We start from the raw sequence: 43,964 nt of genomic DNA, 5'->3' as shown, positions 1-43,964 counted from the left end.
CTTTTTGACAAAGTCCAATTTAACGGACAGGACTGCTTCATTTGGGGAAGAAGAACTACCGGAATCTTTACCATTAAAACGATAAACGGGAAAATGATAAAGGACGGTATCTCTTTCAAAAAATTAAAACTCGTAGAAAAATCCACGAGTTATTTAATTGCTTAATTTTAATACACGAAAGGAGGGAACGGCAATTCCTCACCGCCCAATGCTTCACATTGGACGGTGTACCCTTGCCGCAACAATGGAATTTTTATCGAACAAGCCCCTGCTCATTACGGATACCATCCTCCGGGACGCTCACCAGTCTCAGGCGGCCACCCGTATGACCACGGCGGATATGCTCCCCGCGCTGGAAATGCTGGACTCCATCGGCTACTACTCTCTGGAGTGCTGGGGCGGCGCCACCTTCGACGCCTGTATGCGTTTCCTGAACGAGGATCCGTGGGAGCGGCTGCGGACCATCCGCCAGCACGTGAAGCACACGAAGCTGCAAATGCTGTTCCGTGGCCAGAACATCTTAGGCTACAAGCACTATGCCGACGACGTGGTGGACGCCTTCTGCCGCAAGTCCATTGAAAACGGCATCGACATCATCCGCATTTTCGACGCGCTGAATGACGTGCGGAATCTGGAACAGGCCATCAAGTCCACCCGGAAGTATGGCGGCGAGGTGGAGGCCACCATGAGCTACACCGTCTCCCCCATCCACAACGAGGACTACTTCGTGGAGCTGGCCAAGACGCTGGAGGAAATGGGCGCCAGCGCCATCTGCGTCAAGGACATGGCCAACCTCCTGCTGCCCATGGACGCCTACTCCCTCATCAAGCGGCTGAAGGAGACGGTCTCCATCCCCATCCACCTCCACACCCACAACACCACCGGCACCGGCGACATGGTGAACCTCATGGCCGCCATGGCCGGCGTGGACATCGTGGACACCGCCCTCTCCCCCCTTGCCAACGGCACCTCCCAGCCCGCCACGGAGTCTCTGGTGGCCACGCTGCGGGGCACCGTCCGGGACACCGGGCTGGATCAGTCCAAGCTCAGCGACGCGGCTGCCCACTTCCGCAAGGTAGCGGCCCGTCTGCAAAACGAGGGGATCCTGGATCCCAAGGTGCTGCGGGTGGACACCAACACCCTACTCTATCAAGTCCCCGGCGGGATGCTGTCCAACCTGATCTCCCAGCTGAAGCAGGCCGGGAAGGAGGACAAGTACTACGACGTGCTGGCAGAGATCCCCCGCGTCCGCAAGGACTTCGGCTATCCCCCGCTGGTGACCCCCACCAGCCAGATCGTGGGCACGCAAGCGGTGATGAACGTCATCGTGGGCAAGTACAAGACCTTCCCCAAGGAGTCCAAGGGACTGCTGCGGGGCGAGTACGGCGCACTGCCCGGTCAGGTGAACCCGGAGGTCCGGGCGCTGGCTGGCATCGATCCGGAAGAGGTCATCACCTGCCGTCCGGCGGACAACATCGCCCCGGAGCTGGAAACCTATAAAGAGCAGTTCAAGGACATCGCCAAGTCTGAGGAGGACGTGCTGTCTCTGGCCCTGTTCCCCCAGGTGGCCCCCAAGTTCCTGGCCTGGCGGGACGGCCCTCACGAGGCCCCGGCCCAGCCTGCCGAAGCACCCAAGGCCCCTCCCGCCGACCCCAACGCCGTCCGGGAGCTGTTCGTGGAGTACAAATTTTAATCTTTCCCCGCCGCCCCGGACCTTTTAAAAAGGTCCGGGACGTTTTTCCGGCTCTCCGAGACGCGGAGGGCCGGTTTGTTTTTCACAGAAAAACGTCCTGCCCTGCAGCTGTTTTTTATCCGGGTGCATCAGCGCTTCTTATAGTAAATATTTGATTTTCATTCTTTTCTTGTAAAAAAAACCATTCTATAATAACCCGGTCAAAAAAAGCAATCGTATGCCGTGCGGAGCTTCCGCACGTAATTTGGGAGGCAATTCAAATGGCAAACTGCGCAATCGTAGGGATCAACTGGGGCGACGAAGGCAAGGGCCGCATGGTGGATTATCTCACCAACCACTTTGACGTGGTGGTGCGGTATCAAGGCGGCGGCAACGCCGGACATACCGTGGTGAATGACAGGGGCACCTTCGCCCTCCACCTGCTGCCCTCCGGCATTTTCCGGGAGGGTGTGGTGAACATTCTGGGCAACGGCGTGGCGCTGGACTGTGAAAACCTGCTGGCGGAGATGAACACCCTCCGGGCCGCCGGGGTGTCCATTACCCCGGAAAATCTGAAGATCAGCGACCGGGCCTCCCTCCTGCTGCCCTGGCACCGGGATCTGGACGGTCTGGAGGAAGCCCGGCTGGCTGACAAGAAGTACGGCTCCACCAAGCAGGGCATCGCCCCCTTCTATTCCGACAAGTACCAGAAAAAGACGGTGATGGCCGGAGAGCTGCTCCACCCCCAGCATTTGAAGGAGCATCTGGCGGATCTGCTGGAATGGAAGAATCTGACCCTCCAGAAGGTCTACGGCGCCAAGGGCTACACGCTGGACGAGCTGTTAGCTTGGGTAGACAAGTACTGTGAAGCAGTTAAGCCTTACATTACAAACACCACCGCGTTCCTGCGGGACGCCCAGAAAGCGGGCAAATCCATCCTCTTTGAGGCCCAGCTGGGCGCCCTCCGGGACCTGGACTACGGCATTTATCCCTATACCACCTCCTCCAACGCTGTGGCGGCCTATGCGCCGGTCGGCTCCGGTCTGCCCACCGCCAAGCTGGACGATGTGGTCGGCGTGGTAAAGGCCTATTCCTCCTGCGTGGGCGAAGGCCCCTTTGTGTGCGAATGGTTCGGGGAGGACGCCCAGAAGCTCCGGGATGCCGGCGCGGAATACGGCGCCAAGACCGGACGGCCCCGCCGGGTAGGCCCCATTGACCTGGTAGCCACCCGTTACGGCGTGGAGATTCAGGGGGCTACCACCATCGCCCTCACCAAGCTGGACATTCTCAGCTATATGGACAAGATTCCCGTCTGCGCCCATTATGAGCTGGACGGCCAGCAGACCGACGAATTCCCCTTCCCCGTCTGCCTTCAGGACGCAAAGCCCGTCATCGAGTACGTGGACGGCTGGAAGTGCGACATCTCCAAGGTCCGCAGCTGGGACGAGCTGCCGGAAAACGCCCGGAACTACGTGGAGTATGTGGAGCGGGCCATCGGCTGTCACATCGGCTATGTATCCGTGGGCGCGGAGCGGGACAGCCTCATCATCCGCTGACCCATCAAATCTGGACAGAACGTCCCGCTTCCTGTAAACTATTGGAAAAACGCTGGAAGGAGCCTTTATGAGCAAGGATATTTACGAATCCCCCCTGTCCTCCCGCTACGCCTCCCCTTATATGCTGCACCTGTTCTCTCCGGATATGCGGTTTCAGACCTGGCGGCGGCTATGGGTGGAGCTGGCCCGGGCGGAGCACGAGCTGGGCCTGCCCATCACCGCAGAGCAGGTGGCGGAACTGGAAGCCCACGTCACCGACATCGACTACGCTGCCGCAGAGCAGCGGGAAAAGGAAGTCCGCCATGACGTGATGGCCCATGTCTACGCCTACGGTCTGGCGGCCCCCTCCGCGGCGGGGATCATCCATTTGGGCGCTACCAGCTGCTATGTGACGGACAACGCCGACCTGATCCTCTACCGGGACGGTCTGCGGTATCTGCGTGGGCAGATCTTATCCGTTCTGGTGAATCTGGCGGCCTTTGCCCGGCAGTACGCTGCCACGCCCACTCTGGGCTACACCCACTATCAGCCCGCCCAGCCGGTGACGGTGGGCAAGCGGGCCGCATTGTGGATGCAGGACTTCCGCTCCGATCTGGAAGAACTGGATCACGTGCTGGCCACCCTGCGCTTCTTAGGCTGCCGGGGAACTACCGGCACCGAGGCCAGCTTCATGGATCTCTTTGAGGGCGACGGGGCGAAAATCGACGAGATGAACCGCCGGATCGCCGCCGCCTTCGGCTTTGAGCGCTGCTTCTCCGTCTGCGGCCAGACCTATCCCCGGAAAACCGACAGCCGGATTCTGAATGTGCTGTCCTCCATCGCCCAGAGCGCCTACCGCATGGCCAACGACCTCCGGCTCCTGCAGCATGACCGTCAGGTGGAAGAGCCTTTTGAGAAGAATCAGATCGGCTCCAGCGCCATGGCCTACAAACGGAACCCCATGCGTTCCGAGCGGATCTGCTCCCTCAGCCGCTATCTGATGGCCGACGCCGCCAACGCCCCCATGACCGCCTCCGTTCAGTGGCTGGAACGGACGCTGGACGACTCCGCCAACCGCCGCATTTCCCTGCCGGAGGGCTTCCTCTGCGCCGATGCGGTGCTGCGGCTGTGCCAGAACGTCACCAACGGGCTGCACGTCAACGAGAAGATCGTGGACCGGGCCATCCGGGAATATCTGCCCTTCCTGGCCACGGAAAACATCATGATGGAGGCGGTGAAGCGGGGCGGCGACCGACAGGAGCTGCATGAGAAGATCCGCCAGCACTCCATGGCCGCCACCGCACGGATGAAGGAGGGCGAACCCTGCGATCTGCTGGACCGTCTGGCCGCAGACCCGGCCTTCAGCATGACCCGTGCGGAGCTGGACGCCGTGATGGAGCCGTCCCTGTACATCGGCCGCTGCAAGGAGCAGGTGGAACGCCTGCTGGCGGAGTACGCCCCCCTGCTGACGGACGCTCAGACCGCCGACGGCGCCATCAGCCTGTAAATACTGAGGTATCAAGCTTCATGCATGAGTACCGCACCGCGAAAATGCGCAAATGTCAGTGCACGAAGTTGTTGTGCACCATTTCCGGTTGCCCCACAGGGGTGAGAAAATGGCACATTTCTGATTTTGCATAGCAAAAAACGGCGTTCCTATTCTTCCAGCTCGGAAGTTAGGAACGCCGCTTTTGGTTCGGTCTATATTTCGTTTTTCGCTGTGCCTGTCAAGGCCTCACGCTTTGATTCAGCTGATCGACAAACGGCTGCGGACCAACTGATAGAGATACTCCACGCCGTATTTCAGCGCATCCTCATCCATCAGGTAGCGGCAGTTGTGATGGGGGAAGGTAATACCCTTTTCCTCACTGCGGGCTCCCAGCTCCACAAAAAAGCCAGGGCAGTTTTCCTGCAGAGCGGAGAAATCCTCACCGGGCATCAGGGGATCGATCTCCAGCACAGCGCTTTCGCCGAAATGCTCCTCAATGACCTTGCGGCTGGAAGCCGTCAGGGCCTTGTCATTCATTACGGAGGCATAGCCCAAGGTGAACTTGAAATCGCAGTCCGCGCCGTGGGCCGCGCAGATGCCGCGGGCAAGCTCCTCCATCAGCTTGGGGAGCCGCTCCCGGGTCTCCTTGCTGAAGGTTCGGGTGGAACCGGTGATGGCCACCTCACCGGGGATGATATTATACGCCTCTCCGGCATGGATCATGCACACGGACACCACGGCAGGCTCCACCGCCTGGATACGCCGGGAAACCAGGGTCTGCAAGGCTCCCACGATCTCACCGGCGATGACGATGGGGTCCACGCAGGTCTCCGGGAACGCGGAGTGACCGCCCTTGCCGATGACCCGGATATCGAAACGGTCCGTGGCGCTGGTGAGGGCCCCGGGCCGGACACCGAAGGTGCCCGTAGGGAAGTTTGAGCTCAGGTGCATGCCGTACAGTTCGTCCACGCCCTCCATCACGCCGGCCTTCAGCATTTCCACCGCGCCGCCGGGAGGCAGCTCCTCCGCATGCTGGAACAGGAACCGCACCTCGCCCCTGAGGCTGGTCCGCTCCGCCGCAAGCAGCTTAGCTGCCGCAAGCTGCATGGCCGCATGGCCATCGTGGCCGCAGGCATGCATGACACCGGGCACTGTGGAGGCATAGGGCAGCCCAGTCTCCTCCTGAATGGGAAGCGCATCAATATCCGCTCGCAGGGCCAGTACCGGACCAGGCTGGACCCCTTTCAGCACCGCTACCACGCCTGTTTTGGTGGGAAATTCCAATGTCAGACCTGGGATCTTTTTCAGTTCCTCCGTCAGGTAAGCCGTTGTATGGACCTCCTGAAAGGAGAGCTCCGGATTCTGATGCATGTGGCGCCGCCAGGCGATTATATCAGGCTCAAGCGCCAGGACCTCTTCTGAAATCATATTCATAAAAAATACCTCCAACATAGTTTGGGCGGAAACCCAATGCCTTTAGGCGGTGGGAGGAGCCCTGTTCGTAAAGACGCATCATCCTTGGTTTTCGATATACTTTTGGATAATTGCCGAGGAGACTTCCCCGATACTACAGGCAAAGTATCCATCGGACCAGAATATCCTTTTCTTCCAATAGTGTTTGGCCAGGAAAGGCCCGAATCTTTGCCAAAGATGATGTGTCGTTTCTTGTTTTACTGTCTTGACAATGTTACAGACGGAATCTGTCGTGTCGTATCCGAGGAGAATATGCACATGGTCTTTGTCTGTTTCCATCGCCACGATTTCGTAGTGATGAGCATCAGCGATGCTTTGAATCTTTTGTTTTATGGCATCAATCCATAAGTCACCTCGATGCGCCTTGATGTCCACTATCTATAATTGTATAATAGTATTAGTGAAATAACAAAGGAAGGAGGATTGACTATGGCGCAAATGTCCATCACGGCAAAAATCCAAGTAGTGGCATCTGATGAAGATAAGGCGTTACTTGATGAAACGATGTCTATCTATCGTGAAGCGTGCAACTATGTCTCGGATTATGTGTTTCGCACACACGATTTAAAACAGTTTTCGCTCAACAAAGCTCTGTATCCTACGTTGCGCGCAGAATTCGGACTAAAATCTCAAATGACTCAGTCTGTATTCAAGACGGTCATTGCCAGATATAAGACCATCCTTGAGAATCAGAAAGAGTGGATCAAACCGTCGTTCAAGAAACCTCAGTATGACCTCGTCTGGAACAGAGATTACTCTCTGACGCAAGACCGCTTTTCCATAAACACGCTCGGCGGAAGAGTGAAACTGCCTTATTTCGCGGAAGGGATGTCGAAATACTTCGACCGCTCTATCTACCGGTTCGGCACCGCCAAGCTGGTGAACAAGCATGGCAAGTACTTCCTACATATCCCTGTGACCCATGATGTAGAAGAGAGTAATCTCTCCGATATCTGTAATGTTGTAGGCATCGACCGAGGCATCAACTTCGTCGTTGCAACTTACGATAGCAAGCACAAGTCCGGGTTTGTGAGAGGTCGGTCCATCAAGCAGAAAAGAGCCCACTATTCAGCACTTAGAAAAGAACTCCAGATGCGGCATACCCCGTCTTCAAGACGTAGACTCAAAAGCATCGGTCAACGAGAAAACCGTTGGATGCAGGATGTCAACCATTGTGTATCAAAGGCACTCGTTGTAAATAACCCCGCGCACACTCTCTTCGTTCTGGAAGATTTGTCCGGTATTCATCATGCCACGGAACGTGTCAAAACGAAGCACCGCTATGTTTCTGTATCGTGGGCTTTCTATGACCTCGAACAAAAGCTCATCTACAAGGCGAAACAGAACCAATCTTCCGTAATCAAGGTCGACCCTCGGTATACCAGCCAGTGCTGTCCCGTCTGTGGACACACAGAACAGGCAAATCGCAACAAGAAGATACATCTGTTTACCTGTAAGAACTGCGGCTACAAGTCGAACGATGACCGTATCGGCGCAATGAATCTGTATCGCATGGGAATCAACTATCTATATGATAGCCAAGTACCTGATACAGTTGCGGCAGAGTAAACTTTGCCGCAAAGGGTGCTGTCAACCACCCTACGATGTAACGCCACTTGAGACAGCAATGTCTCTTGGGGTTAAAGGTCGGAGGAGCTATCCGCTACTACGACTGGGCAGTTACAAGCCCATGGCCTTTTGGCCGTGGATTGTTGACTACTCCTATTCTCAAGGGGTGTTTCGATCGTTCAACTTGTATGAAACAACCGCAATTCCCGTTTAAAATTATGGTATGGTATGACCTTGACTTTTTTCCCTAGAAAGATATCATTAAAATGTCTTATTTTTGACATACGAAACGGAGGGGACACCGCTATGCTGAAAGATATCACCGAAGCTATGCTGGGCAGACGCCCCTTTGACCTGGTAATCCGCAATGTGCAGATCGTCAATGTGTTCAGCGCCTCTATTGTAAGCGGATCTATCGGCATTGTCAACGGTCATATCGCCGGGGTTTTTGGCCCGGAAGAAGCGCTGGACAGCCGCCGGAGCATTGATGGCGGCAACGCTTATGCCCTGCCTGGCTTCGTGGATTCTCACATGCATCTGGAGAGCAGCATGCTGACGCCGGAGCATTTTGCTCAGGTGGCCCTATCCTGCGGCACAACCACGGTATGCGCCGACCCCCATGAAATTGCCAATGTCCTTGGCATTGAGGGCGTCCGGGGTCTGGCAGATGCCTGCCGGTCCCTGCCCCTGCGGGTGCTGCTGACCGCCCCCTCCACCATTCCCTCCGCTCCCGGTCTGGAGGATTCCGGTTTTGATGTTGGCCCCGCTGAGATGGAGGCCCTGCTGGATATTCCCGGCGTGGCTGGATTGGGCGAGGTCATGGATTTCAACGCCGTCGCCGCCGGGGATGAGCGGATGCTCTCCGTCATTGAAGCTGCCGCCAACCACGGCGTTTTTCTGGATGGCCATGTCTCCGCCCTCACCGGCCGCCGCTTGCAGACTTTCCGGGCCATGGGCATCGACAGCGACCACACCGTTCCCTCTGCTGAAAAGCTCCGGGAGGAGCTGGCTCTGGGCTTCACGGTGCAGGTACAGGAATGCATGCTGAACCGGGAAATCGTCCAGGCCATGAATGATGCACCGGTGCAGGACCGCATCTGCCTGGTGACGGACGATGTTCCCCTGCCCCGGCTCATGCGGCAGGGCCATCTGAACTTCGTGGTGGAGCGGGCCATCGAGCTGGGGCTGGACCCCATCCGGGCCATCCGGTACGCCACCATCAACCCCGCCGTTCGCCTGCGGCTGTACCGCACTGGCGGCATCGCCCCTGGCATGGAGGCTGATATACAGCTGGTGCAGGATCTGCGTCATCCCAGACCGGAGCTGGTGCTCCGGGCCGGAGAGATCGTCTGGGACCATGGCAGCTATCTGCCCCATACCGCTCCTTACCAAATTCCAGACCACCTGCAGGGCTCCGTTCATCTCCGTCCCGTGACGGAAGAGGATTTTGCCGTCACGGTGCCGGTACGCCCCGGCTTCTCCGGCGGCACCGCCGTGGTGAATCTGATCGGCCAGGATGGCGTCTCCATCCGCACCCAGCGGGTCCGGAAGGCCCTGCCCCTGTCCGCTGAAAGAGACGGCTTTGCCTGTCTGAAAACAGCTCCTTACTTAAAAATGGCAGTATTCAACCGCTACGGCCGGGATCAGCACGGCATCGGCCTGCTGACCGGCATGGACGGTGTCACCGGTGCCGCCGCACTGACCTACGGCCACGACTGCCACAACCTGACGGTCTATGGCGGTAATGACGCTGATATGGCTCTGGCGGCCAACACCCTCCGGGAATCCCAGGGTGGGCTCTGCACCGTGGAAAACGGCAAGGTACTGACCCTCATCCCGCTGCCTCTGGCGGGGCTGATGTGTGATCTGCCTCCGGAGGTACTGCTGGAGCAGATGGAGCAGCTCCTGTCGGACTGCCGCCGCATGGGCTTCAACCATCAAAATTTGCTGACGTTCTTCACCCTTATGCCGCTGGCGGTTTCGCCGGAGCTGAAATGCACGGACCGGGGTCTGGTGGATGCGCTGCACAAGCGGCTTCTGCCTTTGATTGACGAGATAAAGGAGATAAGTTCGGATGGAACGTAAACACCGTGCACTGCTGCTGGCACTGCCCACCGTATTGACCCTGCTGTTTTTCTTCGTGGCACCGATGGTCTACATTCTGGTCCACACCCTGCATGAAAACGGCTTTTCCGATTTTGTGGATTTCTTCGGAGATCCCTTTTACCGCAACATCCTCTGGGTCACCCTCCGGGTGTCCCTGGTGTCCACCGCCATCTCTCTGGTGCTGGGCTATCCTACGGCCTTCTACATGGCCCGGACCAAGTCCCGTATGAAGCAGGTCATGATGATCGTGATCCTGTTTCCCTTTTTGGTCAGCGCCGTGGTCCGTTCCTACGGCTGGATGGTCATTCTGGGCACCAACGGCCTTTTGAACCAGCTGCTCCAGTCCTTGGGGCTCATCTCCACCCCTCTGAAAATCCTGAACACGGAGACGGCGGTCATCATCGGTATGATCCACCTGCTGGTGCCCTATATGGTCCTCTCTCTGGTGGGTGTGCTCCAGAGCATTGACCCTAACGTGGAGTACGCGGCCTACAGCTTGGGCGCCTCTCCTCTGCAGACCTTTTCCAAGGTGGTATTCCCCCTGAGCCTGCCGGGCATTATCTCCGGCTGCGTTCTGGTGTTCACTATGAGCATGACCTCTTACGTGACGCCCAAACTGCTGGGTGGCTCCAAGTTCCGGATGATGGCCACCATGGTGGTCCAGGAGATCAATGTGAATTTTGACTGGGGTGCGGCCTCCGCCATCAGCTATATTCTGCTGGCAGTGATCCTGCTGGTGCAGATCGCGGTGGTGCTGTGCACCTCCGGATATATGAAACGTATGGGAGGAGGAAAGTGATATGCGCGAAAAAGATGTGAATCTGCCCTGCCGGATCTTTGCCATTCTGGTGATGCTGTTCCTGCTGGCGCCTCTGGTGGTGATCGTCATCGCCTCCTTCACGCCCACAGCCCTCATCACCTTCCCGCCCCAGGGCTTCTCCCTGAAATGGTACGCCAATATTTTCGGTTCCTCCACCCACTTTATGGATGGTCTGGTGAACAGCCTGAAAATCGGTATTCTGGCCACAGCGGCGGATATTCTGCTGGGCGTCACGGCGGCCCTATCCGTCTGCCGGTACAGCTTTAAGGGCAAGGACGCTCTGCTGAACTACTACACCTCTCCCATGTATGTGCCCAGTGTGGCCTTCGCCTTTGTCCTGCTGCAGGTCTACAGCCAGATCGGCGGTGTCCCCGGTATGCTGCGCATTTTCATCGGCCATCTCATTATCATTCTGCCCTACATCGTGCGGAACACGGTGTCTGTACTCCATGTGTTCAACTGGACGCTGGAGGATGCGGCTACCTCCATGGGAGCCACCCCTATTCAGGTGTTCTTCAAGATCACCATTCCCTTGGCCCGGCCCGGCATCATGGCCGGTGCGCTGCTGGCTTTTTTGTATTCCTTTGACGAGGTGGCCCTGAGCAGCCTGCTCTCCACCCCGAGGTTCATCACCCTGCCCATCCGCATCATGAACTATATGGAGCTGACCTTCGACCCCACTCTGGCCGCCATCTCCACACTGCTGATCTTGGCATCTCTGGTTCTGATCGTACTGATGGAGAAGTTTGTAGGGTTGGACATGTTTGTTAAGTGAGAACGGAAAGGTGTAAACTATGGCTACTTTGGAATTACAGGGACTGACCAAGCGATTCGGCGAGTTCACTGCGGTGGATTCCATGAACCTGAAGGCTGCCGAAGGCGAGATGATCGCCCTGCTGGGCGGCAGCGGCTGCGGCAAGACCACCACACTGCGCATGATCGCCGGCTTTACTGAACCCACCGCCGGACAGATCCTGGTGGACGGCAAAAACGTTTCCACTATCCCCCCCTACCGCCGCAATATCGGCATTTTCTTCCAGAATTACGCGCTGTTCCCCCACATGACGGTTTTTGAAAACGTGGCCTTTGGTCTGAAGCTCCAGAAGCTGCCCAAAAACGAGATCCGTGAGCGGGTGGAGCACATGCTCGCTCTGGTAAAGCTTACCGGCATGGACAAGCGTTATCCCCGGCAGCTCTCCGGCGGTCAGCAGCAGCGGGTGGCCCTGGCCCGGGCTCTGGTGACCCGTCCCTCCATTCTGCTGCTGGATGAGCCCCTCTCCAACCTGGACGCCAAGCTCCGGGTAGAGATGCAGGTGGAGATCAAGCGCATCCAGAAGGAGCTGGGCATCACCACCATCATCGTGACCCACGATCATGAGGAGGCCGTCTCCTTGGCAGACCGGGTCATCGTCATGAATGCCGGCCACATTTTGCAGATCGGCAAGCCCCAGGAGGTCTTTGACAGGCCCGCCTCTCCCTTTATTGCAGACTTTATGGGCTTTTCCACCTTTCTTCACGGCATCGCCGCCGGAGCAGAGGGAGATATGCGCCTGATCCGCTGCGGTGCTCACACGCTCCAGGTCCCGGCAGAGGCCGCCCAGGAGCTGACTGAGGGGGATGCCTGCATTCTGGCCATCCGCTCCGAAAACATCCGGACTGCGGAGCAGGAAGGTGTCAATACTGTCCGGGGCACCGTCAAAAGTGCCACCTACAAGGGTCATACCACCCGGCTGGAGGTCTCCGGCTGTTTTGAGGAAATGGTATATCCCGCTATCCACGAATATGCGGACGTGCAGGAGGGCAGTGAAGTTCTGCTTCACTTCCCCGCCCAGCATTTCTGTGTATATAAAGACATCAAATAAAATCTGGAGGATGTAAACAAAATGAAAAGCAAGCGCATTTTTACACTGATGCTGGCTCTGGTCATGACCCTGAGCCTGGCCGCCTGCGGCGGCAGCAAGCAGGAGGAAGCTCCCGCCGATAACGCCGGAAACGGCGAAGCAGCTGGCGATACTCAGGATTTCGGCGGCGCCGAGCTGGTCGTTGCTACCTGGGGCTGGGCCGAGGCCGGTCTCAAGACCTTGGCCGCCGACTTTGAGTCCAAGTACAACTGCACCATCGTGGTGGACCCCACCAGCGGCAACGGCGACCGTCTCAACAAGCTGATGGCTGAGCAGAACGATCCCACCGCCGATGTGGCCCTGCTGACCAAGAGCTTTGCCCAGACCGGCAATGAGGCAGGCCTGTTTGAAAAGATCGACACCAACATCGTCACCAGCATCGGCGATCTGTATGACATCGCTGTCAACGCCGACGGCTACGGCCCCTGCTACTCCCTGTGCCGCTACGGCATCATGTACAATGCCGACGCTCTGGAGAAGGCCGGTCTGCCCGCCCCCACCTCCTACGAGGGTCTGTTTGATGACCAGTATGCGCACATGGTGGCTCTGCCCGACATGACCTCCACCGCCGGCCCCTACATGCTGGTGGCTATGGCCGAGGCCATGGGCGGCAGCCAGGAGGATGTGACCCCCGCCATGGAGCTGATGCAGGAGAAGAAGGACAACATCGATCTGTGGTATTCCACCTCTTCCGACGTTGTCAACGCCTTCACCACCGGTGAGGCCAACATCGCCGTGTTCATGGACATCAATATGCCCAGCCTGACCGACAGCGGCCTGAACATGGTCTGGGTGGACGCCGCCGAGGGTTCCTTCTCCGCTCCCGCTACCGCCAACGTGGTGAAGAACTGCAAGAACCCTGAGCTGGCCCAGCTGTTTGTGGAATACCTCATCAGCAAGGACACCCAGGACAAGATCGCTGAGGTCATGAACGAGGCCCCCGTGAACAAGAACGCCACCATGGACGATTCTCTGAAGACCTATCTGGCCTTCGGCGACGAATCCATGAACGCCCTGAAGGAATTTGACGAGGCCTACATCACCGCCAACAAGGAAGCCTGGATCGATACCTTCCAGCGCACTGTTGCCGTTCAGTAATCCCCACGCATCTGCAGAAACGGAGGAGACGCCCCGGCGTTTCCTCCGTTTTTTTAAACAACTGACAAGGAGAAAAGCCTGCCATGAAGCTGACTGTCTTATCAGAAAACGCCGTTCTGTACCCCGGCCTTGAGGGGGAATTCGGCCTGTCCGTCTACCTGGAGGAAGGAGATACCCGCCTGCTGTTCGACGCCGGGGAACGGGACGCCTGCCTGCGGAACGCGGAGAAGCTGGGTATCGACCTCCGGCGGGTCACTGCCGTGGCGTTCAGCCACAACCACCGTGATCACTGCGGTGGTTTTCTGCGCCTGGCGGAGCTCCTTCCGCCGGACGTACCCATTTATGCCCATAGCGGCTTTTTCATCCGGAAGTGGTGGGATCACCGGTGCGACCCGCCTCAGCAGGAAACCTATTCCCAGATGCTGGAGCTGGTAGGCCCGCCCATGGAGGCATCCTGGTTCTTCCAGCAGGGGCTGACCGGCTTCCGCTGTCTGGCAGATGACTGCATGCAGATCGCTCCGCATGTGTATCTCCTGGGGAATTTCCCCGTCCCCGGACCAGAGGAAGCGGTCCATCCCTCCTCCGTGATGGAGGGGCCGGACGGCCGCCTGGTGCTGGATACCTTCCCGGAGGAGCAGGTCTGTGTGGTGGATACCCCAGCAGGGCTGGTGGTGCTCACCGGATGCGCCCACAACGGCATCCGCAGCATTCTCTCCACGGTGGAACGGCGCTTCCCGGAGCGGCCCATCCAGGCCGTTTTCGGCGGTACCCACCTGGTACCCCCGGACCCGGAACGCATTGCCCGGACGGCAGACTATTTCCGGCACAGCTCCATCACCTGTGCCGGTGTCTGTCACTGCACCGGCCCCATGGGTCTGGAAGTCTTTGCCCAAACAGTGCCCGCCTATCTGCCTACCGGCGCAGGCTTGGTATGGCAGACGCCCTCTTTCGCAAGGACATCCGCAGGCAGAAAAGAGAGTTGACCGCCATGCAGAGCCCGCAAACCCAGGAATAAAAACCCCCGGATACCTTATCCTCCCTGTCAGGGGAGCAAGGTATCCGGGGGTTTTATCTATTACGGAATCGGACAGTTCTGCCCCGCTGTGCGGTTTCTCACCGGATCATTCCCGCAAGGTAGGTGCGCTGCCAGATAAGCGCACATCCCGGGCAGAAACTCGTGGTGCTTCGGCAGAGGCCGTGCACCGGAGCGCAGCCGTCCGATGCGGGAGGGATTCATGCTGATCTCCCGTCCCAGCTGGCTGTTGGAAAGTTCCGCAATATTCGTCAGTGCGTCAAATCGTTCGACAAACATGGTGATCTCTCTGCTTTTTTCTCCATTATATGACAGCTATCCGCACGAGCCAACAATTTTGGCACGGTTTGTGCCGAAAATCTGGCATGGTCATTCGAGCGCGTTCGCTTGTTTTTTTCCTCTTTCAGCCCGTATCCTATATAGGTAAGGAGGCACCCCCCCCCGGTTCCGCAGCGGATCATCAATTTCTTAACGCTCACTTAGCGCAAACTCTGTCTGTCAACTCTGCAAACGCCTTGTGTTTCATGTTCGCGCATGGTAAAATACACAGATAGCCAGTCCCCCCCTCGCATTTATTTTGCATTTTGACGGATTTTGGTCATCACTGCCAAACAATTCACTTCCGCTTCAAGGGCGGCAGCACCGCCGCGGTATAAATTCAGCCGGGACAAACCCATGGCTGAACTTCTTCTATATTCCTACATTTAAGGGAGGAAAAAAACCTATGAAACGAAGGATTTTGTCATCCCTGATGGCACTTGTGCTGTGTCTCACACTCCTTCCGGCAGCGGCCTATGCCGACGGGGGCACGGCGGTCTATGTCAGCAGCAGCGGCAATGATGGGACCGGTGACGGCTCGGCGGACAAGCCCTTCGCCACGCTGGCCAAGGCGGTCGACGCAGCGGATGACGGCGCGACGGTCTACGTCATGAGCGACCTGACCATGACGGCGCCGCCCGTTTTTACAGCAAGTCGCTGACGATCACCAGCGGCGAGGGCGGCCCTTACACTGTTACGCGCGACAATAGCTTTACCACGCAGAGCGACCACGCCCGAAGCTGGTACAACCCCGCCATGGTCGAGGTTCAGACCACCGGCGGCGTGGGCGCCGGTCTGACCCTGACGAACATCATTTTTGACGATGCCGGCAAGAAAGAGGGCACGGTGTTTGCTCAGGCCGTCAGTGATGGTTCTGTCGGCGCTGCCAGCAACGATAATCTCGTTTATGTGCAGGACGCCATCATCGCCTCCAACGCAACCGTCACCACCACGATCACGCTGGGTGATGGCGCGGTGCTGCGGAACTTCGGCGGCATGTCGGCGGTACGCGCCACTGGCGAAGCCAAGCTGGTGATGGAGCCCGGCAGCGTGATCGAGGATGCTTCGTCGATCACACGAAGCAAAGGCGATGCAGGCTCCGTCGGCCCCGCCGGTGCGGTCTGGCTGCAGGGTTCCGATTTCGAGATGGAAAATGGTGCGGAAATTAAAAATGTAAACGGCCGCGCGGTCTACGCGGACGGTGGCAGCGTAAGCGTCGGCGGCACGATCAGCGGCATCATCGGCAATCCCGCTATGTGGCAGGGCAAGGACGGCACGGCCATTCACCTGCGCGGCAGTGCAAAGGCAACCTTAAACGGGAAAATTTCCGATTGTACAGAGGGCGTATTGGTCTTCGTTGATAAAGCAGTTTTTGAAATGGCCACCGGCTCCTTCCTCGGCAATTCCGATGCAGCTGGCATCAAAACGAACGAAGATCCCACTTGGAGTCTTGTTAACAAAGATGATTATGGTACAGACCGCAATACAATTACAATTCACGGTGAAATATCTGGCATTAAAAACAATAAAACTCCAATACAGTTCAAGTTCGGCACACTGTTGATTGGCGCTGACAGCAATATTCATCATAACAGCGTCTTCTATGGAACCCTCTATATTCAACGAGATGCAATTGTTGATATATATGGTAAAATCAACAATAATGACGCAAGCAGCCGAGGCGGCGGCGTTGCGACCGCGGGTCATGGTGAAGTGGTCATAAATATGTACGAAGGTGCTGAAGTTAAGGGGAATACCGCAGTGAAAAATGGCGGCGGTATTATGATCAGCAGTAATACATCGTTCACGATGTACGGCGGCGAAATATCCGGCAATGTCAGTCAGACTGTCGGCGGCGGAATTTATCAATATAAGAATAATTCCAAAGTTGAACTTCAGGGCGGCACAATCCGTGATAACACAATGAACGCCACCGATGTTAAAGATTCTTCCACCGGAACCGAAAATGATATTACAATAAGCAACCAGGGCAACGGCAGCAGCAATCATTATTTGTATATCTCACAGAACACAGAACTTGACAATCAGAATGTCTATTTCCAGATTAACTCTACAACCGTCACCCCCGCGGAGAACAGTTTGGACATCAAGTTGGGCAACGCCAGCAAAGAGAGTGTGACCGCCTTGTCCGGCAAGGCTGATGCGAACGGCTGGAACGCTCCCCTCGCCACCTTCTGGGCGCAGCGGGACGGCGCGGCCGAGCTGACAGTGGGCGGGCTGACCTTCAACAAAGCACTTCCGGTCTACGCGCTGGTACAGGAGACCGGTGCGGACGGTAAACCGGTGTCCGGCGCGGAGGTCAGGGTATACAGCACAAAAATTACTGACGACGGCATCCGTCTGACACTTCCCAACGGCTATACGAACGGCTGCGCGGTTGCGCTGGCACAGCCTACCACCGACTTCGGCAGCGTCGGCATCTCAGGCCCTACAGAAATTGCGAAGACCTCTGATGCCGCGCCCTACGAGGTCCCCTATACCGTGACCTACACCATGTCGGACAGCCTGCGCGGTATGCTGAACATGGCATCGGCCGATATCCCGGCCATGTCCTTTGTTGTGGAATTGGACAGCCGTCTCGCAGCCAAAACCGGTGACAGCGGAAACTGCCTTTACACCTTCGACGGTGACGGCATCCTCGACGGCACGGCCAGTGTCTCCGGCCATACGGTCACCGTCACCTGCACCCCCTTGCCCGGTTGGAAAGCCGCGATTGCGGGAAAATCCTCCGTCAAGATGGTGTTGAAATGCGCCGGTCTTCTGGATGCAGCAGCTTTCGCCGCCGGTGAATCTCTGAACACCGCCGCCCATATCAGCGGCAAAGTATCCAGCGGCAGTACCGTCACCTCTGTCGTGATCCCCTCCAGCATCTGCCGGACCAGGATGACCGCCCAGACCTATACCGTGACTTACCACAGAAACGGCGCGGACTCCGGCGAAACGGTTGACAGCCGCAGCTACATCTTCGGAGATCTGGCCGTGGTATCCGAAAACGGCTACGTCCGCGACGGGCACTCTTTCGTCGGCTGGAACACTCAGCGCGATGGGAGCGGCACGCACCATGTCCCCGGCTCTTCGATCACGGTGACAGACCATATTCATCTGTACGCGCAGTGGACACGCAACAGCAGCGGCGACGATGACGACACCGGCTACACGCTCCGGCTCACCAAGCTTGATGCCGGGGACGGTACGCCGCTGAGCGGCGCGAAATTTGAGCTGTGGCGTGTCGGGACCCGATCCGATACAAGGCTCGGCGTCTACGAGACCAACCGGTACGGCTGGACACAGGCAGAGGTCTCCCAAAGCGGCGATTACTACTGGGTCGAGACCGTGCCGCCTGAGGGCTACCGATTGGGCGGGGGCAAGCACCCGACCAATACAGGCAAAAACAGCAGGATCACTGTCTACAATACCGAGGCCGCAGTGCCTGCGCTGTTCACCGATGACCACTATGCCTATATCGTCGGTGGGCCAGACGGTACAGTCCGTCCCAATGACAGCATGACGCGGGCAGGCGTGGCCACCATCTTCTTCCGCCTGCTGAAGGACTCCGTCCGTGATGCCAACCTGCTGACCGGCTGCACCTACACCGACGTACCGGACGGTCACTGGGCCAACACCGCCATCTCCACCATGACGGGACTGGACATTGTCCGGGGCTATGATGCCGCAGCCTTCGGCCCCGGAGATCCCATCACCCGGGCCCAGTTTGCCGCTATCTGCGCTCGGTTCGACACCGGCAAGAGCAACGGCAGCCGCACCTTCTCCGACATCGAGGGCCATTGGGCCAAGGCGTATATCGAGCGGGCGGCAGAGTTGGGCTGGATCAGCGGCTTCCAGGACGGCACCTTCCGCCCTGACGCCTATATCACCCGCGCCCAGGCCGTGACCATGATCAACCGGATGCTGAATCGGGTCCCGGAGGACCCCAGCGATCTGCTGCCCGGCATGAACGTCTGGCCGGATTGCGGCCCCGGCGATTGGTTCTATCTGGCCATTCAGGAGGCTACCAACTCCCACGATTACAGGCGCAAGGCCGGCAGCTATGAGACCTGGACCGACCTCAATGCGAACCCGGACTGGACCCGGTACGAAAACTGACATTTTGTGAAACTTTTTTGAAAAACGACCGTCTATATCAATATAGACGGTCGTTTTCATTTTTTCAGATGGAGGTGCTTCTCATGAAACGGATCTTCGCTCTTCTCCTTGCCGCGGTCAGTCTGATTTCCCTGACCGCCTGCGCGCAGCCCAAGGCAAAAACCGCCAGCAAGTACCAGCTGGCCGCCCCGCAGTATCCCCAGATGGCGCAGTACCCGGACGAAACCAAGTTCAGCAAACCCAACGGAGACTTTGACAGTGACGGTTTCAATAAGGTTTATGACGCATGGCAGGCAGACCGCAGAAAGCAGACGGATCAGCCGGAGGGCTATACGGACGTGCTGGACGGCTACCTCCGCGCCGCCATTCCCCAGCTTCTCACCGGCGGCAGTGGAGAGAACAAGGTCTGCTCCCCCATCAACCTCTACATGGCCCTCGCTATGCTGGCAGAGGTGACAGGCGGCGAGAGCCGGGAGCAGATCCTCGCTCTGCTGGGCAGCGGCGATGTGGACGCCCTCCGGGCCGAGGCCGCCGCTGTCTGGAACGCCAACTACTGTGATGACGGCGCGGTGACCAGTATTCTGGCCAACTCCCTGTGGCTCAGCGACAAAATCAGCTTCAAGCAGGAAACCATGGACGCGCTGGCAAAGTATGATTACGCCTCGTCCTTCCGGGGCGAAATGGGCGCCGCCGCCTTTGACAAGGCGCTTCAGGACTGGATCGACCAGCAGACCGGCGGGCTTTTGAAGGAGCAAGCCTCCGGCCTGACAATGGACAAGGAAACGATCCTCGCGCTGGCGTCCACCATCTATTTCCGGGCCAAGTGGAGCGGCGAGTTCTCCGAAGCCAACACCGTGCCGGATACCTTCCACGCCGACAGCGGCGATACGACCTGTGACTTCATGCGTCAGCGCGGGACGAACACCTATTACTGGAGCGACCATTTCTCCGCGGTTTCCAAGCGGTTGGAGGGCAGCGGCGCCATGTGGCTCCTACTGCCGGACGAAGGCGTTGCGCCGGAGGAGCTGCTGGCCGATGAAGCGGCTATGGACTTCCTTCTCAGCGGCGGTGAGAGCGCGGAGAGCAAATACCTCATCGTCAACCTCGCTTTGCCAAAGTTCGACATCGCGTCGGATCTGGATCTGGCAGACAGCCTGAAGGCTCTGGGCATCACGGATGTCTTTGATCCGGCGATCTCGGACTTTTCCCCCATGACCGATGATACGGCGGCCTATCTCTCTCAGGCCAAGCACGCCGCCCGCGTGACCGTTGACGAGGAAGGCGTCACCGCCGCGGCCTATACCGTTATGATGGTGTGCGGCACAGCCGCCCCGCCGGAGGAGGAAGTGGATTTCGTTCTGAACCGTCCCTTCGTGTTCGCCATCACCGGGACTGACGGCCTGCCGCTGTTTGTGGGCATCGTCCATCAGCCGCAGCCGTGATTGGAAGGCCTACTTCGCAGGCGGCAGATGCAAGGGCACTTACCGTTTCCATATCGCGGGGTTTCAGACACGCAAAGGCTCTTAAACGCAAGGGGCGGCAGATGCCGCCCCTTTTACATGGCCAGAAACACTGCTGGCCGCCCTTTGCTTTTACGTTTCGTCCAAGAAACTCAAATTTTTTTAGTCAAAATTACCAGAGGCACTGTCCGTTTCTGACGGACAGCGAAAAAAGCTGCATTTTCTGAAATCAGCCAATTTGTTCGTATACCAAATACATTTGATTACGCTTCATGGTCATTTGGTGAAAAGCCTGCGAAAACCGCAGGAAAAATTTTGTGCGGATTTTCTCTTGCGGGCGGTATTGTATCTGCATAAAAAACATCCATCTACAAGAGGCGGACGCTTTGAGCAGTCCAGATCTCGCAAGGAGGAGGAATTGAATGAAGAAGTTTGTTTCCATCACGCTGGCGCTGGCTATGTCCATGAGTCTGGCGGCCTGCGGCGCTGACAGCTCCAGCGATGCCAGCAGCGGCAGTCAGAGCAGTTCTGACGCCGCTTCCGGCGAAAAAGTCGTAAAGATCGGCGTATTTGAGCCTGCTACCGGTGACTCCGGCGCCGGCGGCAAGCAGGAGATGCTGGGTATGCAGTACGCCAACCATATGACCCCCACCGTGGACATCGGCGGCGAGACCTACAAGGTAGAGCTGGTCTATGCCGATAACGGCTCCGATTCCGCCAAGGCTCCTACCGCCGCTTCTGAGCTGGTGAGCAAGGACGTTTCTCTGGTGCTGGGTACTTACGGCTCCAGCTGCGCCATGGCCGGCGGCCCCATCTTCGGTGAAGCGGGTTTGGCCGCCATCGGCGTGACCTGCACCAACCCCGGCGTCACTGCGGGCAATGACTACTATTTCCGCATCTGCTTCCTGGACCCCTTCCAGGGCACCGTTCTGGCCAACTTCGCGCAGGAAAAGTTCTCCGCCAAGAAGGCCTATTGCCTGGGCGAGTTGGGCAACGAGTACGATCAGGGCCTGATCAAGTACTTCACCGACGCCTTTGACGGCGAGGTCATCACCGACTCCTTCCCCACCAACACCTCCGATTTCAGCACGTATCTTGCCAAGGCAAAGGATCAGGGGGCTGAGGTCATTTTCTGCCCGGTGTCCATTGCCTATGCGACACAGATTATCAAGCTGGCCGCGTCCATGGGGCTGGAGATCCCCATCCTCGGCTCCGATACGCTGGACAGCAACAAGGTGCTGGAGGCGGCTGCCGGTTCCGATGTGCAGCTGTATGTTTCTACGTTCTATCAGGAGGGCGGCTCTCCCGAATTCGACGAGGGCATCAAGGCCTGACTGAACGAGGACGCCACCGCCATGACCAACAACGGCGGCAATGACACCATCGCAGCCGTCACTGCCATGGGCTATGATGCCTACTATGTGGCGCTGGAGGCTCTGAAGGCCGCCGGCTCCACCGATCCCGCCGCTGTAAAGGCCGCGCTGCCCGGTGTAACCTACACCGGCGTCACCGGCGACATCGCCTTTGACGACATCGGCGACGCTATCCGCGACACTGCCTACATCAAGGTGGCTGACACCGCCAACAACGCCTGGGCTCTGGAAACGATGCAGAAAGCCGGTTGATCCGATCCTGCCGACCTGCCTGGCGGGGACTCCCCCGTCAGGCGGTCTTACCGTTTACAGACGGTTCGCGTAAAAGTGCCCCAAGGCCGGGACCGCCCCGAAAGCAGCCGCTCCGCGGCTTTTTTCAAGACGGCTCCGCCGTGTGCCTTCCGCGTAAAACTTGAAAGAAAAGGGAGGGTTCCCCGTGCAATACGGCATCTCCATTCTGCTCTCCGGCATATCGCTGGGCGGGCAGTACGCCCTCATCGCCATCGGCTACACCATGGTCTACGGCATCCTGCGGCTGATCAACTTCGCTCACGGCGATGTATTCATGGTAGCCGGTCTGATGATGGTCTACCTCAGCGCCAGCCTGCCGCTGGCCGCGGCCATTCCCCTGATGATCATTCTGGCGGTGCTGCTGGGCTTCATCATCGAGCGGGCGGCCTACAAGCCTCTGCGGACAGCCCCCCGGATGTCGGTGATGATCTCCGCCATCGGCGTCAGCTATCTGCTGCAAAATCTGGCGACCTATGTCACCGGCGGCCTGCCCCAGATGTACCCCGCCCTGCCCGGTCTGTCCAACCAGCTGACCATTGCGGGGGTATCCACCAAGTATGTGACGGTGGTCACGCCGGTGCTGGTGGTGCTTCTGGTGGCGGCCCTGACCCAGCTCATCAACCACACCCGGATCGGCATGGCCATGCGGGCCGTGTCCCGGGATTTTGAAACCGCGCAGCTCATGGGCATCCGGATCAACAGCGTGATCTCCGTGACCTTCATCATCGGCTCTCTGCTGGCGGCCATCGGCTCCCTGCTGTACTTCACCAACTACCAGTCCATCGTCCCCCTGTCCGGCTCCCTGCCGGGACTGCGGGCCTTCGTAGCGGCGGTATTCGGCGGTATCGGCTCCATTCCCGGCGCTGTGGTGGGGGCGTTTCTCATCGGTATCTGCGAGAGCGTCATCAAGGGCTCCGATTGGAGCGTCTTTTCCGACGCCTTTACCTTCGCCATCCTGATCGTGGTGCTTTGCGTGAAGCCCACGGGTCTGTTCGGCGAAAAGGTCACGGACAAAGTGTAAGGGGGGATCGACTGTGCTGAACGAAAAGAAAAGCAAACGGGGCACGGTGATCGCCCTGCTCTGCGCGCTGGCACTGTTGGCGCTGGTCATCCTGCTGGAAAACACCATGAAGCCCACGGGGATGCTGTTCACCGTTCTGAAAAAGGGCGCGGTATATGCGCTGGTGGCGGTGTCCATGAACCTGCTCAACGGCTTCACCGGCCTGTTTTCTCTGGGGCAGGCGGGCTTCATGCTGCTGGGCGCTTACACCTACGCCATTCTCACCATTCCCACGGCGGACCGGGAAGCGGTGTACTATCTCTATAACGGCTCCGCCGTGAATTTCTCCCTGCCGGAGCTGTTCGGCGGCGGGGCTGTGGGGCTGGTGCTGGGCGTTCTGCTGGCCCTGTTTCTGGGCGGCTGCGCGGCGGCAGCGGTGGCGTGGCTCATCGGCCTGCCGGTGCTGCGTCTGAAATCCGACTATCTGGCCATTGCCACTCTGGGCTTCGCGGAGATCATCCGGGCCATTTTCCAGTGGGACCCCCTCGGCCCTGTGACCAACGGCGCCAACGCCTTGAAGAGCTTCCCCACCTTCTCCAGCTTCAATATCCAGAATGCCGACGGCAAGGTGATTCTGCGGCTGTCCACCTTCGTACCGTTTCTGCTGGCGGGGGTGTGCGTGGCGGTGATCGTGCTGCTGATCAACTCCACCTACGGCCGGGCTTTCAAGGCTATCCGGGACGATGAGGTGGCGGCAGAGGCCATGGGCATCAATCTGGCCCGCCACAAGCGGCTGGCCTTCTGCATCAGCTCGTTTTTCGCCGGAGTGGGCGGCGGCCTGTTCGCCATGTTCGCCAATCAGGCGCAGGCCAAGGTGTTCACCACGGCCATGACCTACGAGATCTTGCTGATCGTGGTCATCGGCGGCATCGGCTCCATTTCCGGAAGCTGCATTGCGGCGTTTTTGTACGTGGCGGCCAGCGAGTGGTGGCTGCGGTTTCTGGATACCGAGACCTACATCGGCAGCTTCAAGGTGCCGTTCCTGCGGACTGGCTTCCGCATGGTGGTGTTTTCCGTCATCATCATGGTGGTGGTGCTGTTCTTCCGGAAGGGCATCATGGGAGATAAAGAGTTGCCGGATCTCCTGAAAAAGCGGCAGAAAAAAGCAACGAAGGAGGCGGTACAGCCATGAGTGAGCAGCTTTTGAGACTGGATCACATCACCATGCAGTTCGGCGGCGTTGTGGCTGTGGACGATCTGGAGCTGGTGGTCAACGAGGGGGAGATCGTGGCCCTCATCGGCCCCAACGGCGCGGGAAAAACCACCGCCTTCAATGTCATCACCGGCGTGTACCAGCCCACCAACGGCGCGGTGTGGTTCGATGGGGCAAAGATCATCGAAAACCACCCCCAGGGCAAAATGAAAAAGCAGTACAAGGGCCAGTGCGACGGACTTTACACGGAGACCCTCTCCCCTACCCCGGATAAGATCACCCGGGCGGGCATGGCCCGGACCTTCCAGAACATCCGTTTGTGGAAGACCCAGACGGTGTTCGACAATGTGCTCATCGCCAAGCATTGCCGCTCCACCAGCAGCGTGTTTTCCGCCGCGTTCCGGCTGAACCGGAAGGAGGAAGCGGCCCAGCGGGCACAGGTGGAGGAGCTGCTGGAGATCGTAGGGTTGTCCGATGTGAAAAACGAGTTGGCCACCAGCCTGCCCTACGGCAAGCAGCGGCGGCTGGAAATCGCCCGGGCACTGGCGGCGGAGCCGAAGCTGCTGCTTCTGGATGAGCCGGCCGCCGGCATGAACCCTCAGGAAACGGAGGAGCTGACAGCCTTTATCGGGGAGATCCGGGAAAAATTCAAGATCACGATTCTCCTCATCGAGCACCACATGAATCTGGTCATGGGCATTTCCGACCGCATCTATGTGCTGGATTTCGGCAAGCTGATCGCCCACGGCACACCGGCGGAGATCCAAAAAAATCAGCGCGTCATCGACGCGTATCTGGGGGTGGCTGACGATGCTTAAAATTGAAAACCTCCAGGTCCACTACGGCGGCATTCAGGCCCTCCGGGGCATTTCTCTGGAAGTACCGGACGGCAGGATCGTGACGCTGATCGGTGCCAACGGCGCAGGCAAATCCACCACCCTGCGGACCATCACCGGACTGGTAAAGGCCTCCGGCGGCTCCGTCCAGTGGGACGGGCAGGAGCTGCTGGGCAAGTCCATCGACAAGATCATCTCCACCGGCATCGCCATGAGTCCGGAGGGCCGCCGGGTCTTCCCGGATATGACGGTGCTGGAAAATCTGAAGATCGGGGCCTATCTGCGCCGGGACAAGGCGGAGATTGAAAAAGACATCCAGTGGGTGTACAGCCTGTTTCCCCGTCTGGAGGAACGGAGCTGGCAGCTGGCGGGCACCCTCTCCGGCGGCGAGCAGCAGATGCTGGCCGTGGGCCGTGCCCTCATGTCCCGCCCCAAGCTGATGATGCTGGATGAACCGTCTCTGGGCCTGGCCCCGCTGGTGGTGCAGGACATCTTCTCCATCATCCGGGAGATCAACCGGCAGGGCGTCACGGTGCTGCTGGTGGAACAGAACGCCAACATGGCCCTGAAGATCGCGGACCTCGCCTATGTGCTGGAGACCGGCACCATCACCATGTCCGGCACCGGCTCGGAGCTGCTGGCGGACAGCCGGGTGAAGGAAGCGTATCTGGGAAAAAGCAGCTGATTTCTGCCGAATACACGCAATGCCCGAAGGAACATCTCCTTCGGGCATTTTTCTGCGGGAATCCAACCTTCTGCTGACCGCAAAAAAGCTGCCGGGGAGATCAACTCCCCGGCAGCTCAGCATATCGAAAAAGTCCGGCTGGAGCTGGGCTTTTTCTGATAGATATGGTAGAATGGACAAGGGTGATGAAAGATGCTGGAACGTGGGAAAATGGATCGAGATCTGGTAGAGTTCGTAGTCATAGACCAACTGGTGCCGAGAGACCATCTGCTGAGAAAAATAGATGCGGCGGTAGGTTTTAACCGGCTCTACGAAATGGTAGAACCCCTGTACAGTGAGGATAATGGGCGCCCCAGCATCGACCCTGTGGTGCTGTTCAAGATGGTGCTGATCCAGCATCTGTACGGCCTTCCCTCACTGCGGCGGACAGCGGAAGAAGTCAGCGCAAACAATTGCTATCGCTGGTTTCTCGGTTATCCCTTGCAGGAGGAAACGCCGCATTTTTCCACGGTGAGCTATAACTTCCGGCATCGGTTCACCGAAGAGACCGTGGATCGGGTATTTGTGTGGATTTTGGATGAGGTAGCCAAGGCAGGCTATCAGCATGGTGATCGTCCTGCTGGGTGTGGCGGTTCTGCTGACCTGTTCCCTGCAAAACGGCATTATCCTGCTGGTGATGGCATTCCTTATTAGTCCCTATGGTCTGCCAATGGCTGCCATCTGGCTGCTGGGCAAGGTGCAGGACTTGAAGTTTACCATTCAGGATTTGGTTTATGGATAAAATATGCCACTGATGTTATTTTGCTTTCCATTAAAAATAGGATATACTATCTAAGAATATATTCTGCCGCCGAGTGCGGATAGTTTTAGATAAAGGAGGGCGTGTATGGAAAATCAATTAACGCCAAACAACTCCATGGTTTTGGAAATCCGAGAGCTGCTGGAAAACGCCAGAAAAAATGTTGCACAGCAGGTTAATACGCAGCTTTTGACAACCTACTGGAACATTGGCCGGATTATCGTGGAGTATGAACAGCAAAATCAGATTCGCGCGGATTATGGAAAACAAACCTTAAGGGAACTTTCCAAAGAGCTGACACGGGAATTTGGAAAAGGTTTTTCTCGTTCTAATTTGCAAAATATGCGGGCATTTTATCTTGCTTATGAAAAATGCCAGACAGTGTCTGGCAAATTGTCCTGGTCTCATTACTGTGAACTTTTGAGTATTACGGATGAGAACAAACGCAGCTTTTACGAGAAAGAATCTATCAATTCGGGCTGGTCAGTTCGGGAGCTGAAACGGCAGATTGACAGCTCACTGTATGAACGGCTACTACTTTCCAGCGGAGATGCGAATAAAGAAAAGGTCCTCTCTCTGGCGCAGAAAGGGATTGAAATCAATCAGCCAGCTGACATCATCCGTGATCCCTATGTGTTCGAGTTTTTGGGTGTGCCGGAGAACAAGCCCATATTGGAAAGCGATTTGGAAAACGCTCTTGTCGTACAGATCGAAAAGTTTTTTTTGGAACTTGGACGGGGCTTCATGTTTGTCGGAACCCAGCAGCGCGTGACCCTGAACAATACCCACTACTATGTGGACATGGTATTTTACAATAAAATTCTCCGTGCTTATGTACTGATTGAACTGAAAACGAAAAAACTGACACCAGAGGCTGCCGGTCAACTCAATATGTACTTAAACTACTATGCGGCAGAAGTCAACGACCCTGACGATAACCCGCCTATCGGTATTATCCTCTGTACGGAAAAAGACAGCATCGCGGCGGAATATGCCTTGGGCGGTCTGTCCAACAATATCTTCGCATCCCGGTATGTTCTCTATATGCCGGACAAGGAACAGCTGATTGCTCAGGTAGAGGCTGTCTTGAAAAACTGGCACGATAAGAAAGATAACTGCCATGACTGAAAAAGAACTGATTGGAAAAGTACATTCAGCGGTCTATCATCAATGCCAGCGCCGTGGTTATGCGACTCCGGTAGATGTACTGATGGAGATCGGTGTCCTGCCAAAACAGAAATATGAGGACTGGCGGTTTGGGCGGATTGATTATCTGGAACGGGTATGTACTGTCAATCTGCGCAAACTCTCATTCATCATGCACCAGATGCGGGTGTACGCACAGAAAACTGGCTTAAAACCCTCCTTCTGTTACTACAAGCAGTGGGGTGTAAAAAAGAAAATGCTTATCGGCTTAACTCAGCAAGCCACAACAACTTGATAATGTCCATATTATCGGACAGGTGATATGAGATAATGTTCCCAGAACAAAAAGGGGGCATCACCATGGCACACGCAGCAGCAATCACCTTCAAGGAATTTCGCCACCGTTACAATAGTGAGGACGCTTGCAGGGCGGAATTGTTTCGGCTACGCTTTCCCAATGGGTTTGTATGCCCTAAGTGTGGCTGTGTGGAATACTATCCTATTCAAGGCCGGAATACCTGCCAGTGTCGTTCCTGCCGACACCAGACTTCTGTTACCGCCGGAACGGTCATGCACCGCACGCACCTGCCCTTGACGATCTGGTTCTGGGCGATCTATCTGTGCGCAACGGATAAAAGAGGCATTTCTGCTGTTCAGTTGAGCCGTACACTGGGGATCTGTTACGATTCCGCATGGCATTTACTGAATCGCAGTCGTACCGCTATGGGCCAAAGAGGCGAAAAATATTTGCTTTTCGGCATCGTAGAGCTGGATGACGGCTATGTTGGCGGACCATCTCATAACGGAAAGCGTGGCCGTGGTACAGAAAAAGCCAAGATTGTAGTAGCGGTGTCAAAAGCTGAAAATGGCATGCCTCTGTTTGCCAGGATGAAAGTGGTTGAAAACATACAGGGCAAAACATTGCAGGAGATCATTGACCAGTACTTCGCTCCACAAACGAAGGTAGAATGCAATGGGTATCGGAGTTACATGAATCTGGAAGGCGTGGAGCTGAACGCAAAACGGTACGAGACCAACGATCTGCATTGGCTGCATAAGGCAATCAGCAATCTAAAGGCCTTCCTGCTAGGAACCTATCATGGAAGATGCACCAACCTTCAGGCAAATCTGGATGAATACTGCTTCCGTTTCAACCGCCGTATGACTGGCAATCAGATCTTCCTTCGCTTAACCAGAGCTGTTGCTACTTCTTGTGGTATGCTGAGTTAAGCCGATAAGCACTAAAAAGAAAAATGGGCAGGGACACAAGCCGGTAATTCCGCTGCGGTTCAGCAAAAGCGGAAATCTGGAAATTGAGAAATGGTATGCAACTCATTTTGTGAATACCAAACGGATTGCAGTCTTAAAAGCACAGCAGCCTGTTGAAAATTTAGCTTAACCAAAGGACAGCTCGCACAGCTGTCCTTTTCTTTTTTGGAAAGGAGGCCCTTCTATGGCAACCACACGCATCATGCCCCTGCATATCGGAAAGAGGCGCACTGAGAGCCGAGCAAACAGCGATATTATTGATTATGTGGCAAATCCGCAAAAGACCGACAACGGAAAACTGATTACCGGCTATGGCTGTGACAGCCGGACCGCCGATGTCGAGTTTCTGCTGGCAAAGCGGCAGCATATCGCCGCCACCGGGCGGGTGCGCGGGGCAGACGATGTGATCGCTTACCATGTGCGCCAGTCATTCAAACCCGGTGAGATTACACCGGAGGAAGCAAACCGCCTGGGCGTGGAATTTGCCAAGCGGTTTACCAAGGGCAATCACGCCTTTGTGGTCTGCACCCACATAGACAAATCGCACATCCATAATCACATCATCTGGTCGGCGGTCAATACGGATTGCGACCGGAAGTTCCGTAACTTTTGGGGAAGCACCAGAGCTGTTCGACATTTAGGTGACACCATTTGTATCGAGAACGGATTGTCCATTGTAGAGAATCCCAAGCCCCACGGAAAAAGCTACAACAAATGGCTGGATGATCAGGCCAAGCCCTCCCATCGGGAACATCTGCGTGTGATGATTGACCGTGCGCTGGAGCAAAAGCCCGCTGACTTTGACGCATTGTTGAAACTGCTTACAGAAATGGGCTGTGAAGTATCCCGGCGCGGGAAAGCGATCCGGATCAAAGCACCTGGCTGGAAGAATATAGCCCACATGGGTGACAAGCTGGGGGCCGGGTACAGTGAAGCAGAAATCCGTGCGGTGCTGGCCGGTGAAAAACAGTATACGCCCCGTAAAAATTCCGCCGTGCAGCCGGAGCCGCCCAAGGTCAATCTGCTGGTGGATATTCAGGCAAAATTACAGGCTGGGAAAGGCGCTGGGTATGCGCGCTGGGCCAAGGTTTTTAACCTGAAACAGATGGCGCAGACTGTAAATTTTCTTACCAAACATCAGCTGCTGGATTATGCGGAGCTGGCAGAAAAAGCGGCGGCAGTCACAGCACATCACAATGAGCTTTCGGTGCAGATCAAAGCGGCTGAAAAGCGCATGGCAGAGATCGCTGTTCTGCGTACTCACATCGTAAATTATGCCAAGACCCGTGAGGTCTATGTGGCATACCGCAAGGCGGGTTATTCTCGAAAATTTCGGGAGGAACATGAGGAAGAAATCCTGCTCCATCAGGCAGCCAAAAATGCTTTTGATGAGATGGGCGTGAAGAAGCTGCCCAAGGTTAAGGACTTGCAAGCTGAGTATTCCAAACCGCTGGAGGAAAAGAAGAAAACCTACGCCGAGTACCGGCGCTCCCGTGAAGAAATGCGGGAGCTTTTAACGGCAAAGGCCAATGTGGATCGGGTGCTGAACATGGACGAGGAACAGAAAAAAGAACAGGAAAAAGACCACGGCCAGCGGTGAGCCGGTCATGGTCCAAAGCGTTCGCAGAATGAGCAGCCACAGAATGAAATTCTGTGTTCAAAGGGGTTTGGGGGCGCTGCCCCGGGCAAGCAAAGCGGAGGGGAAATCACGGCAGGATTTTTCCCTCTGCGGGCCGAGTGTATTAACACCGGCATTGCTTGCCCCTTTTGCGTCTTTGCATGGATGTATGCGTTGCTGCTCGCTTTCCGTCCGTTATTTTTTCTCGATCAGCTCTTGTAAATCCCGCTTGACCTGGGTATAAGTCAAGGCGGGAATGGGAATGGAGATACCTGAAATCAGCTCCGCTTCAAACCGCCGCAGGGCGACAATATACAGCGTGTTCACAAGATAGCCCCGCCGCAGTGGGTAAAACACTTCCGGCAATCTCTCTTTCAGTTCCCGGTAGATATAATTGCAACTCACGACCCGGTCAACGCAAACTAATTCCGTCCGTTTATCCCGGCTCTTGGCGTACAGAATGGTATAGGGATTGACATACACCGTCTGATTGCCGCTGGGAAACGCTATGCGCCGGCCGGCGGGCTGTTCCAGCAGCAGATTGCGGACAAACCGCGTCGTGTTCATATCCATCTTCAAAATGCCGCGCTCGCCCTCAATGTCCGGCTGGGTGTACTCATAGGAATTGTGCTGATGTACCAGTTTCAGCTCGCCGCCGATCAACCGCCAGCCGATGGTAAAATAGTTGACGGCCCCAAGCTGGTTTTGCCTGCTTCTCACCGCGATCCGGCCGCAGACCTGCGCTGCCGTTTCGCCCAGCGGGACAGGGTAATATTCTTCCGACACTACATCGGCCGCCTCGCCCTCAAAGCCCTTGAAATGTTCCCGTATCGCGCTGCCGCCAAAGAGCATTGGCTCGCCGGTGCCGAGGTAGATGCTGTCCGGGCAGAGATAGTCAAACCACCGTTCCAAATCCCCCGCATAGTGGGCGTGAAACAGCTCTTTTGTGAGCGCGGTAATTTCCTCTAAATTGATTTGCTTCTGCTTTTTTTCCTTTGCCATAATTTGTTCCCCTAAACTGCACCCTGTAGAATGGACCCCTTGTCTGTTTCCATTGTACCAAAATACGGCGGGCAGCGCAAGAGAAAACACATCATTCACGCCGTATTACACTTCATTCGTTCCAAACCTATTGACACGCAAAACGCTGAATCGTAAAATACAGGGAAAGGGAAAATTATGCGCTTTTTTGCGAGAAAAGGGGTTGACAAACTATGCAATATACTTACGACAGACAGAATAAGTCTGTCCTTTTTTGCTGTCAAAACAATTTTTATGTTGAGCAGACGGGCGTATTGCGTCCACGGCTTTTCCGTGGGCGTGATGCTCCTTTTTCTATTGCGACAAAATCATTCCAAAGGAGGATAACCTATGAAACCACAAAATAAGAAACGGTTCAGGGCGGCTGTGCTGCTGCTCATTCTGCTGTTTGTCCTCTCCGCCTGTTCCCGCGGGCAGAGTGAAAGCAGTCCGCCGGAGAGCAGCCCGCCCGTATCAACAGAGCAGGAAGAAACCGCGCAGCCGGAAACAGAGCAGCCGGAGACACCGGACGTTGCCGCAAATGAAGCCGTTCTCTATATCGGCACAAGGGACGGTGGCTTTACCGAATACCCTATGACCTATGAAGGCACTCTGACACCGGAGATTTTAATTGCAGGGATTGCCGATCTGACCGGCTGGGATATGACCCTTGCCGAAAATGTAACCACCGGCAAAGGCGGCATGAGCGTATGCTTTGCGGACAGTTCCGCACTCTTTAACGGGCCGCCTGACCCGCAGAACGAAGAATTCTTTATGTTCGATGCGGAGCAGCTTGCACAGACCATTTTGGACAGCACCCAAAAGACGCTGCAAATGGGATTTACCGGCGAGGGCGGTGACCCGGACGCGCTGGATATTTACTACTACATGGAGGGCGAGAAGCCGCTGGAACTGCCGGACATCGGCAGGGAATGGCCGCTGGATCAGCCCTATGCGTGGTAAAACCTGATTGAAACAACAAATAAGGAGAAGTATCATGCGAACAAGAAAACGATCATTGAGCCTGCTGCTCTGCGGCGCATTGCTGTTTTCCCTCTGCCCCCAGACAGCATCTGCTGTAAGCATACCGAAAACTGGGGCGGAAAGCAGCGGCTTATGCGAACACCACACAGAACACAACGCCGACTGCGGCTATACCGAGGGCATCGAGGGGACGCCCTGCAATCACGAACACACCGAGGACTGCTATACCCTTGTGACCGAGTGCGTCCACAAGCATACAGAGGACTGCTACCCGGCGGAAAGCGTGTCGGACAATACGCCACCCCGTCCGATGCGGAAAATCGGGGGCCGGTAAACTGCACCCACGAGTGCAGCGAGGAAAACGGCTGTATCAAAAAGGGGCTGGATTGCCAGCATGAGCTATCGAACGAATAGGCACAGTTGCTATGACCTGGAATATCATTTGGTTGTAGTAACAAAATATAGACATCCGGTCATAAACGGAGCCTTTAAGGACCGGCTCACAGAACTGACGTATCGTATCTTTGAGGAGAACTTCCAGTGCTACGTGAATGAGGTAAACACCGATAAGGACCACATCCATATTCTCTTCGAGGCACCGCCTCAAGTGGCTTTGTCCTCCCTGGTCTGTTCCTACAAGACGGTAACGGCAAGACTACTCAGAAAAGAATTCGCCGAATACCTTGCTCCGTTCTATTGGAAACCCTACCTCTGGAGTCGTTCGTATTTTGTTTGCACTGTGAGTGAACGCAACCACGAACTTATTACCGAGTATATACGAAACCAGAGGAATAAGGAAAAAGGCTAACCCCTCCCAAACTGCTTTGGAAGAGGTGTGCGCCTTTTATTAATCAATTTTCCAAGTCTCAATTTCTGCCCGGCAAAAATTTAAACACTTTGTCCCGCTTACTTCACAGCTTGGTTGGCCTGTATCACCAGAACTGGCTGATCTGCACACCCAAGCTCTGCCCTTTGCGGCAAGTGCCTCTGCCGCTCAGTCCAGCGCCGCCAGCAGCTGTCAAGACAGTTCGCACTCACTTTTCTTACCGAAGCCCTATCAGAAAAAATGAGAAAAGGTGCTTGCGCAGCTCTGTTTTTTCTCCGGCGGTGTTTGACAACGCCCCGCCCTGCGGTATAATAACCCTATCATAAATCTGCCGGAAACGGCGCAGTTCAAAGGAAGGATGACGTGCTATGACCATGGATACCAAAGCTCTGCTGGCGGAGGCGGAAGCCCTGAAGCCCCAGCTTCTGACGGATCGCCGGACCCTGCACAGGGACCCGGAGGTGGGCCCCTCCCTGCCCCGCACTGCCGCCTATGTGACGGAACGGCTGATGGCGCTGGGGTATACGCCCCGCCCGCTGGCCGGGGGCGTGGTGGCGGACACCACTGGTGAGGACACCGGCCGGTGCGTGCTGCTCCGGGCGGATATGGACGCTCTCCGGGTCCGGGAGGCCACGGGGCTGGATTTTCAGTCGGAAAACGGCGCCATGCACGCCTGCGGCCACGATATGCACGCCGCCATGCTGTTAGGCGCCGCCGCTTTACTCAAGCGGCATCAGGCGGACTTGAAGGGTACGGTGCGGCTGGTGTTCCAGCCGGATGAGGAGGGCTTCACCGGGGCCAAGTCCATACTGGAAGCCGGGGTCCTGAAGGATGCGCCGACGCCCCAAGCGGCGTTGGCCCTCCACGTCAACTCCGGTACTCCCTCCGGCATGGTGCTCTGCGGCCGGGGGACGTTCATGGCGGGCTGCACCCTGTTCCGGATCTCCGTCCGGGGCACCGGCTGCCACGGGGCCATGCCGGAGACCGGCGTGGATCCCATCAACATCGCCGCCCACATCTATCTTGCCTTGCAGGCGCTGACTGCCCGGGAGATCTCCGCCAAGGAGCCTGCCGTGGTGACGGTGGGCCGGTTCCAGGGGGGACAGGCCCCCAACATCATCCCGGAGGAAGCGGTGATGGAGGGTACCATCCGCACCTTTGACCGGGAACTCACCGCCCGGATCATGGAGCGCATCCAAGCCATCGCGGAAAACACAGCGGCGGCCTTCCGTGGCAGCGCCACGGTGGAGGAGATCGCCTCCGCGCCGCCGCTGGTAAACGATCCCGCCCTGATGGACCGGGTCGCGGGCTGGGCGGAGGAGCTGGCTGGCAAGGAGCGGGTGTACCGTCTGGATCAGGGGGGCATGGGCTCCGAGGACTTCGCCTCCTTCACCTATGAGCTGCCCTGCGCCTACCTGCTGCTGGGGGCCGGAACGCCGCAGGAGGACCCCCGCTACGGCAAGCCCATGCACAACGAGGCGGTGGTGTTCAACGAGGACGTTCTCCCCACCGGCGCAGCGCTCCACACCCTGTTCGCCCTGCGGATGCTGGCGCAGGAAACCTGAGCCGTCCCCTCCCCTTTTTGCGGCAAATTCAGACTTTGTTCACCAAAGGCAGCGCCGCCGGTGGTAGTCTATGGGCAGAAAAGAGGGGGAACACATATGGAAGAAAAAAAGAAAGGCGGCAAGCGGGCCGCGCCCAACCGCCGTGGCTGGCTGCTGGCGGTGCTGGTATTGGCGGGCCTGGGGATCTGGGGTATTCTGGAATGGCGGGCCCATACCGCGCCGGGGCCGGGCATCTCCGTCAACGAGGAAGCCCTGACCCGCAGGGAGCCGTTTTACCAATATGACGCCCCCGGCGTCACCGCCCGGGCCGGAGTGGACGTTTCCAGCTATCAAGGTGTCGTGGACTGGCCCGCCGTGAAGGCCGCCGGGGCGGACTTCGCCATGCTGCGGGTTGGCTTCCGGGGCTACGGCACCGGGGCTTTGGTGGAGGACAACGCCTTCGCCCAGAACGCCGCCGACGCCGCCAATGCGGGGCTGACGGTGGGCGTTTACTTCTACTCTCAGGCCGTCACGGAGGAGGAAGCCGCCGAGGAAGCCCGATTCGTGGTGGAGCGGCTCCGGGGGACGAACGTCAGCGGCCCCATCGCCTATGATCTGGAATTTTACACGGCGGACGAGGCCCGGACCGACGATCTCACCGGCGAACAGGCCACCCAGAACGCCATCGCCTTCTGCGACGTGATCCGTCAGGCGGGCTATGAGCCGGTGGTCTACATGAACCTCCACTGGGCCGGAAGTATGTACGGCATGGAGGAGCTGGCGCACCTGCCGGTCTGGCTGGCCAGCTACGGCCCCGTCCCGGCGCTGGACCGGGGCGTGACCCTCTGGCAGTACAGCGAGAGCGGCGTTGTGGACGGCATCGAGGGTCCTGTGGATCTGGACCTGTGGTTCACCAAGGAATAGCGCCCCTCAACTCCCCGCGAAAAAAGACGATTTTCATGCGCCGCCCCGCAGCGGCCCCCAAAAAGATCAATGACCAAGGAGGTCCCCTATGCGGCTTTCTATCAAAACCTGCACATTGGATATGCCCTTTGCGGCCATGCTGGATTTCTGCGTGGCGCAGGGCGTTCAGGCCGTGGAGACCGGCACCGGCAACTGGTCCGGCGCGCCCCACATCGACTTGGACGAACTGCTCGGCTCCGAAACGGCCCGGCAGCGCTGGATGGACCAGCTTCGCCGCCGGGATATCGCCCTGTGCGCCCTGAACTGCTCCGGCAATCCCCTCGCCTTCCAGAAGGACTGGGAGGTGACGGAGAAAACCTTCCGTCTGGCGAAGCTGCTGGGCGTGGAGAAGATCGTGATGATGAGCGGCCTGCCCGCCGGCTGTCCCGGCGACAAGACCCCCGTCTGGATCACCACCAGTTGGCCGCCGGAGACCCAGGACATTCTGGACTACCAGTGGAACGAGGTGGCCATCCCCAAGTGGAAGGAGCTGGTCCGTATGGCGGAGGACTGCGGCATCCGTCAGATCGCGCTGGAAAACCACGGGATGCAGCTGGTGTACAACCCGGAGACCCTGTTCCGCCTGCGGGAAGCCGTGGGCCCTTTGGTGGGCATGAATCTGGACCCCTCCCACCTGTTCTGGATGGGCGGCGACCCCATCGAGGCCGCCCGGGTGCTGGGGGAGCAGGGCGCTCTCTACCACGTCCACGGCAAGGACTCCCGCCCGGAGCGGCGGATGGCCGGACCAAACGGCCTTTTGGACACGAAGCCCATCGACCAGTTCCGCACGCGTTCGTGGAATTACGTGGCCGTGGGCTGCGGCCACGGCGCCCAGTGGTGGAAGGAGTTTTTCTCCACCGTGCGGATGGCGGGCTACGACGGCGACGTATCTCTGGAAATGGAGGACCTGACCATGCCCATGCTGGAGGGCCACCTGACCTCCCTCCGGGTGTTAAAGGAAGCGCTGGTGCTGTAACATCGCATGAGTCGGTCTCTGTAAATTCCCCCAATAAAAGTCATAGGAGGCGTGTCTGTTGACACGCCTCCTGCGAGACTGTCGATAAAGTAGTAAATTCTCCGCGACGGTAAGGAAGGGTGTGCGCGGGAAACCCAAGAGGGGTGTCCCGCGCCATTAAAATCCTAAGTTTTCAGAACTTTTATGAAGTTCTGAAAACTTGCTCAGCGGGGAGAAAAGACTTTTTCGACACGCTGATAGGAGGCGTGTCTGTTGACACGCCTCCTATGTTCTTATATTTCTTGCATTTCCGGTCTTTTCCCTGGGCAGGCTGATGGGAAAATGTCCCGTACAGGGAAAATTTCCCCATCTATTGCTGTAACACTGTTCCGCTTTACAGCAGGCCCTGCAGGAAGATCACAACGATCAGCGCCGGCAGAATGAACTGGAAATAGGGCTTCAGCCACTTGGCGAATTTCAGGCCCTTGCCCTTGTTGGCCTCCGCCACATACTTGTCGAAGCCCCAGCCCCACTTGCTGACGCAGAACAGCAGATACACCAGAGAGCCGATGGGCAGCAGCAGGTTACTCACGAGGAAGTCTTCGCTGTCCAGCACGTCCTTGCCCAGAATGGGATGGAAATCGCTCCAGATGTTGTAGCCGAACACGCAGGGCAGGCTCAGGAGGGCCAGCAGTACGCCGTTGATAAGCACGGCCTTCTTGCGGCTGATGCCGAAGGTGTCCATGCAGACGGCCAGAATGTTCTCAAACACCGCCAGCACCGTGGAGAAGCTGGCGAACACCATGAACAGGAAGAACAGCGTGCCCCAGAAGCGACCGCCGGACATGTTCACGAACAGAGGCGGCAGGGTCTGAAAGATCAGCGCGGGGCCTTCACCGGGCGCAACGCCGAAGGTGAAGCAAGCAGGGAAAATGATGGCGCCCGCCATGAGGGCCACGAAGGTATCCAGAATGCAGATGCGGACAGCCTCGCCGGGGAGGGTCTGCTCGTCGCTCATGTAACTGCCGAAGATCTCCATGGCGCCGATGCCCAGAGACAGGGTGAAGAACGCCTGATTCATCGCGTCGGTGATGAGGCTGCCGAGACCGTGCTCCCGGATGGTGTCCACGGAGGGCAGCAGGTAGAACTTCATGCCCTCCGCCGCGCCGGAGAGGGTCAGGCTGTGGACCGCCAGCACCACGATCAGTGCCAGCAGGCAGATCATCATGACCTTGGTCACCCGCTCCAGACCCTTCTGAAGGCCGAAGCTGCACACGATCAGGCCGGTGACCACCACCAGCTCCGTGAAGATGGCCATGGAGCCGGGGCTGCCCAGCATGGTGCCGAACATCCCGGAGATCTCGTCGCCGGTCATACCGGCGTGAAAGCCGCCGGTGAGGAATTTGCCGAAGTAGTTCACCATCCAGCCGGTGACGGTGGTGTAATACATCATCAGCAGATAGCAGCCCGCCAGACAGAACCAGCCGTGGATGTGCCACTTGGAGCCGGGCTTTTCCAGATTCTTGTAGGCCAGCACGGCGCTCTTGCGGCCGCCGCGGCCCACCGCCAGTTCCATGGTCATCACGGGGACGCCCAACAGCAGCAGGCACACCAGATAGAACAGGACGAAGTAGCCGCCGCCGTTCTTGCCGGTGATATAGGGGAAGCGCCACACGTTGCCGATGCCGATGGCGCAGCCCGCGCTCACCAGCAGGAAGCCCAGCCGGGAGCCGAAGGATTCTCTTTGCATTTCTAAGTACCTCGCTTACACACAACAAATATGCACTTATCTTAGCGGAAAAAACCCCCCTTTACAAGGGGGATTTCTTCATGATAAAATAAGAAAAACTTATTTTGTGTCGTGGGAGGGCATTATGAATCGAAATCAGCTGAAATATTTCGTGGCCGCGGCGGAGAGCCGCAGCTTCACGAAGGCCGCCGAACAGTTCTACATTTCCCAGACCGCCATCACCCAGCAGATCCGTCTGCTGGAGGAGGCGCTGGGCTGTCCCCTCTTTGACCGGAGCACCCGGCCCGTGAGCCTGACCCCCGCGGGGACCATCTTCCTCCGGGAGGCCAAGGGGATCTTAGAGCGGATGAGCCGGGCGCAGGAGCGGGTCCATGACGCCTCCACCGGACTCTCCGGCACACTGCGGGTAGGCTACGTCCGGGGGTACGAGCGCAGCGACCTGTCCGCCCATGTCCGCCAATTCCACCAGCAGAACAGCAACGTGCTCATCACCTTTTACCGCTGCTCCACCGACGCGTTGGCGGCGGGGCTGCTGCACCATGAATATGACATCATTTTCACCTGGGACAGTACCAACCTGAAAACCCAGGAGGGCGTGGCCTGCCGCACCGTGGAAAAGGCCCGGTTGGTGGTGGCGCTGTACGCCGGACACCCGCTGGCCCAGCGACAGCAGCTCCGGCGGCAGGAGCTGCGGGGAGAGGCCATCCTCTATATGTCCCCTGACGCCGCCGACGATTCCTACGGCGACGCCTTTTTCATGCAGCTTTACAACGAGGCGGGCTACAAGCCCAACATCCTCTTCCGCTCCGCCGACACGGAGAGCATCCTCATGATGGTCTCCGCCGAGGAAGGCATTTCCATCCTCCCCGCCTACTGCGTGGAAAAGCTCTACAACGCCGACAATCTGGTGTTTGTCCCCCTCATCGGCGAGGGAGAGGTGGAGGAAATCATCGCCGCGTGGCAGACCACCAACCCCAACCCCGCGCTGGCCCGGTTTCTGGCTATGACTCCTCCCCAATGGGAATGAGCCGTCCCGTGTCCGCCCCGACCCGGTGAGAAATGGAGAGCACCGTCCGGTCCGCCGTAGCCCGCTTCAAGGCCCGCAGCACCGCCCGCTCCGTCTCCGCGTCCAGATTGGCTGTGATCTCGTCCAGCAAAAGCAGCTTGGGGTCCGCCGCCACCGCCCGGGCGATGGACAACAGCTGCCACTGTCCCTGAGAGAAAATGTCCGGGGTGCAGGGGGTGTCATAGCCCTGCGGCAGGGCGCCGATGGCCTCCGCCAGTCCCGCCAGCTCCGCGGCCCGGCGGACCTGCCCCTCCGTGATGGTGTCATCATACAGGGTGATCTGGTCCCGGACGGTGCCGGGGACCGGATGGAACCGCTGCTCCACATAGCCGTACAGTGCCCGTCGCTGCGGGCCGGTGAGGGACCGGGGATCCACGCCCTGAATCCGGACGGTGCCCCGCCGGGGGGCATACAGCCCCAGCACCAGCTTGAACACGGTGCTCTTTCCCGCGCCGGTCCGACCGGACAGGGTAGCCAGCTCTCCCTCCCGGATCTCCATATTTAAGTGGTGCAGAACGTTCTGCCCCGCCTCATAGCCGAAGTCCACATCCCGCAGCTCCACCATGGGAGCGGCGGGATTTTCCGTTTCCGGGGCCACAGTCTCCTGCTCCGGCTGGGCCAGAAAGTCATTGATCCGGCGAACGCCCGCCACAGCGGACTGGATGGTCTGGATCTCCATGCCCAGACTTTCCAACGGGGAAAAGATCTGGCTGATGTAGTTCATCACCGTCACGGCGGTACCGGCGGTCATGCCGAACAGCGTCAGCACCGCCGGGTCTCCGGAGGCGGACAGCAGCATGACCGCGCCCACCACAGCGGCGTTCACCGTGAGGATCACGGGGGAATACAGGGCGTCATAGAAGTTGGTGCCCTCAATGGCCCGGTAGCTCTCCCCCAGTGCACCGTCATACCGGGTCTCCATGTAGGTCTCCTTGCCCAGCGTGCGGATGGTGCGGAGATTCCGCACCGTCTCCGGCACATATCCGGAGGCCCGGCTCACCGCCTTCCGGTTTTTCAGCTGATTGTGCAGCATCCGCTTCTGGACGAACCGGGTAAAGAGGAACAGCACCGGCAGCAGCGCCAGCAGAAGATAGGCAAGCCCCCGGCTGCACTGCCACACCACCACCAGAATACTGAGGATCCGGCAGGCGTCCGCTGCCATACTGATGATCCCGGCGGTGAACAGGGTCTCCACCGTGTCCACATCCCCCACGAAGCGGGACACCAGCGCCCCCGGCTCCTGACGGTTCAGTTCGTCGGCGGGCAGGCGGCCCTCCTTTTCCATCAGACGGCTCCGCAGGGCGTGGGTGGTTTTCTGGCCGAATACCGTCAACGCGCTCTCCCGGGCGGATTCCAGCCCTCCCGCCAATGCGGTGAAGGCCAGATACCACAGGGGCAGGCGGAGGGTCAGCCTCTCCCCGGCGGTGAGGCCGTCCACAATGCGGCCCAGCACCAGCGGCGGCACCAGCGCCGCGCCTACGGCCCCTGCCACCACCGCCAGAATGGTAAGGGACAGCCAGAGGTGGCCTTTCACCGTTTCCAGTACCACAGTCCCCACATGGACTGCTTTTTTGCGGTCATTCATGGCTGTTCTCCTCCCTCTGCGCGTCAAACTGCGCCGCGTAATCCGGGGTATTCCCCACCAATTCCTCGTGGGTCCCCACCTTGGCCTCCCCGTTTTCCAGCCAGATCACCCGATCCAGTTCCGGGAACAGGTACAGCCGGTGAGAGATCAGAATCACCACACTGTCCGCCGCCAAACGCCGCAGATGGGCGAAGATCTCCGTCTCCGTGGCCCGGTCCAGCGCCGAAAAGGGATCGTCCAGAATCAGCAGAGGCCTTTGATGGGCCAGCGTCCGGGCCAGCGCCAGCCGCTGGGCCTGACCGCCGGAAAGCCGGACGCCGCCGGTGCCCACCCGGGTCTCCAGCCCCTCCGTCATGGCCGCCACTTCGCCGTCCAGACACACAGCCCGGAGGTAATCCATGGGATCGCCCGTGTCTCCCAGCAGCACATTTTCCAGGATCGTGCCGCTGAACAGCTCCGGATCGTGGCCCAGATACCCCACGAGGCCCGTCAGCTCCCAGGGGGACAGCTCCGCCAGCTCTCGGCCGTCCAGCCGGATGCTGCCGCCGTAGGGCTGCTCGCAGAGGAACGCCTTGCCCAGCGTGGATTTGCCGCAGGCCACCGGCCCGGTGACGCCGATGATCTGCCCCCGGCAGGCGGTCAGATCCAGCCCGGAGAACAGCGGCGCGTCACCGGGATAGCCGCAGGTGAGGTCCCGGATCTCCAAACGCTCCACCCTGCCGGCGGAAACGGCAGGCACGGCGGGGATCTCCCGCATCAGGGGCTGGATCCGCTTCCAGGACACCTGCGCCTTGTGGACTGCGTTGAACAGCTTCGCCGCCTTGGAAGATTTGGTGGCCAGCTTGGTAAAGCAGGCCAGAAACGTGGTGAATTTCGCGATGGACCAGACCGTCCAGCCGGTGCCCAGCACGTTTTTCCCGCCGAAATACAGGATCAGCGCCGCGCCGATCATGGAGAGCACCCGGTACAGCGGCGGCAGGGACGCTGTCCACAGGTTTGCCTTTACAGCGGCGTGTTCGTAAGCGGTGAGGTGCTCCTCATAGGCCGCCCGGCGTTCCTCCTCCCGGCCAAAGACCCGGTAGGTCAGGGCGTTGACCGCCCGATCCATGGTGGCGGCGTTCAAGACCCCGGCCTGCTCCTTGAAGGCCGCGCCGGTGCGCTGGACGGGCCGCTTCATCCGTTCCGCCAACGCGTAGCTCCCCGGCAAAAAGGCCATGGACAGCAGCGCCAGCCGCCAGTCATACCACAGCAGCATCCCGGCATAGGCTGCCAAGGCCACGCCGGTGTCAAATACCTCCGTGGTGAATTTCCGCATCCCCTCGGCGCAGTCGTCCACGTCGGAAATGGCCTTGGTCAGCACCGTTCCCGCGCCCTGACGCTCCAAGTCCCCCCGATCCGACCGGACCAGCGCGCCGTACAGGACCCGCTTCATACGGCGGTTTACCTTGTTGGCAAAGCGCCGGACATAGAACCGCTTCAAAAACCGAAGTCCCTGCACCGCGGCGATGACGGCGATGTACCCCGCCGCCAGAGAGACCATGACGGAAAAGCTGTTCTCTCCCAAGAGGATCCGGGCCAGCGTTTCCGTCATCTGTCCCTCGAACCACGGGCCTGCCACCAGACCTATATTATAGAGGAGACCCGTCACGGTGATGACCGCCAGCACCCCGGATTCTGCCCGGAAATAGGAGCTGACCCGGTCCGGCGGAAGCTGTCGCTTACTCATGGCGCTCCCCCTCTCCCTGCTCCGTCAGGGCCGTGATGTGGGGGAAACCCGCCCGGCTCTCCTGCTTGGAACGGCGATAGATAGTGTCCAGCGTTTTGCAGAAAGCGACCTTCTCCGCCTCCGGCAGCTCCGCCAACAGCCATTCATAAAAGGTGGTCTCCACCTGCGCCTTGGAGTTCCGCAGGCCCTCCGCCTTTTCCGTGGCGAAAAGAAGCTGGCTGCGGCCGTCCTTGGGGTTGGCCTGCCGGATCAGATAGCCCTTGGCCTCCAGACTGGCCGCACGGCGGGCGGCGGCTCCCTTGTCTACCCGGAGCTGCTCCCGGACCTCCGCCTGCGTGATGCCGGGATGGTGGCGCACCAGATGGATGAAATCGTATTCCGCTGTGCCGATGCCGTCCTCCTTCAGCGTCCGGACGGCCAGCTTGCTGGCCTCCCGTGCGATTTTCGTGATCTTGCGCTCTGTGAGATCCATTGTTGCGGCAAGGGTACACCGTCCAATGTGAAGCATTGGGCGGTGAGGAATTGCCGTTCCCTCCTTTCGTGTATTAAAGTTAAGCAATTAAATAACCCGTGGATTTTTCTACGGGTTTTAATTTCTTGAAAGAGATACCGTCCTTTATCATTTTCCCGTTTATCGTTTTAATGGTAAAGATTCCGGTAGTTCTTCTTCCCCAAATGAAGCAGTCCTGTCCGTTAAATTGGACTTTGTCAAAAAG

At 58.0% G+C, this 43,964-nt stretch carries 36 protein-coding genes and 3 pseudogenes; 31 read left to right on the top strand and 8 right to left on the bottom strand.

Annotation, left to right across the window (positions count from 1 at the left end; translation table 11 throughout):
• The first annotated feature begins 244 nt into the window (after nt 1-244).
• The 3 genes from H8Z83_RS16350 (at nt 245) to purB (ending at nt 4,714) form a co-directional block, all read left to right on the top strand.
• The gene (locus H8Z83_RS16350; protein ID WP_187016054.1) at nt 245-1,693 is read left to right on the top strand and encodes a pyruvate carboxylase subunit B; all 1,449 of its coding nucleotides are present in this window, start codon (nt 245-247) and stop codon (nt 1,691-1,693) included.
• A gap of 260 nt (nt 1,694-1,953) precedes the next feature.
• Complete coding sequence (locus tag H8Z83_RS16345) at nt 1,954-3,228, top strand: adenylosuccinate synthase (protein ID WP_187016053.1); 1,275 nt, start codon at nt 1,954-1,956, stop codon at nt 3,226-3,228.
• A gap of 67 nt (nt 3,229-3,295) precedes the next feature.
• Nucleotides 3,296-4,714 (top strand): adenylosuccinate lyase, encoded by a 1,419-nt coding sequence (gene purB, locus H8Z83_RS16340; protein WP_187016052.1) that lies wholly within the window; start codon nt 3,296-3,298, stop codon nt 4,712-4,714.
• A gap of 240 nt (nt 4,715-4,954) precedes the next feature.
• Here purB and H8Z83_RS16335 read toward each other — a convergent pair whose 3' ends face one another.
• Both H8Z83_RS16335 and tnpA (H8Z83_RS16330) read right to left on the bottom strand, forming a co-directional pair.
• The gene (locus H8Z83_RS16335) at nt 4,955-6,130 is read right to left on the bottom strand and encodes a M20 metallopeptidase family protein (RefSeq protein WP_187016051.1); all 1,176 of its coding nucleotides are present in this window, start codon (nt 6,128-6,130) and stop codon (nt 4,955-4,957) included.
• 78 nt (nt 6,131-6,208) lie between these two features.
• On the bottom strand, nt 6,209-6,544 hold the full coding sequence (gene tnpA, locus H8Z83_RS16330) for an IS200/IS605 family transposase (RefSeq protein WP_366464490.1): 336 nt from the start codon (nt 6,542-6,544) through the stop codon (nt 6,209-6,211).
• 54 nt (nt 6,545-6,598) lie between these two features.
• Between tnpA (H8Z83_RS16330) and H8Z83_RS16325 the strand changes: the two genes are divergently transcribed.
• The 7 genes from H8Z83_RS16325 to H8Z83_RS16295 all read left to right on the top strand — a co-directional run bounded on the left by H8Z83_RS16325 (nt 6,599) and on the right by H8Z83_RS16295 (nt 14,646).
• The gene (locus tag H8Z83_RS16325; RefSeq protein ID WP_187016050.1) at nt 6,599-7,738 is read left to right on the top strand and encodes an RNA-guided endonuclease TnpB family protein; all 1,140 of its coding nucleotides are present in this window, start codon (nt 6,599-6,601) and stop codon (nt 7,736-7,738) included.
• 306 nt (nt 7,739-8,044) lie between these two features.
• The gene (locus tag H8Z83_RS16320) at nt 8,045-9,823 is read left to right on the top strand and encodes an adenine deaminase (RefSeq protein WP_187016049.1); all 1,779 of its coding nucleotides are present in this window, start codon (nt 8,045-8,047) and stop codon (nt 9,821-9,823) included.
• The gene (locus H8Z83_RS16315) at nt 9,813-10,643 is read left to right on the top strand and encodes an ABC transporter permease (RefSeq protein ID WP_187016048.1); all 831 of its coding nucleotides are present in this window, start codon (nt 9,813-9,815) and stop codon (nt 10,641-10,643) included. Before H8Z83_RS16320 ends, H8Z83_RS16315 begins: the two co-directional genes overlap by 11 nt.
• A 1-nt stretch (nt 10,644) precedes the next feature.
• Nucleotides 10,645-11,439 carry an ABC transporter permease gene (locus H8Z83_RS16310; protein WP_187016047.1) on the top strand — a complete coding sequence of 265 codons (795 nt, stop codon included), beginning with the start codon at nt 10,645-10,647 and terminating at the stop codon, nt 11,437-11,439.
• Nucleotides 11,440-11,458: 19 nt separating this feature from the next.
• Complete coding sequence (locus H8Z83_RS16305) at nt 11,459-12,526, top strand: ABC transporter ATP-binding protein (protein ID WP_187016046.1); 1,068 nt, start codon at nt 11,459-11,461, stop codon at nt 12,524-12,526.
• 21 nt (nt 12,527-12,547) lie between these two features.
• On the top strand, nt 12,548-13,663 hold the full coding sequence (locus H8Z83_RS16300; RefSeq protein WP_187016045.1) for an extracellular solute-binding protein: 1,116 nt from the start codon (nt 12,548-12,550) through the stop codon (nt 13,661-13,663).
• An 83-nt stretch (nt 13,664-13,746) separates the two neighbouring features.
• A complete protein-coding gene (locus H8Z83_RS16295; RefSeq protein ID WP_187016044.1) occupies nt 13,747-14,646 on the top strand; it encodes an MBL fold metallo-hydrolase in 900 nt (299 codons plus the stop codon).
• A gap of 92 nt (nt 14,647-14,738) precedes the next feature.
• Here H8Z83_RS16295 and H8Z83_RS16290 read toward each other — a convergent pair whose 3' ends face one another.
• On the bottom strand, nt 14,739-14,975 hold the full coding sequence (locus H8Z83_RS16290) for a hypothetical protein (RefSeq protein WP_187016043.1): 237 nt from the start codon (nt 14,973-14,975) through the stop codon (nt 14,739-14,741).
• Nucleotides 14,976-15,420: 445 nt separating this feature from the next.
• Between H8Z83_RS16290 and H8Z83_RS16285 the strand changes: the two genes are divergently transcribed.
• The 14 genes and pseudogenes from H8Z83_RS16285 (at nt 15,421) to H8Z83_RS16225 (ending at nt 30,811) form a co-directional block, all read left to right on the top strand.
• On the top strand, nt 15,421-15,675 hold the full coding sequence (locus H8Z83_RS16285) for a hypothetical protein (protein ID WP_187016042.1): 255 nt from the start codon (nt 15,421-15,423) through the stop codon (nt 15,673-15,675).
• Nucleotides 15,676-15,770: 95 nt separating this feature from the next.
• The gene (locus tag H8Z83_RS16280; protein WP_187016041.1) at nt 15,771-19,139 is read left to right on the top strand and encodes an S-layer homology domain-containing protein; all 3,369 of its coding nucleotides are present in this window, start codon (nt 15,771-15,773) and stop codon (nt 19,137-19,139) included.
• A gap of 83 nt (nt 19,140-19,222) precedes the next feature.
• Nucleotides 19,223-20,581, top strand: coding sequence for a serpin family protein (locus H8Z83_RS16275; RefSeq protein ID WP_187016040.1), 1,359 nt, complete (start codon nt 19,223-19,225; stop codon nt 20,579-20,581).
• A 440-nt stretch (nt 20,582-21,021) separates the two neighbouring features.
• Nucleotides 21,022-22,224, top strand: a pseudogene (locus H8Z83_RS16270) (ABC transporter substrate-binding protein).
• 184 nt (nt 22,225-22,408) lie between these two features.
• A complete protein-coding gene (locus tag H8Z83_RS16265; protein ID WP_187016039.1) occupies nt 22,409-23,284 on the top strand; it encodes a branched-chain amino acid ABC transporter permease in 876 nt (291 codons plus the stop codon).
• A 13-nt stretch (nt 23,285-23,297) separates the two neighbouring features.
• Nucleotides 23,298-24,455, top strand: a complete 1,158-nt coding sequence (locus H8Z83_RS16260) for a branched-chain amino acid ABC transporter permease (protein ID WP_366464486.1) — start codon at nt 23,298-23,300, stop codon at nt 24,453-24,455.
• Entirely contained in the window at nt 24,452-25,294 is an 843-nt protein-coding gene (locus H8Z83_RS16255; RefSeq protein ID WP_187016038.1) for an ABC transporter ATP-binding protein, read from the top strand. The genes H8Z83_RS16260 and H8Z83_RS16255 overlap by 4 nt, the downstream gene beginning before the upstream one ends.
• A complete protein-coding gene (locus H8Z83_RS16250) occupies nt 25,287-25,997 on the top strand; it encodes an ABC transporter ATP-binding protein (protein WP_187016037.1) in 711 nt (236 codons plus the stop codon). Before H8Z83_RS16255 ends, H8Z83_RS16250 begins: the two co-directional genes overlap by 8 nt.
• Before the next feature lie 192 nt (nt 25,998-26,189).
• Nucleotides 26,190-26,510: pseudogene (locus tag H8Z83_RS19945) on the top strand (transposase); the annotation flags it as partial.
• Nucleotides 26,511-26,595: 85 nt separating this feature from the next.
• A pseudogene (locus tag H8Z83_RS16245) lies at nt 26,596-26,778 on the top strand (CD1845 family protein); the annotation flags it as partial.
• 105 nt (nt 26,779-26,883) lie between these two features.
• Complete coding sequence (locus H8Z83_RS16240) at nt 26,884-27,924, top strand: PDDEXK nuclease domain-containing protein (protein WP_187016036.1); 1,041 nt, start codon at nt 26,884-26,886, stop codon at nt 27,922-27,924.
• Nucleotides 27,917-28,237, top strand: coding sequence for a hypothetical protein (locus H8Z83_RS16235; RefSeq protein WP_436231652.1), 321 nt, complete (start codon nt 27,917-27,919; stop codon nt 28,235-28,237). Before H8Z83_RS16240 ends, H8Z83_RS16235 begins: the two co-directional genes overlap by 8 nt.
• A 65-nt stretch (nt 28,238-28,302) precedes the next feature.
• Nucleotides 28,303-29,172 carry an IS1595 family transposase gene (locus tag H8Z83_RS16230; RefSeq protein ID WP_187016035.1) on the top strand — a complete coding sequence of 290 codons (870 nt, stop codon included), beginning with the start codon at nt 28,303-28,305 and terminating at the stop codon, nt 29,170-29,172.
• Between the two features lie 223 nt (nt 29,173-29,395).
• Nucleotides 29,396-30,811, top strand: a complete 1,416-nt coding sequence (locus H8Z83_RS16225; protein ID WP_187016034.1) for a relaxase/mobilization nuclease domain-containing protein — start codon at nt 29,396-29,398, stop codon at nt 30,809-30,811.
• A gap of 213 nt (nt 30,812-31,024) precedes the next feature.
• Here H8Z83_RS16225 and H8Z83_RS16220 read toward each other — a convergent pair whose 3' ends face one another.
• Nucleotides 31,025-31,831 carry a LytTR family transcriptional regulator DNA-binding domain-containing protein gene (locus H8Z83_RS16220; protein WP_187016033.1) on the bottom strand — a complete coding sequence of 269 codons (807 nt, stop codon included), beginning with the start codon at nt 31,829-31,831 and terminating at the stop codon, nt 31,025-31,027.
• 369 nt (nt 31,832-32,200) lie between these two features.
• Here H8Z83_RS16220 and H8Z83_RS16215 point away from each other — a divergent pair, with 369 nt between their 5' ends.
• The 6 genes from H8Z83_RS16215 to H8Z83_RS16190 all read left to right on the top strand — a co-directional run bounded on the left by H8Z83_RS16215 (nt 32,201) and on the right by H8Z83_RS16190 (nt 37,142).
• A complete protein-coding gene (locus H8Z83_RS16215) occupies nt 32,201-32,812 on the top strand; it encodes a hypothetical protein (protein WP_187016032.1) in 612 nt (203 codons plus the stop codon).
• A 34-nt stretch (nt 32,813-32,846) separates the two neighbouring features.
• The gene (locus tag H8Z83_RS16210; RefSeq protein WP_187016031.1) at nt 32,847-33,167 is read left to right on the top strand and encodes a hypothetical protein; all 321 of its coding nucleotides are present in this window, start codon (nt 32,847-32,849) and stop codon (nt 33,165-33,167) included.
• A gap of 60 nt (nt 33,168-33,227) precedes the next feature.
• Nucleotides 33,228-33,641, top strand: a complete 414-nt coding sequence (gene tnpA, locus H8Z83_RS20250; protein ID WP_187016030.1) for an IS200/IS605 family transposase — start codon at nt 33,228-33,230, stop codon at nt 33,639-33,641.
• A 386-nt stretch (nt 33,642-34,027) separates the two neighbouring features.
• Nucleotides 34,028-35,224, top strand: a complete 1,197-nt coding sequence (locus H8Z83_RS16200) for a M20 metallopeptidase family protein (RefSeq protein ID WP_366464481.1) — start codon at nt 34,028-34,030, stop codon at nt 35,222-35,224.
• 96 nt (nt 35,225-35,320) lie between these two features.
• Nucleotides 35,321-36,127 carry a GH25 family lysozyme gene (locus H8Z83_RS16195; protein ID WP_187016029.1) on the top strand — a complete coding sequence of 269 codons (807 nt, stop codon included), beginning with the start codon at nt 35,321-35,323 and terminating at the stop codon, nt 36,125-36,127.
• An 88-nt stretch (nt 36,128-36,215) separates the two neighbouring features.
• A complete protein-coding gene (locus tag H8Z83_RS16190) occupies nt 36,216-37,142 on the top strand; it encodes a sugar phosphate isomerase/epimerase family protein (protein WP_187016028.1) in 927 nt (308 codons plus the stop codon).
• Nucleotides 37,143-37,515: 373 nt separating this feature from the next.
• Here the strand turns inward: H8Z83_RS16190 and H8Z83_RS16185 are convergent, their stop codons facing one another.
• Nucleotides 37,516-38,871, bottom strand: a complete 1,356-nt coding sequence (locus tag H8Z83_RS16185) for a sodium-dependent transporter (RefSeq protein ID WP_187016027.1) — start codon at nt 38,869-38,871, stop codon at nt 37,516-37,518.
• 124 nt (nt 38,872-38,995) lie between these two features.
• On the opposite strand from H8Z83_RS16185, the gene H8Z83_RS16180 reads away from it, so the two are divergent.
• Nucleotides 38,996-39,898, top strand: a complete 903-nt coding sequence (locus H8Z83_RS16180; protein WP_187016026.1) for a LysR family transcriptional regulator — start codon at nt 38,996-38,998, stop codon at nt 39,896-39,898.
• On the opposite strand, the gene H8Z83_RS16175 is transcribed toward H8Z83_RS16180, so the two are convergent.
• The 3 genes from H8Z83_RS16175 to H8Z83_RS16165 are packed head-to-tail and all read right to left on the bottom strand — an operon-like array spanning nt 39,873 to nt 43,720.
• Nucleotides 39,873-41,522 carry an ABC transporter ATP-binding protein gene (locus H8Z83_RS16175; protein ID WP_187016025.1) on the bottom strand — a complete coding sequence of 550 codons (1,650 nt, stop codon included), beginning with the start codon at nt 41,520-41,522 and terminating at the stop codon, nt 39,873-39,875. The genes H8Z83_RS16180 and H8Z83_RS16175 overlap by 26 nt on opposite strands.
• Nucleotides 41,515-43,248 carry an ABC transporter ATP-binding protein gene (locus H8Z83_RS16170; RefSeq protein ID WP_187016024.1) on the bottom strand — a complete coding sequence of 578 codons (1,734 nt, stop codon included), beginning with the start codon at nt 43,246-43,248 and terminating at the stop codon, nt 41,515-41,517. The genes H8Z83_RS16175 and H8Z83_RS16170 overlap by 8 nt, the downstream gene beginning before the upstream one ends.
• Nucleotides 43,241-43,720, bottom strand: coding sequence for a MarR family winged helix-turn-helix transcriptional regulator (locus tag H8Z83_RS16165; protein WP_187016023.1), 480 nt, complete (start codon nt 43,718-43,720; stop codon nt 43,241-43,243). The genes H8Z83_RS16170 and H8Z83_RS16165 overlap by 8 nt, the downstream gene beginning before the upstream one ends.
• Nucleotides 43,721-43,964 lie beyond the last annotated feature (244 nt).

The sequence above is a fragment of the Dysosmobacter segnis genome, assembly GCF_014297285.1.
In the GTDB taxonomy this organism is placed as follows: domain Bacteria; phylum Bacillota; class Clostridia; order Oscillospirales; family Oscillospiraceae; genus Oscillibacter; species Oscillibacter segnis.
The sequence above is the reverse complement of the archived record's forward strand: the minus strand, read 5'-3'. Positions and strand labels throughout refer to the sequence as shown.

What these genes read in the sequence shown, in the direction of transcription:
- H8Z83_RS16350 (WP_187016054.1), top strand. Translation starts at nt 245, where the DNA reads ATGGAATTTTTATCGAACAAGCCCCTGCTCATTACGGATACCATCCTC.
- H8Z83_RS16345 (WP_187016053.1), top strand. Translation starts at nt 1,954, where the DNA reads ATGGCAAACTGCGCAATCGTAGGGATCAACTGGGGCGACGAAGGCAAG.
- purB (WP_187016052.1), top strand. Translation starts at nt 3,296, where the DNA reads ATGAGCAAGGATATTTACGAATCCCCCCTGTCCTCCCGCTACGCCTCC.
- H8Z83_RS16335 (WP_187016051.1), bottom strand. Translation starts at nt 6,130, where the DNA reads ATGAATATGATTTCAGAAGAGGTCCTGGCGCTTGAGCCTGATATAATC.
- H8Z83_RS16325 (WP_187016050.1), top strand. Translation starts at nt 6,599, where the DNA reads ATGGCGCAAATGTCCATCACGGCAAAAATCCAAGTAGTGGCATCTGAT.
- H8Z83_RS16320 (WP_187016049.1), top strand. Translation starts at nt 8,045, where the DNA reads ATGCTGAAAGATATCACCGAAGCTATGCTGGGCAGACGCCCCTTTGAC.
- H8Z83_RS16315 (WP_187016048.1), top strand. Translation starts at nt 9,813, where the DNA reads ATGGAACGTAAACACCGTGCACTGCTGCTGGCACTGCCCACCGTATTG.
- H8Z83_RS16310 (WP_187016047.1), top strand. Translation starts at nt 10,645, where the DNA reads ATGCGCGAAAAAGATGTGAATCTGCCCTGCCGGATCTTTGCCATTCTG.
- H8Z83_RS16305 (WP_187016046.1), top strand. Translation starts at nt 11,459, where the DNA reads ATGGCTACTTTGGAATTACAGGGACTGACCAAGCGATTCGGCGAGTTC.
- H8Z83_RS16300 (WP_187016045.1), top strand. Translation starts at nt 12,548, where the DNA reads ATGAAAAGCAAGCGCATTTTTACACTGATGCTGGCTCTGGTCATGACC.
- H8Z83_RS16295 (WP_187016044.1), top strand. Translation starts at nt 13,747, where the DNA reads ATGAAGCTGACTGTCTTATCAGAAAACGCCGTTCTGTACCCCGGCCTT.
- H8Z83_RS16290 (WP_187016043.1), bottom strand. Translation starts at nt 14,975, where the DNA reads ATGTTTGTCGAACGATTTGACGCACTGACGAATATTGCGGAACTTTCC.
- H8Z83_RS16285 (WP_187016042.1), top strand. Translation starts at nt 15,421, where the DNA reads ATGAAACGAAGGATTTTGTCATCCCTGATGGCACTTGTGCTGTGTCTC.
- H8Z83_RS16280 (WP_187016041.1), top strand. Translation starts at nt 15,771, where the DNA reads ATGGTCGAGGTTCAGACCACCGGCGGCGTGGGCGCCGGTCTGACCCTG.
- H8Z83_RS16275 (WP_187016040.1), top strand. Translation starts at nt 19,223, where the DNA reads ATGAAACGGATCTTCGCTCTTCTCCTTGCCGCGGTCAGTCTGATTTCC.
- H8Z83_RS16255 (WP_187016038.1), top strand. Translation starts at nt 24,452, where the DNA reads ATGAGTGAGCAGCTTTTGAGACTGGATCACATCACCATGCAGTTCGGC.
- H8Z83_RS16250 (WP_187016037.1), top strand. Translation starts at nt 25,287, where the DNA reads ATGCTTAAAATTGAAAACCTCCAGGTCCACTACGGCGGCATTCAGGCC.
- H8Z83_RS16240 (WP_187016036.1), top strand. Translation starts at nt 26,884, where the DNA reads ATGGAAAATCAATTAACGCCAAACAACTCCATGGTTTTGGAAATCCGA.
- H8Z83_RS16235 (WP_436231652.1), top strand. Translation starts at nt 27,917, where the DNA reads ATGACTGAAAAAGAACTGATTGGAAAAGTACATTCAGCGGTCTATCAT.
- H8Z83_RS16230 (WP_187016035.1), top strand. Translation starts at nt 28,303, where the DNA reads ATGGCACACGCAGCAGCAATCACCTTCAAGGAATTTCGCCACCGTTAC.
- H8Z83_RS16225 (WP_187016034.1), top strand. Translation starts at nt 29,396, where the DNA reads ATGGCAACCACACGCATCATGCCCCTGCATATCGGAAAGAGGCGCACT.
- H8Z83_RS16220 (WP_187016033.1), bottom strand. Translation starts at nt 31,831, where the DNA reads ATGGCAAAGGAAAAAAAGCAGAAGCAAATCAATTTAGAGGAAATTACC.
- H8Z83_RS16215 (WP_187016032.1), top strand. Translation starts at nt 32,201, where the DNA reads ATGAAACCACAAAATAAGAAACGGTTCAGGGCGGCTGTGCTGCTGCTC.
- H8Z83_RS16210 (WP_187016031.1), top strand. Translation starts at nt 32,847, where the DNA reads ATGCGAACAAGAAAACGATCATTGAGCCTGCTGCTCTGCGGCGCATTG.
- tnpA (WP_187016030.1), top strand. Translation starts at nt 33,228, where the DNA reads ATGAGCTATCGAACGAATAGGCACAGTTGCTATGACCTGGAATATCAT.
- H8Z83_RS16200 (WP_366464481.1), top strand. Translation starts at nt 34,028, where the DNA reads ATGACCATGGATACCAAAGCTCTGCTGGCGGAGGCGGAAGCCCTGAAG.
- H8Z83_RS16195 (WP_187016029.1), top strand. Translation starts at nt 35,321, where the DNA reads ATGGAAGAAAAAAAGAAAGGCGGCAAGCGGGCCGCGCCCAACCGCCGT.
- H8Z83_RS16190 (WP_187016028.1), top strand. Translation starts at nt 36,216, where the DNA reads ATGCGGCTTTCTATCAAAACCTGCACATTGGATATGCCCTTTGCGGCC.
- H8Z83_RS16185 (WP_187016027.1), bottom strand. Translation starts at nt 38,871, where the DNA reads ATGCAAAGAGAATCCTTCGGCTCCCGGCTGGGCTTCCTGCTGGTGAGC.
- H8Z83_RS16180 (WP_187016026.1), top strand. Translation starts at nt 38,996, where the DNA reads ATGAATCGAAATCAGCTGAAATATTTCGTGGCCGCGGCGGAGAGCCGC.
- H8Z83_RS16175 (WP_187016025.1), bottom strand. Translation starts at nt 41,522, where the DNA reads ATGAATGACCGCAAAAAAGCAGTCCATGTGGGGACTGTGGTACTGGAA.
- H8Z83_RS16170 (WP_187016024.1), bottom strand. Translation starts at nt 43,248, where the DNA reads ATGAGTAAGCGACAGCTTCCGCCGGACCGGGTCAGCTCCTATTTCCGG.
- H8Z83_RS16165 (WP_187016023.1), bottom strand. Translation starts at nt 43,720, where the DNA reads ATGGATCTCACAGAGCGCAAGATCACGAAAATCGCACGGGAGGCCAGC.